The organism is Streptomyces sindenensis (assembly GCF_014649035.1).
Classification (GTDB): Bacteria; Actinomycetota; Actinomycetes; order Streptomycetales; family Streptomycetaceae; genus Streptomyces; species Streptomyces sindenensis.
Genome location: NZ_BMSG01000016.1, coordinates 1 through 57,671, shown reverse-complemented (window position 1 = coordinate 57,671; position 57,671 = coordinate 1). Strand labels below are relative to the sequence as shown.

General features: G+C 70.7%; 45 protein-coding genes and 1 tRNA gene (1 of these 46 running past the window's edge). 43 read left to right on the top strand and 3 right to left on the bottom strand.

What is annotated here, in order from left to right:
- The 4 genes from tig to clpX form a co-directional block, all read left to right on the top strand.
- Window positions 1-942, top strand: partial view of a trigger factor gene (gene tig, locus IE145_RS18745; protein ID WP_189526360.1) — the 3' portion only. The gene continues 459 nt to the left of window position 1, outside the view; the window shows 942 of its 1,401 coding nt (coding positions 460-1,401); its start codon lies off the left edge, out of view; its stop codon occupies window positions 940-942.
- Window positions 943-1,239: 297 nt separating this feature from the next.
- Complete coding sequence (locus IE145_RS18740; protein ID WP_048858618.1) at window positions 1,240-1,845, top strand: ATP-dependent Clp protease proteolytic subunit; 606 nt, start codon at window positions 1,240-1,242, stop codon at window positions 1,843-1,845.
- A gap of 82 nt (window positions 1,846-1,927) precedes the next feature.
- A complete protein-coding gene (locus IE145_RS18735) occupies window positions 1,928-2,611 on the top strand; it encodes an ATP-dependent Clp protease proteolytic subunit (protein ID WP_006124415.1) in 684 nt (227 codons plus the stop codon).
- Between the two features lie 157 nt (window positions 2,612-2,768).
- Entirely contained in the window at window positions 2,769-4,067 is a 1,299-nt protein-coding gene (gene clpX / locus IE145_RS18730) for an ATP-dependent Clp protease ATP-binding subunit ClpX (protein WP_006124414.1), read from the top strand.
- A gap of 73 nt (window positions 4,068-4,140) precedes the next feature.
- Here the strand turns inward: clpX and IE145_RS18725 are convergent, their stop codons facing one another.
- Window positions 4,141-5,145 carry a hypothetical protein gene (locus IE145_RS18725; RefSeq protein WP_189526358.1) on the bottom strand — a complete coding sequence of 335 codons (1,005 nt, stop codon included), beginning with the start codon at window positions 5,143-5,145 and terminating at the stop codon, window positions 4,141-4,143.
- Window positions 5,146-5,283: 138 nt separating this feature from the next.
- On the opposite strand from IE145_RS18725, the gene IE145_RS18720 reads away from it, so the two are divergent.
- The 19 genes from IE145_RS18720 (at window position 5,284) to IE145_RS18630 (ending at window position 34,349) form a co-directional block, all read left to right on the top strand.
- The gene (locus tag IE145_RS18720) at window positions 5,284-7,905 is read left to right on the top strand and encodes a valine--tRNA ligase (protein WP_189526357.1); all 2,622 of its coding nucleotides are present in this window, start codon (window positions 5,284-5,286) and stop codon (window positions 7,903-7,905) included.
- A 125-nt stretch (window positions 7,906-8,030) separates the two neighbouring features.
- On the top strand, window positions 8,031-9,551 hold the full coding sequence (gene folC, locus IE145_RS18715) for a bifunctional tetrahydrofolate synthase/dihydrofolate synthase (protein ID WP_189526355.1): 1,521 nt from the start codon (window positions 8,031-8,033) through the stop codon (window positions 9,549-9,551).
- Window positions 9,552-9,556: 5 nt separating this feature from the next.
- Window positions 9,557-9,910: a DUF4233 domain-containing protein gene (locus tag IE145_RS18710; protein ID WP_189526353.1), complete on the top strand. Its 354-nt coding sequence runs from the start codon at window positions 9,557-9,559 to the stop codon at window positions 9,908-9,910.
- 187 nt (window positions 9,911-10,097) lie between these two features.
- Entirely contained in the window at window positions 10,098-10,511 is a 414-nt protein-coding gene (gene ndk, locus IE145_RS18705; RefSeq protein ID WP_006124409.1) for a nucleoside-diphosphate kinase, read from the top strand.
- Window positions 10,512-10,799: 288 nt separating this feature from the next.
- Window positions 10,800-11,819: a rod shape-determining protein gene (locus IE145_RS18700; RefSeq protein ID WP_006124407.1), complete on the top strand. Its 1,020-nt coding sequence runs from the start codon at window positions 10,800-10,802 to the stop codon at window positions 11,817-11,819.
- Window positions 11,820-12,002: 183 nt separating this feature from the next.
- Window positions 12,003-13,052 carry a rod shape-determining protein MreC gene (mreC, locus tag IE145_RS18695; protein ID WP_189526351.1) on the top strand — a complete coding sequence of 350 codons (1,050 nt, stop codon included), beginning with the start codon at window positions 12,003-12,005 and terminating at the stop codon, window positions 13,050-13,052.
- A 5-nt stretch (window positions 13,053-13,057) separates the two neighbouring features.
- Window positions 13,058-13,723 (top strand): rod shape-determining protein MreD, encoded by a 666-nt coding sequence (gene mreD, locus IE145_RS18690; RefSeq protein WP_189526350.1) that lies wholly within the window; start codon window positions 13,058-13,060, stop codon window positions 13,721-13,723.
- A 99-nt stretch (window positions 13,724-13,822) separates the two neighbouring features.
- Entirely contained in the window at window positions 13,823-16,045 is a 2,223-nt protein-coding gene (gene mrdA, locus IE145_RS18685; protein ID WP_175467033.1) for a penicillin-binding protein 2, read from the top strand.
- Window positions 16,045-17,238 (top strand): rod shape-determining protein RodA, encoded by a 1,194-nt coding sequence (rodA, locus tag IE145_RS18680; RefSeq protein WP_189526348.1) that lies wholly within the window; start codon window positions 16,045-16,047, stop codon window positions 17,236-17,238. Before mrdA ends, rodA begins: the two co-directional genes overlap by 1 nt.
- 29 nt (window positions 17,239-17,267) lie before the next feature.
- Window positions 17,268-18,794, top strand: a complete 1,527-nt coding sequence (locus IE145_RS18675) for a CYTH and CHAD domain-containing protein (protein ID WP_189526346.1) — start codon at window positions 17,268-17,270, stop codon at window positions 18,792-18,794.
- 52 nt (window positions 18,795-18,846) lie between these two features.
- Window positions 18,847-20,775: a TIGR03960 family B12-binding radical SAM protein gene (locus tag IE145_RS18670; RefSeq protein WP_189526344.1), complete on the top strand. Its 1,929-nt coding sequence runs from the start codon at window positions 18,847-18,849 to the stop codon at window positions 20,773-20,775.
- 74 nt (window positions 20,776-20,849) lie between these two features.
- The gene (locus IE145_RS18665; RefSeq protein WP_189526342.1) at window positions 20,850-22,007 is read left to right on the top strand and encodes a hypothetical protein; all 1,158 of its coding nucleotides are present in this window, start codon (window positions 20,850-20,852) and stop codon (window positions 22,005-22,007) included.
- 123 nt (window positions 22,008-22,130) lie between these two features.
- Entirely contained in the window at window positions 22,131-22,913 is a 783-nt protein-coding gene (locus IE145_RS18660) for a TIGR03936 family radical SAM-associated protein (protein ID WP_189526341.1), read from the top strand.
- A 228-nt stretch (window positions 22,914-23,141) separates the two neighbouring features.
- The gene (locus tag IE145_RS18655; protein WP_189526339.1) at window positions 23,142-27,404 is read left to right on the top strand and encodes a ribonuclease E/G; all 4,263 of its coding nucleotides are present in this window, start codon (window positions 23,142-23,144) and stop codon (window positions 27,402-27,404) included.
- Between the two features lie 335 nt (window positions 27,405-27,739).
- A complete protein-coding gene (locus tag IE145_RS18650) occupies window positions 27,740-28,858 on the top strand; it encodes a DegT/DnrJ/EryC1/StrS family aminotransferase (RefSeq protein WP_189526338.1) in 1,119 nt (372 codons plus the stop codon).
- Window positions 28,855-29,874, top strand: a complete 1,020-nt coding sequence (locus IE145_RS18645) for a Gfo/Idh/MocA family protein (protein WP_079149501.1) — start codon at window positions 28,855-28,857, stop codon at window positions 29,872-29,874. The genes IE145_RS18650 and IE145_RS18645 overlap by 4 nt, the downstream gene beginning before the upstream one ends.
- A 46-nt stretch (window positions 29,875-29,920) precedes the next feature.
- Window positions 29,921-31,444, top strand: coding sequence for a glycosyltransferase family 4 protein (locus IE145_RS18640; protein WP_229825646.1), 1,524 nt, complete (start codon window positions 29,921-29,923; stop codon window positions 31,442-31,444).
- Complete coding sequence (locus IE145_RS18635) at window positions 31,441-33,060, top strand: glycosyltransferase family 2 protein (protein ID WP_189526334.1); 1,620 nt, start codon at window positions 31,441-31,443, stop codon at window positions 33,058-33,060. Before IE145_RS18640 ends, IE145_RS18635 begins: the two co-directional genes overlap by 4 nt.
- Window positions 33,061-33,065: 5 nt before the next feature.
- Window positions 33,066-34,349, top strand: a complete 1,284-nt coding sequence (locus IE145_RS18630) for a nucleotide sugar dehydrogenase (RefSeq protein ID WP_189526332.1) — start codon at window positions 33,066-33,068, stop codon at window positions 34,347-34,349.
- Between the two features lie 82 nt (window positions 34,350-34,431).
- Here IE145_RS18630 and IE145_RS18625 read toward each other — a convergent pair whose 3' ends face one another.
- Window positions 34,432-35,028, bottom strand: coding sequence for an acyltransferase (locus IE145_RS18625; protein ID WP_189526330.1), 597 nt, complete (start codon window positions 35,026-35,028; stop codon window positions 34,432-34,434).
- Window positions 35,029-35,327: 299 nt separating this feature from the next.
- On the opposite strand from IE145_RS18625, the gene rplU reads away from it, so the two are divergent.
- The 12 genes from rplU (at window position 35,328) to IE145_RS18565 (ending at window position 51,477) form a co-directional block, all read left to right on the top strand.
- Complete coding sequence (gene rplU, locus IE145_RS18620) at window positions 35,328-35,648, top strand: 50S ribosomal protein L21 (RefSeq protein WP_006124389.1); 321 nt, start codon at window positions 35,328-35,330, stop codon at window positions 35,646-35,648.
- Between the two features lie 14 nt (window positions 35,649-35,662).
- Window positions 35,663-35,920, top strand: coding sequence for a 50S ribosomal protein L27 (gene rpmA, locus IE145_RS18615; RefSeq protein WP_006124388.1), 258 nt, complete (start codon window positions 35,663-35,665; stop codon window positions 35,918-35,920).
- A gap of 157 nt (window positions 35,921-36,077) precedes the next feature.
- Window positions 36,078-37,514: a GTPase ObgE gene (gene obgE, locus IE145_RS18610; RefSeq protein WP_069736519.1), complete on the top strand. Its 1,437-nt coding sequence runs from the start codon at window positions 36,078-36,080 to the stop codon at window positions 37,512-37,514.
- A 296-nt stretch (window positions 37,515-37,810) separates the two neighbouring features.
- Entirely contained in the window at window positions 37,811-39,310 is a 1,500-nt protein-coding gene (locus IE145_RS18605; protein ID WP_189526328.1) for a bifunctional cytidylyltransferase/SDR family oxidoreductase, read from the top strand.
- Window positions 39,311-39,536: 226 nt separating this feature from the next.
- Window positions 39,537-41,648 (top strand): CDP-glycerol glycerophosphotransferase family protein, encoded by a 2,112-nt coding sequence (locus IE145_RS18600; protein ID WP_229825645.1) that lies wholly within the window; start codon window positions 39,537-39,539, stop codon window positions 41,646-41,648.
- Window positions 41,649-41,834: 186 nt separating this feature from the next.
- The gene (locus tag IE145_RS18595) at window positions 41,835-43,073 is read left to right on the top strand and encodes a glycosyltransferase family 2 protein (protein ID WP_189526324.1); all 1,239 of its coding nucleotides are present in this window, start codon (window positions 41,835-41,837) and stop codon (window positions 43,071-43,073) included.
- 217 nt (window positions 43,074-43,290) lie between these two features.
- The gene (locus IE145_RS18590) at window positions 43,291-46,059 is read left to right on the top strand and encodes a CDP-glycerol glycerophosphotransferase family protein (RefSeq protein ID WP_189526322.1); all 2,769 of its coding nucleotides are present in this window, start codon (window positions 43,291-43,293) and stop codon (window positions 46,057-46,059) included.
- Between the two features lie 233 nt (window positions 46,060-46,292).
- Window positions 46,293-47,411, top strand: coding sequence for a glutamate 5-kinase (gene proB, locus IE145_RS18585; protein ID WP_229825643.1), 1,119 nt, complete (start codon window positions 46,293-46,295; stop codon window positions 47,409-47,411).
- Between the two features lie 128 nt (window positions 47,412-47,539).
- Entirely contained in the window at window positions 47,540-48,031 is a 492-nt protein-coding gene (locus tag IE145_RS18580) for a DUF8830 family protein (protein ID WP_189526319.1), read from the top strand.
- Between the two features lie 103 nt (window positions 48,032-48,134).
- Window positions 48,135-49,418 carry a glutamate-5-semialdehyde dehydrogenase gene (locus IE145_RS18575; protein ID WP_189526317.1) on the top strand — a complete coding sequence of 428 codons (1,284 nt, stop codon included), beginning with the start codon at window positions 48,135-48,137 and terminating at the stop codon, window positions 49,416-49,418.
- A 98-nt stretch (window positions 49,419-49,516) separates the two neighbouring features.
- Window positions 49,517-50,101 carry an SCO2584 family spore wall biosynthesis protein gene (locus IE145_RS18570; RefSeq protein WP_189526315.1) on the top strand — a complete coding sequence of 195 codons (585 nt, stop codon included), beginning with the start codon at window positions 49,517-49,519 and terminating at the stop codon, window positions 50,099-50,101.
- A gap of 239 nt (window positions 50,102-50,340) precedes the next feature.
- On the top strand, window positions 50,341-51,477 hold the full coding sequence (locus IE145_RS18565; protein ID WP_189526313.1) for an SCO2583 family membrane protein: 1,137 nt from the start codon (window positions 50,341-50,343) through the stop codon (window positions 51,475-51,477).
- Here the strand turns inward: IE145_RS18565 and IE145_RS18560 are convergent.
- Window positions 51,404-52,516, bottom strand: coding sequence for a M48 family metallopeptidase (locus IE145_RS18560; protein WP_189526311.1), 1,113 nt, complete (start codon window positions 52,514-52,516; stop codon window positions 51,404-51,406). The two genes, IE145_RS18565 and IE145_RS18560, sit on opposite strands and share 74 nt — an antisense overlap.
- Window positions 52,517-52,627: 111 nt before the next feature.
- On the opposite strand from IE145_RS18560, the gene IE145_RS18555 reads away from it, so the two are divergent.
- From IE145_RS18555 to IE145_RS33955, 8 genes are all read left to right on the top strand, one after another.
- A complete protein-coding gene (locus IE145_RS18555) occupies window positions 52,628-52,780 on the top strand; it encodes a hypothetical protein (RefSeq protein WP_164873493.1) in 153 nt (50 codons plus the stop codon).
- A gap of 84 nt (window positions 52,781-52,864) precedes the next feature.
- Window positions 52,865-53,026: a hypothetical protein gene (locus IE145_RS18550; protein WP_006124375.1), complete on the top strand. Its 162-nt coding sequence runs from the start codon at window positions 52,865-52,867 to the stop codon at window positions 53,024-53,026.
- Between the two features lie 38 nt (window positions 53,027-53,064).
- Window positions 53,065-53,682, top strand: coding sequence for a nicotinate-nucleotide adenylyltransferase (gene nadD, locus IE145_RS18545; protein ID WP_189526309.1), 618 nt, complete (start codon window positions 53,065-53,067; stop codon window positions 53,680-53,682).
- Window positions 53,683-53,701: 19 nt separating this feature from the next.
- The gene (locus tag IE145_RS18540) at window positions 53,702-55,543 is read left to right on the top strand and encodes an LCP family protein (protein ID WP_189526307.1); all 1,842 of its coding nucleotides are present in this window, start codon (window positions 53,702-53,704) and stop codon (window positions 55,541-55,543) included.
- Window positions 55,544-55,846: 303 nt separating this feature from the next.
- Complete coding sequence (rsfS, locus tag IE145_RS18535; protein ID WP_073765960.1) at window positions 55,847-56,278, top strand: ribosome silencing factor; 432 nt, start codon at window positions 55,847-55,849, stop codon at window positions 56,276-56,278.
- Window positions 56,275-56,928, top strand: coding sequence for a histidine phosphatase family protein (locus IE145_RS18530; RefSeq protein WP_189526480.1), 654 nt, complete (start codon window positions 56,275-56,277; stop codon window positions 56,926-56,928). Before rsfS ends, IE145_RS18530 begins: the two co-directional genes overlap by 4 nt.
- Window positions 56,929-57,081: 153 nt before the next feature.
- Window positions 57,082-57,154, top strand: a tRNA-Ala gene (locus IE145_RS18525).
- 141 nt (window positions 57,155-57,295) lie between these two features.
- Window positions 57,296-57,484: a hypothetical protein gene (locus tag IE145_RS33955; RefSeq protein ID WP_373296604.1), complete on the top strand. Its 189-nt coding sequence runs from the start codon at window positions 57,296-57,298 to the stop codon at window positions 57,482-57,484.
- Window positions 57,485-57,671 lie beyond the last annotated feature (187 nt).

The window sequence follows — 57,671 nt, the reverse complement described above, 5'->3', positions numbered from 1 at the left end:
CCGGTCGAGCGCGCCGCCGCCGACGGCGACGTCGTCACGATCGACCTGCAGGCCAAGGTCGACGGCGAGGTCCTGGAGGACGGCGTGGCCGACGGTGTCTCGTACACCATCGGTTCCGGCGAGCTCCTCGACGGCATCGACGAGGCCGTGACCGGCCTGGAGGCCGGCGGCGAGGCCACCTTCACCTCGCAGCTGAAGGGCGGCTCCGCCGAGGGCAAGGACGCGGAGGTCACCGTCAAGGTCACCGCCGTCGCCGCCCGTGAGCTCCCCGAGCTGGACGACGACTTCGCCCAGATGGCCAGCGAGTTCGACACGCTGGAGGAGCTGAAGGCCGACAGCCGCAAGCGCCTGGAGACCACCAAGCAGTACGACCAGGCCACCCAGGCCCAGGAGCGCGTCCTGGAGGAGCTGCTGAAGCTCGCCGAGGTCCCGATCCCGGAGAAGCTGCTCGCGGACGAGGTCCAGACCCGCAAGCACAACCTGGAGCACCACCAGCTCGGTCAGATGGGCCTCGACCTGGAGAAGTACCTCGAAATCCAGGGCAAGACCCTGGAGGAGTTCGAGAACGAGACCTCCGAGCAGGCCGTCAAGGGCATCAAGACCCAGTTCATCCTGGACGAGCTCGTCAACAAGGAGAAGCTGAACGTCAACCAGGAGGAGCTCACCGAGCACCTCATGCGGCGTGCCGCCTCCTCCGGCATGAGCCCCGACCAGTTCGCCCAGGCCGTCGTCGAGGGCGGCCAGGTGCCGATGCTCGTCGGCGAGGTCGCCCGCGGCAAGGCGCTCGCCGTCGTCGTCGAGGCCGCCAAGGTCGTCGACACCAACGGTGAGATCGTCGACCTGGAGGACGACGAGGACGAGGCCGCCGAGGCCACGGAGACGGCCGAGGCCGCCACCGAGGACAAGGCGGACGACAAGGCCGAGGAGAAGAACGAGGCCTGAGCCTCGCTCCGCTCCGCGACAGCCTCGCGCTGATCGTCACGACGGGCCCCGAACGCATCGCGTGTTCGGGGCCCGTCGGCGTAGCGCGCCGGATCGCCGCGCGCCCCCGGAACCCTTGTGCCCACTGCGGACCTTGCGCTCCCAGCGAACAGTTGCGGAAGCGGGATGGCGTTGTCCCACCTGCGCGTTAGGGTCCATGAAGAGGAAGGGTGGAGCAGTGACTTCACCCGCCCGGTACGAAGACGCTGAGACGGCCGGAGCCGTCAGAGACGAGCAGGTGGATACGTGACGAATCTGATGCCCTACGCCGCCGGAGAGCCGTCCCTCGGTGGTGGCCTCGGTGACCAGGTCTACAGCCGACTGCTCGGCGAGCGCATCATCTTCCTCGGCCAGCAGGTCGACGATGACATCGCCAACAAGATCACCGCACAGCTTCTCCTCCTTGCCGCCGACCCGGACAAGGACATCTACCTCTACATCAACAGCCCCGGTGGCTCGGTGACGGCCGGCATGGCGGTCTACGACACCATGCAGTACATCCCGAACGACGTCGTCACCATCGGCATGGGCATGGCCGCCTCCATGGGCCAGTTCCTGCTCACCGGCGGCGCCTCGGGCAAGCGCTTCGCGCTCCCGAACACCGACATCCTCATGCACCAGGGTTCGGCCGGTATCGGCGGCACGGCCTCGGACATCAAGATCCAGGCCGAGTACCTGCTCCGCACCAAGACGCGGATGGCGGAGATCACCGCCCACCACTCCGGCCAGACCGTCGAGACGATCATCCGCGACGGCGACCGCGACCGCTGGTACACGGCGGAGGAGGCCAAGGAGTACGGCCTCATCGACGAGATCATCACGTTCGCGTCGGGCATCCCGGGCGGCGGCGGCACCGGTGCCTGATCCGGTCCCCACCGGACCGTCGGCACCCCTCCCGCACCCTCATCTCGTACGCCGAGACCTCCAGCCCCAGAACGCCACCAGGATGGTGAACACCCACATGAACAACTTCTCCGGCGCCTCCGCGAGCGGCCTCTACACCGGCCCGCAGGTGGACAACCGCTACGTCGTCCCGCGCTTCGTGGAGCGCACCTCGCAGGGTGTGCGCGAGTACGACCCGTACGCGAAGCTCTTCGAGGAGCGCGTGATCTTCCTGGGCGTCCAGATCGACGACGCCTCGGCCAACGACGTGATGGCGCAGCTGCTGTGCCTGGAGTCGATGGACCCCGACCGCGACATCTCGATCTACATCAACAGCCCCGGCGGCTCGTTCACCGCGCTCACCGCGATCTACGACACGATGCAGTTCGTGAAGCCGGACATCCAGACGGTCTGCATGGGCCAGGCGGCCTCCGCCGCCGCCGTCCTGCTCGCCGCGGGCACCCCGGGCAAGCGCATGGCGCTCCCGCACGCCCGGGTGCTCATCCACCAGCCGTCCTCGCAGACGGGCCGCGAGCAGCTCTCCGACCTGGAGATCGCGGCCAACGAGATCCTCCGCATGCGGACGCAGCTGGAGGAGATGCTGGCCCGTCACTCGACGACCCCGCTGGAGAAGATCAGCGAGGACATCGAGCGCGACAAGATCCTGACGGCCGAGGACGCCCTCGCGTACGGTCTGGTCGACCAGATCGTTTCCACCCGCAAGACCACCGCGGGCGCATCGCTCTGACGTCGGTCTTTCCCCTTGGCACATTCCGTTTGCACGACCACGGCCGTGTGAACCGTGCCAAGGGGGGCCCGAACGGGGGCCCAGGCAAGGTACCGTCGGATAGAGGCACCAGGAGCCGCTGAACCAGGCGGCGTCCCAGGCGAAGGGGAAGCACCTCGTGGCACGCATCGGTGATGGCGGCGACCTGCTCAAGTGCTCGTTCTGCGGAAAGAGCCAGAAGCAGGTGAAGAAGCTCATCGCGGGACCCGGTGTGTACATCTGCGACGAGTGCATCGATCTCTGCAACGAGATCATCGAGGAGGAGCTCGCGGAGACGAGCGAGGTGCGCTGGGAAGAGCTTCCCAAGCCCCGCGAGATCTACGAGTTCCTGGAGGGGTACGTCGTCGGGCAGGAGCCCGCGAAGAAGGCCCTCTCGGTCGCGGTGTACAACCACTACAAGCGGGTCCAGGCCGGGGAGAACGGCGGCGGTGCCGGTCGTGAGGACGCGATCGAGCTCGCCAAGTCGAACATCCTCCTGCTGGGCCCCACGGGTTCCGGTAAGACGCTTCTCGCCCAGACGCTGGCCCGCATGCTCAACGTCCCGTTCGCCATCGCGGACGCGACGGCGCTGACGGAGGCCGGCTATGTCGGCGAGGACGTCGAGAACATCCTGCTCAAGCTGATCCAGGCGGCCGACTACGACGTCAAGAAGGCCGAGACCGGGATCATCTACATCGACGAGATCGACAAGGTCGCCCGCAAGAGCGAGAACCCGTCGATCACCCGCGATGTCTCCGGCGAGGGCGTCCAGCAGGCCCTGCTGAAGATCCTGGAGGGCACCACCGCCTCCGTCCCGCCGCAGGGCGGACGCAAGCACCCCCACCAGGAGTTCATCCAGATCGACACGACGAACGTGCTCTTCATCGTGGGCGGCGCGTTCTCCGGCCTGGAGAAGATCATCGAGTCCCGGGCCGGCGCCAAGGGCATCGGCTTCGGCGCCACGATCCGCTCCAAGCTGGAGATCCAGGCGAGCGACCAGTTCCAGGAGGTCATGCCGGAGGACCTGGTGAAGTTCGGGATGATCCCGGAGTTCATCGGCCGTCTCCCCGTGCTGACCTCGGTCCACAACCTGGACCGCGAGGCCCTGCTCCAGATCCTCATCGAGCCGCGCAACGCCCTGGTCAAGCAGTACCAGCGCCTGTTCGAACTCGACGGCGTGGAGCTGGACTTCGAGCGCGAGGCGCTGGAGGCCATCGCCGACCAGGCGATCCTGCGCCAGACCGGCGCGCGCGGTCTGCGGGCGATCATGGAGGAAGTCCTCCAGTCCGTGATGTACGAGGTCCCGTCCCGCAAGGACGTCGCCCGCGTCGTCATCACGCCCGACGTCGTCCGCGACAACGTCAACCCGACGCTGGTCCCGCGCGAGCCGCGCACGATCGGCAAGAACGACGGCGGCCGCCACGAGAAGTCCGCGTAACGGCAGCGCCGTCACGTACGCCGAAGGGGCGCCCACCGGATGAACCGGCGGGCGCCCCTTCGGCGTCGGGCGATCAGATCTTGGTGCGGGAGGCGTTGTAGACCTTGGCGGCGAGGTCGGCCACCTCTTCCTGCGCCGCGCCCTTGCCCGTCAGCGCCGAGGCGACACCGATGCTCGACACGATGCCGACCGTGCTGTAGTCGGCCCAGATGCACACCGGCATGGTGAACTCCTTCGGCCCCTTCGCAGGGGTGCCGTCGGCCTTGTCGTTGACCACCTTGAGGTCTTGGCACTTCATCAGCGCGCCCTCGAAGCCCTCGGGCTTCACTTCCTTGGGGCTGCCCACCAGGGAGGGCTTGCTGCCGCCGCTGCCGTTCCCCTTCATCATGTTCACCTCGGCCTTGGCGAAGGCGCCGTCCAGCGTCTTCGACGGGTCCGAGACCTCTCCCCAGACGCCCTCGAAGATGAGCGCCTTCTGGGCGAGCGGGTTGTCCTGGGAGCCGCTCTTGTACTGGGCCTCCACCTTGTTGGCGTTCTCGACGCCCATGGCCTCGGCCTCTTCCTTGTCCTTGCCGGTGACCGGGCGGGACACGGAGGGCTTGGACGTGTCCTTCTGGAAGTCGTCCACGCTGGCCGGGATGGTCAGCTTGTACCCCTTGGTGGAGTCCGCCACGTCACTGTTGCCGCCGCCGGAGGTCAGGAAGTACACCCCGCCCGCGATGACCGCCAGCGCCACCACGGCGACACCGATGATCAGCCCGGTCTTCTTCTTCGGCTGCGGCGGCTGCTGGCCGTACCCGGGCTGCCCGCCGTACGGCGGCTGGGGCGGCTGCTGGCCGTACGGACCCGGCTGCTGCGCCTGCGGGTAGCCGTAACCCTCCTGCGGCCCCGGGGGCTGCTGGCCGTACGGGTTCGGCTGCTGCGGCGGCACGCCCTGCGGGGCCTGCTGCGGATATCCGTAGCCGGGCTGGCCCTGCGGCTGCGGCGGGGCGCCGTACGGGCCCGGCTGCTGGCCGTACGGTCCGGGCTGGCCCTGCGGCGGCTGCCCACCGTACGGGCCCGGCTGGTTGTAGCTCATTCGCGGTGTCCCCTCAAGAATCCTTATGCGTTGCGAACATCCTGACGGAAGCCGCCCTGACACGGGGGACCGGCCCGGACACCGTTACTGAACCAATCCGTTTCAGTGCAGACCTGTGACGGCCCTAAACTGTCTCCCGTGACCGAGAACTCATCGCAGCAGCCAGCCAGCAACCCCGAACTGCCGACCACGTACGCGCCGGCCGATGTAGAGGGGAAGCTGTACGAGCGCTGGGTAGAGCGTGGTTACTTCGAAGCGGACGAGCACAGCGACAAGCCGCCCTACAGCATCGTCATCCCGCCGCCGAACGTCACCGGCTCCCTCCACCTGGGCCACGCCTTCGAGCACACCCTGATCGACGCCCTCGTCCGCCGCAAGCGGATGCAGGGCTTCGAGGCGCTGTACCAGCCGGGCATGGACCACGCCGGTATCGCCACCCAGAACGTCGTCGAGCGCGAGCTCGGCAAGGAGGGCAAGTCCCGCCACGACCTGGGCCGTGAGGCGTTCGTCGAGCGCGTCTGGCAGTGGAAGAACGAGTCCGGCGGCCAGATCTCCGGCCAGATGCGCCGCCTCGGCGAGGGCGTCGCCTGGTCCCGTGAGCGCTTCACCATGGACGAGGGCCTCTCCAAGGCCGTCCAGACCGTCTTCAAGCAGATGTACGACGACGGGCTGATCTACCGCGCCGAACGCATCATCAACTGGTGCCCCCGCTGCCTCACCGCGATCTCCGACATCGAGGTCGAGTACCAGGAGGACGACGGCGAGCTCGTCTCCATGACGTACGGGGAGGGGGACGAGACCATCGTCGTCGCCACCACCCGCGCCGAGACGATGCTCGGCGACACCGCCGTCGCCGTCCACCCCGACGACGAGCGCTACCAGCACCTGATCGGCAAGCAGATCAAGCTGCCGCTCACCGACCGCACCATCCCCGTCGTCGCCGACCACCACGTCGACCCGGAGTTCGGCACCGGCGCGGTCAAGGTGACCCCCGCCCACGACCCGAACGACTTCGAGATCGGCAACCGCCACAACCTGCCGTTCATCACCGTCCTCGACGAGCGCGCGGTCATCACCGTCCCCGGCCCCTTCGAGGGTCTGGACCGGCTGGAGGCCCGCTCCGCCATCGTCGCCGCCCTGCGCGCCGAGGGCCGGATCGTCGCCGAGAAGCGCCCCTACGTCCACTCCGTCGGGCACTGCTCCCGCTGCAAGACCACCATCGAGCCGCGCCTCTCGCTCCAGTGGTGGGTCAAGGTCGCCCCGCTCGCCGAGGCCGCCGGAGACGCGGTCCGCGACGGCAAGGTCAAGATCCACCCGCAGGAGATGGAGAAGCGGTACTTCGACTGGGTCGACAACCTCCACGACTGGTGCATCTCGCGCCAGCTCTGGTGGGGCCACCGCATCCCCGTCTGGTACGGCCCGAACGGCGAGGTCCTCTGCGTCGGACCGGACGACGAGGCGCCCACCGGCGAGGGCTGGACCCAGGACAACGACGTCCTGGACACCTGGTTCTCCTCCGGCCTGTGGCCCTTCTCCACGCTCGGCTGGCCCGAACGCACCGACAGCCTCGCGAAGTTCTATCCGAACTCGGTCCTGGTCACCGGCTACGACATCCTCTTCTTCTGGGTCGCCCGGATGATGATGTTCGGCCTGTACGTCAACGACGGCGTCCCGCCGTTCGGCACCATCGTCCTGCACGGCATGGTCCGCGACGAGCACGGCAAGAAGATGTCGAAGTCCTTCGGGAACGTCGTCAATCCGCTGGACTGGATGGACAAGTACGGCTCCGACGCGCTGCGCTTCACCCTCGCGCGCGGCGCCAACCCCGGCACCGACGTGCCGATCGGCGAGGACTGGGTCCAGGGCTCGGCGAAGTTCTCCAACAAGATCTGGAACGCCACCCGCTTCGCCCTGATGAACGGCGCCACGATCGAGGGCGAACTGCCCTCGGCCGAGGAGATGTCGGTCACCGACCGCTGGATCCTCTCCCGCCTCAACAAGACGGTCGCGGACGTCGACGCGTTCTACGACGACTTCCAGTTCGCCAAGCTCAGCGAGGCGCTGCGGCACTTCGCCTGGGACGAGGTCTTCGACTGGTACGTCGAGCTCTCCAAGACCACGTTCTTCGCGGGCGGCCGCCCGGCCGAGGTCTCGGGCCGGGTCCTCGGCGAGGTCCTCGACGTGATGCTGCGGCTGCTGCACCCGGTCGTCCCGTTCGTCACGGAGGCGCTGTGGACCGCGCTCACCGGACGCGAGTCGATCGTCATCGCCGAGTGGCCCGCCGACTCCGGCTTCCGCGACGACGCGGCCGAGAAGGAGATCGAGCTGGTCCAGCAGGTCGTCACCGAGGTCCGCCGTTTCCGCAACGACCAGGGCCTCCAGCCCGGCCAGAAGGTCCCGGCCGAGCTGACCCTGACCGGCACGGCGCTCGCCCCGCACGAGGCGGCCATGCGCCAGCTCCTGCGGCTCCAGCCCGCCGGTGACGGCTTCCACGCCACCGCCTCCCTCCCGGTCGCCGGGGCCACCGTCGCCCTGGACCTGTCCGGCACGATCGACGTGGCGGCCGAGCGCAAGCGCCTCACGAAGGACCTGGAGGCCGCACAGAAGGAGAAGGCCCAGGCCACCGGCAAGCTCGGCAACGAGGCCTTCCTCGCCAAGGCCCCGGACAACGTGGTCGACAAGATCCGCGGCCGGCTCGCCAAGGCCGAGGCCGACATCGAGCGCATCGGCGCCCAGCTTGCGGGCCTCCCGCAGAGCTGATCTTCTGCGACACGAAGCCCCCGCACCCCCGACCGACCGGAGGTGCGGGGGCTTCCCCGTACGTCTTGCGGACCGTTCGCCGGGCGCTGCGCGCGATGTCGGCGCCCATCCGTAGACTGGGGCCCGTGAGTGAGCCCCGCCCAGACCGGCACGACGCGTCCGATCCCGACGACACCTTCGAGGAGATCGTCGACGAGGCGACCCAGCGCGACCCCGACCTGGCGGTGATCGAGGCCGGGAGTCGCACGCTGCGCGCCCACTCGGGTCAGCCGCAGGGCGAAGCGGTCCCGGCCCGCCCGGCCGACCCCGAGACCGACAAGGCGCTGCGCGCCGTGGAGCAGGAGCTCGCCGGACGCTGGGGCGAGACCAAGCTGGAGCCCTCCGTCACGCGCATCGCCGCCCTGATGGACGTCCTCGGCGAGCCGCAGCGCGCCTACCCCTCGATCCACATCACGGGGACCAACGGCAAGACCTCCACGGCCCGCATGATCGAGGCCCTGCTCAACGCCTTCGAGCTGCGCACCGGCCGCTACACCTCCCCGCACGTCCAGTCGATCACCGAGCGGATCAGCCTGGACGGTTCGCCGATCGCGGCCGAGCGGTTCATCGAGACGTACGAGGACGTCAAGCCGTACGTCGAGATGGTCGACGCCCAGCAGCCCTACCGGCTCTCCTTCTTCGAGGTCCTCACCGGCATGGCGTACGCCGCCTTCGCCGACGCCCCCGTCGACGTCGCGGTCGTCGAGGTCGGCATGGGCGGCACCTGGGACGCGACGAACGTCATCGACTCCACGGTCGCCGTCGTCACCCCGATCTCGCTGGACCACACCGACCGGCTCGGCACCACGCCCGCCGAGATCGCCGGTGAGAAGGCCGGTGTCATCAAGCCGGGCGCCACGGTCATCCTGGCGCAGCAGCCGGTGGACGCCGCGCAGGTGATGCTGAAGAAGGCCGTCGAGGTGGACGCCACCGTGGCCCGCGAGGGCATGGAGTTCGGCGTCGCCTCCCGCGAGATCGCGGTCGGCGGACAGCTCGTCACCCTGCGGGGCCTGGGCGGGGAGTACGAGGAGATCTTCCTCCCGCTGTACGGCGCCCACCAGGCGCACAACGCGGCCGTCGCGCTCGCCGCCGTCGAGGCGTTCTTCGGGATCGGCGCCGAGCAGGCCCGCTCCCTCGACATCGACGCCATCCGCAAGGCGTTCGCCTCGGTGCTCTCCCCGGGGCGTCTGGAGGTCGTGCGCTCCAGCCCGACCGTCGTCCTGGACGCCGCGCACAACCCCGCCGGGGCCAAGGCGGCGGCGGACGGCATCTCCGAGGCGTTCAGCTTCTCCCGGCTGATCGGCGTGGTCGGCACGAGCGACGACAAGGACGTCCGGGGGCTCCTGGAGGCCTTCGAGCCGATCTTCGCCGAGATCGTCGTCACGCAGAACTCCACCCCGCGCGCGATGGACGCGGACGCGCTGGCCGCGGTCGCCGTCGAGGTCTTCGGCGACGACCGGGTCCAGGTCGAGCCGCGCCTCGACGACGCCCTGGAGGCGGCGATCACGCTGGCCGAGGAGGAGGACGAGTACGCGGGCGCCGGGGTGCTGGTGACCGGGTCCGTGATCACGGTCGGCGAGGCCCGGCTGCTGCTGGGAAGGGGCTGAGAGGGATGCGGACGCTCTGCGCCTCGACGCTCATCGGTGAGTTCTTCGTGATCGGCTTCGCCGGTCTCGTCGCGATGAAGCTGGACGACACCTCCATGACCGCGGTCTGGACGGTGTGCGGCATCGGCATGGCCCTGTCCGTGCTGCTGTGCGGAATGATCACCCGGCCCGGCGGCGTTCAGCTGGGCTGGGCGCTCCAGGTCGCGTTGGTCCTCAGCGGGTTCGTGGTCCCGATGATGTTCATCCTCGGCCTCGCCTTCGGCGGGCTGTGGTGGGCCTCGATCCACTACGGCCGCAAGATCGACGAGGCGAAGGCGCGCTGGGCCGCCCAGCAGGAGGCCGAGGAGGCCACCGCCTAGGCCAGATCGTCACTCGACGACGCCCCGAGGCGCGCGCCGGGTGTCCGACACGCCCGCCCGGCCCCCGGGGCCCGGTGGATTCGGGGCCCGAGGGTGACCCAGGGTGAACCCGGGCGTGGATCCGTTCCCGTACCCCTGTAATCTCGCCTCACCGCACCCGTATGCCTGGCCTTGCAAGGAGCCGTACATGACCCAGCGCACTCTCGTCCTGCTCAAGCCCGACGCGGTCCGCCGTGGCCTGATCGGCGAGATCGTCGGCCGCATCGAGCGCAAGGCGAACTGGCGGATCACCGCCCTGGAGCTGCGCACCCTGGACCACGAGACGCTGGAGCAGCACTACGGCGAGCACAAGGGCCGCCCGTTCTACGAGCCGCTCATGGAGTTCATGGCCTCCGGCCCCGTCGTCGCCCTGGTGGCCGAGGGCGAGCGGGTCATCGAGGGCGTCCGCGCCCTGGCCGGCCCCACCGACCCGATCGCCGCCGCGCCCGGGTCCATCCGCGGTGACTTCGGCACGATCACCCGGGAGAACCTCATCCACGCATCGGACTCGGAGGAGTCCGCAGAGCGAGAACTGAAGCTTTTCTTTCCCGGACTTTCCTGACTCGATCGGCCAAACAGCGCTGTAAGCGAGGGGCGACCGAAGTAATTCGGCCGCCCCTCGGCATAGGGTTCGGTGTCGCGGGAACGCATCCCTCCGACGTAACGTCACCATGGGTAGAACGGGCACCCGTTCCGCTCACAACGGCGAAGGACCCCGCGCTGTGTCCGTGCACACGGCACTACGATGGAAGCCTCCACGCCCGCAGCGCCCAACCTCGCCTACCAGAACAAGCCATCTTCGCTACCTGGGAAGGCCCGACGCATCCTCATGGGGAACAAGGGGAACTCAATGTCGTTCATCGGCCGTGACATGGCTATCGACCTCGGGACTGCCAACACGCTGGTGTACGTCAGGGGGCGCGGCATCGTTCTGAACGAGCCGTCCGTCGTGGCCATCAACACCAACACCGGCGGAATTCTGGCGGTCGGCTCCGAGGCCAAGAAGATGATCGGGCGCACGCCGGGCAACATCGTCGCCGTGCGGCCGCTGAAGGACGGCGTGATCGCCGACTTCGAGATCACCGAGCGGATGCTCCGCTACTTCATCCTCAAGATCCACAAGCGTCGCTACCTCGCCCGCCCCCGGGTCGTGGTCTGCGTTCCCTCCGGTATCACCGGGGTCGAGCGCCGCGCCGTCATCGAGGCGTCCACGCAGGCCGGCGCGCGCCAGGTGCACATCATCGAGGAGCCCATGGCCGCGGCGATCGGCTCCGGTCTGCCGGTCCACGAGGCCACCGGCAACATGGTCGTCGACATCGGCGGCGGTACCACCGAGGTCGCCGTGATCTCGCTCGGCGGAATCGTCACTGCCCAGTCGATCCGGACCGCCGGTGACGAACTGGACAACGCGATCATCCAGCACATCAAGAAGGAGTACTCGCTCCTCCTCGGTGAGCGGACCGCCGAACAGATCAAGATCACCATCGGTTCGGCGTACGACCTGGACAAGGACGAGCACACCGAGATCCGCGGTCGCGACCTGGTCTCCGGCCTCCCCAAGACGGTCGTCATCTCGGCCGCCGAGGTCCGCAAGGCCATCGAGGAGCCGGTCAACGCGATCGTCGACGCCGTGAAGACGACGCTCGACAAGTGCCCGCCCGAGCTGTCCGGCGACGTCATGGACCGCGGCATCGTCCTCACCGGCGGCGGCGCGCTGCTGCGCGGTCTGGACGAACGGCTGCGCCACGAGACGGGCATGCCGATCCACATCGCCGAGGACCCCCTGGACTCGGTGGCGCTCGGCTCCGGCAAGTGCGTCGAGGAGTTCGAGGCGCTCCAGCAGGTGCTGGACGCCCAGCCCCGTCGTTAGCCACAGCGCGGTTTCCGCGGGACACACCCGATCCGGCGAGCGGACGCACCCGCTCCGGTCGCCGGATCGTTGATATAGATCGTTGCTGTACACGTACTGGAGCGGGGACACCTCCGACCGGTACCCCGTACGGAGACGTACACAGGCACGAACATTCCGACGAGGAAGGCACGGCCGCCGCACGTGAGGGACACACGAGAGAGCCGGCTGCTCCTGGTGCTCTTGATCGCCATCGCATTCGCCCTGATCACGGTGGATATCCGAGGCGGCGAGGGGTCACCGGTCGACGGCGCGCGGCAGGCCGCGGCCACCGTCTTCGGACCGGTCGAGAACGGCGTCGCGGCAGCGGTCGACCCGGTGGGCAACGCCATAGGGGCGGTCAGGGACTCCGGCAACCGGCACGACCGGATCGCCACCCTGGAGAAGGAGAACGCGGCGCTGAAGGCCAAGCTCGGCAGCGACGACCGCACCAACAGCCGGGTCCGCCAGCTCGACGCCCTGCTGAAGAACGCCGGCGCCGGACAGTACGGCATCAAGGGCGCCGAGGTCATCGCCATAGGAGCGGCCCAGGGCTTCTCCTGGACGGTCACCATCGACGCCGGCTCCAACGACGGCATCCGCCGCGACATGACCGTCCTCAACGGGGAAGGGCTGGTCGGCCGGGTTACCACCGTCGGCCCCAGCACCGCGACGGTCCTGCTCGCCAACGACCCCGACTTCACCGTCGGCACCCGGATGGAGAAGACCGACGAGCTCGGCTTCGCCACCGGCCAGGGCTCGCGCCCGCTGTCGGTGCAGTTCCTCAACGGCAAGGCCAAGGTGAAGGCCGGCGACCGGCTGGTCACCTTCGGCTCCAGCAAGGACAAGCCCTTCGTGCCCGGCGTCCCGGTCGGCGAGGTCGTCCGCGTCGACCCGTCCGGCGGCGCACTGACCCGGACGGTCTACGTGAAGCCGTACGTCGGTTTCACCAAGCTCGACATCGTCGGCGTCGTCGTGCAGGCCCCCCGCCAGGACCCGCGCGACACGGTCCTGCCCAAGCAGCCCGTCAAGACGAAGCCGAAGCCGACCCCCACGGTCACCGTCACGGTCCAGCCCAACGGCGACCTGGTGGACGGCTCCGGCAAGGTCGTCGGCAACATCAACGAGAAGCCGGGCGACGGCGACGCCGCCGGTGACGCGGCAGGCAACCAGCAGGGCAACGCCCAGCAACCCGACGACCAGGGGCAGGGCTGATCCCCATGCGCATCAACCGGACTCTGCTCTCCACCGCCCTGGTCGTGGTCGCCCTGGTCATCCAGGTCTCCGTCCTCGCCCGCCTCCAGCTCCCCGGCGCCGTCCCGGACCTGCTGCTCCTCACGGTCCTCGGCCTCGCCTTCGTGTACGGGCCGGTCAGTGGCTCCCTCATCGGCTTCGGCGCGGGCCTCCTCGCGGACCTCGCGCCGCCCGCCGACCACGCCGCGGGCCGCTACGCCCTGGTGCTCTGCGTCATCGGCTACCTCGCGGGCCTGGCCCGGCCGGAGAACGGGCAGCTGAAGTCGGCCTTCGCCCCGATGGCCGTGGTCGTCGCCGCCGCGATCGGCTCGACCCTGCTGTACGCGGGCGTCGGCGCGCTCGTCGGCGACACCGCCGCCCGCCATGTGGGCCTGGGCAGCCTGCTGTTCACGGCCGCGGTCTACGACCTGCTGCTGGCCCCCTTCACGGTGCCGCTCATCATGGCGCTCGCCAGACGCACCGAGAACGACCCGCTCGCCGAGGCGTCCTCCGGCTCCAACGACGTCGCCGCCGGCTGGCTCGCCTCGGGCACCGGTCTGCGGATCGGCAACCAGCGCGGTGGGCTGCGGGCCAAGGCAGCCCGCAACCGGGCCGCCCGCGCGGGCCGGATCAAGGGGGTCAAGCGCCTGTGAAGCCGTACGTCACCGAGGGGCCCGGGGGCATCGCGTGAGGCTGTATCTCCCGGCGAACGACCCCCGCACCCCCAGCCGGACCACCACCGGGGGCACCCAGTGAGCAACATTCCCGAGACCGGGCGGACCCAGCGGGTCCAGATCCGGCTCATCGTCATCCAGGTCCTCGTCTTCTCCCTGCTGCTCACCCTCGGCGGACGCCTCTGGTACCTCCAGATCCGCAACGGTGACGAGTACACCGCCGAAGCCGCGGGCAACGGCGTCCAGCAGGTCGTCCAGCCCGCCGTGCGCGGCTCGATCCTCGACGCCCGCGGCGTACCGCTCGCCGACAACGAGACCCGCCTCGTCGTCTCCGCCAGCCGCACCGAGCTGCTGAAGATGAAGGACGACGGCGTCGGCGTCCTCACCCGGCTCGCCGAGGTCCTGGACATGAAGCCGAAGGACGTCCGCGACAAGGTCCGCCTCTGCGACTCCAAGACCCCCCAGCCCTGCTGGAACGGCTCGCCCTACCAGCCGATCCCGGTCACCGACGAGGCCACCACCCAGCAGGCCCTCCAGATCCGTGAGCGCGCCGAGGACTTCCCCGGCATCACCGCCGAACCCACCGCCGTACGCCGCTATGCCGCCCCCGGCAAGGCGAAGACCGCGCAGGTGCTCGGCTATCTGTCGCCGGTCACCGACGACGAGATCAAGCAGGCGCAGGACGGTCCGTCGCCCTACCTCCGTTCCGACCAGGTCGGCCGGTCCGGGATCGAGCGCACCTACGACAAGGAGCTGCGCGGCAAGGCGGGCGTCACGCGCTACGAGGTCGACAACCTCGGCCGCGTCATGGGCGAGGCGGAGAACGACCCGGCGGTGGCCGGCTCCACCCTCGTCACCAGCCTCGACGCCCGCGTCCAGGCGGTCGCCGAATACGAGCTCGCCGCCGCGATGAAGCGGGTCCGGGGCGAGACCGACAAGATCACCGGCCGGAAGTACGAGGCCGACTCCGGGGCCGTCGTCGTCATGGAGTCGAAGACCGGCCGGGTCGTGGCGATGGCCTCCCAGCCCGACTACGACCCCAACGCCTGGGTCGGCGGCATCTCCGGCAAGGAGTACGCCAAGCTCACCAGCAAGAAGTCCAACTACCCGCTGCTCAACCGGGCCATCCAGGGCCAGGCCCCGGCCGGCTCGATCTTCAAGGTGGTCTCGGCCAGCGCCGCCGTGCGCGCCGGTCACGACTTCAACGACCTCTACCAGTGCAGCAGCTCCTACAGCCTGGGCAACCAGACCTTCGCGAACTTCGAGTCCCAGGGCCACGGCCCGATCACCCTCGGCGACGCGCTCAAGTACTCCTGCAACACCGTCTTCTACCGCCTCGGCCACGAGGAGTGGGTCAAGGACGGCGGCATAAAGCCCAAGAAGGACGCCAAGAACTGGTTCTACACGACCGCCCGTGACTTCGGGCTCGGCTCCGAGACCGGCATCGACCTGCCCAACGAGGTCAAGGGCCGCATCCCGGACCGCCAGTGGAAGCAGGACTTCTGGGAGGCCAACAAGGACGCCTGGTGCAAGGAGGGCAAGAAGGGCGGCACCTACGTCCAGCAGATCGCGTACGAGAGCTGCCTCGAAGGCAACCAGCTCAAGGCCTACGACAGCATCAACTACTCGATCGGGCAGGGCGACGTCCTCGTCACGCCCATCCAGATGGCCACCGCCTACGCCGCCATCAGCAACGGCGGCACCCTCCACGAGCCCACCGTCGGCAAGGCCGTGATCAGCCCCGACGGCAAGACCGTCCAGGAGATCAAGCCCAAGGCCAGCGGGAAGCTCCCGGTCAGCGCCCAGACCATCAAGGACCTGGACAAGGGGCTGCGTTCGGTGGTCGAGCCGGGCGGCACCGCCGCCTGGCGGTTCGGCGGCTGGCCGCAGGACAAGATCCCGATGCGCGCCAAGACCGGCACCGCCCAGGTGTACGGCAAGCAGACCACCGGCTGGTTCGCGACCTACACCGACGACTACACCATCGTCATGACGATCTCCCAGGGCGGCACCGGCTCCGGCTCCTCCGGCCCCGCCGTCCGCAAGATCTACGACGCTCTCTACGGCCTCGACTCCGCCGGCAACCAGGACCTGAAGCGGGCCCTGCTGCCCGAGCCGCAGAAGGCGCTGCCGAAGATCCAGCCCGACGGCTCGATCCACGCGCCGAAGGTCAAGCCCTACGACCCCACTCCGGTCACGCCCGAGGAGCAGCCGGGAGGACAGGAACCCCAGTTGCCCCTGCCGCCCGGAGGCCAGCCCGGACTCACCGGATCACCCGCGTCCACGGGGAGGCAGCCGTAATGGCAGGTGGATTCTCCGTCTCCCGGTACGGACCCGACGAGGGCCCCTGGGCCAAGCTGACGGCCCGCGACTCCCTCGTACGGCGGCTGGACTGGCCGCTGCTCGGGGCCGCGCTCGTGCTCTCGTTCCTCGGCTCGCTCCTCGTGTGGTCCGCGACCCGCAACCGCGACCACCTCACCCAGGGCGACCCGTACTTCTTCCTCCTGCGGCATGCCCTCAACACCGGCATCGGCCTCGCCCTGATGATCGGCACGATCTGGCTCGGCCACCGCACCCTGCGCGGAGCCGTCCCGGTCCTCTACGGCATCTCCGTGCTGCTGGTCCTCGCGGTCCTCACCCCGCTAGGCACCACGGTCAACGGGGCCCACGCCTGGATCAAGCTGCCCGCCGGATTCTCGATCCAGCCCTCCGAGTTCACCAAGATCACCATCATTCTGGTGATGGCGATGCTGCTGGCCGCCCGCGTCGACGCGGGCGACCAGGCCCACCCCGACCACCGCACCGTCGCCAAGGCGCTGGGCCTCGCCGCGATCCCGATGGCCATCGTCATGCTGATGCCGGACCTCGGCTCGGTGATGGTCATGGCCGTCATCGTCCTCGGCGTCCTGCTGGCCTCCGGCGCCTCCAACCGCTGGGTCCTCGGCCTCATCGGCGCGGGTGCCGGCGGTGCCGTCGCCGTCTGGCAGCTCGGTCTGCTCGACGACTACCAGATCGCCCGGTTCGCCGCCTTCGCCAACCCCGCGCTCGACCCGGCGGGCGTCGGCTACAACACCAACCAGGCCCGCATCGCGATCGGCTCCGGCGGCCTCACCGGCACCGGGCTCTTCGAGGGCACCCAGACCACCGGCCAGTTCGTGCCCGAGCAGCAGACCGACTTCGTCTTCACCGTCGCCGGCGAGGAGCTGGGCTTTCTGGGCGCGGGGCTGATCATCCTGCTCCTGGGCGTCGTCCTGTGGCGCGCCTGCCGGATCGCCCGCGAGACCACCGAGCTGTACGGCACGGTCGTCGCCGCCGGGATCATCGCCTGGTTCGCCTTCCAGTCCTTCGAGAACATCGGGATGACGCTCGGCATCATGCCGGTCGCCGGACTGCCGCTGCCCTTCGTCTCCTACGGAGGATCGTCGATGTTCGCCGTCTGGGTGGCGGTCGGCCTGCTCCAGTCCATCAGGGTGCAACGGCCGCTGTCCGCCTGAACCCGCGCGGTCGGGGTAGGTGTCCGTACATGGCGGACACCAAACGCGAGATCGAGCGGAAGTACGAGGCCACCGAGGACACCCGGCTGCCCGACCTGACGCGGGCGGCCGGGGTCGACCGGAGCGTCCACCGGGGACTGACCGAGCTGGACGCCGTCTACCACGACACCGCCGACCTCCGCCTCGCCGCCGGCTCCCTCACCCTGCGCCGCAGGACCGGCGGGTCCGACGAGGGCTGGCACCTGAAGTTCCCCGTCGCGGTCGGCATCCGGGACGAGCTGCGCGAACCGCTCTCCGACGACCTGCCGCGCCCGCTCGCCGCCCTGCTGCGCTCCCGGGTCCGGGACGCGGAGATCGTCCCCGTTGTCCGGCTGCGCTCCGCCCGGGACGTCCACCACCTGCTGGCCGCCGACGGCTCCCTCCTCGCCGAGGTCAGCGTCGACCGGGTACACGCCGAGCGGCTCACGGGGGAGGGGAGCCCTCCGACCGCCGCCTGGACCGAGATCGAGGTCGAGCTGGCCGACGACGGCGACCCGGCCGTCCTGGACGCCGTGGAGAAGCGGCTGCGCAAGGCCGGGATCCGTCCCGCGCACTCGGCGTCCAAGCTGGCCCGGGCGCTGGCGGAGACGGCCTTGGAACGGGACGGCGAGAAGCCGGAGGAGGAGGTGCCGCACACCGCCGGCGACCACGTCCTCGCCTACGTACGCAAGCAGATCGCCACGATCGTCCGCCTCGATCCCGCCGTCCGCCGGGACCTTCCCGACTCCGTGCACAAGATGCGCGTCGCCACCCGCCGACTGCGCAGCACCTTCAAGACCCACCGCAAGATCCTCGCCCGCGAGGTCACCGACCCGCTCGGCGCGGAGCTCAAGTGGCTCGCCGCCGAACTGGGCCTCGACCGCGACCAGGAGGTCCTGGACGAGCGCATCGGCGCCCGCGTCGAGGCCCTGCCCGCCGCCCTGACCCTCGGCCCGGTGCGCGGCCGGCTCCGCGCCTGGTCGGCCGCCCGCCGCACCGGATCGCGCCGCAGGATCATCGACGTACTCGACGGGCAGCGCTATCTGGACCTCCTGGAGGCCCTCGACGCGCTGGTCGCCGACCCGCCCCTGCGCCCCGCCGCCCGCAAGGCACCGGGCAAGGCCCTGCCCCGGGCGGTGCTCAAGGACTACGAGAAGCTCGCGCGCCGCATGGACCACGCCCTGGAGCACCCGCCGGGCCCCGAGCGGGACACCGCGATGCACGAGGCCCGCAAGGCAGCCAAGCGCGCCCGGTACGCGGGCGAGTCGGCCCGCCCCGCGCTCGGCAAGCCCGCCAAGCGGTTCGCCAAGAGGGTGAAGGCCGTGCAGTCCGTCCTCGGCGACCACCAGGACAGCGTCGTCGCCCGCGAGGCCCTGCGCACCCTCGCGATCCAGGCGCACGCGGCCGGGGAGACCGCGTTCACCTGGGGACTTCTGTACGGGCAGGAGGAGGCCGCCGCCGAGGCGCGGGAGCGTGAGCTGCCCGAGGTCTGGGCCCGCGCGTCGGACCCCGGACTGCGGGCGGATCTGAAGCACTGAGACGCGGGGTACGCTTGATGGTCACCCCTGCCGGCTCACGAAGGTTCGCGAGATGTCTGCCGCATCGGTCTTCCCACAGCTCGAAGCTCTGCTCCCGCATGTGCAGAAGCCCATCCAGTACGTCGGCGGTGAGCTGAACTCCACCGTCAAGGACTGGGACAGCTGCGACGTCCGCTGGACCCTGATGTACCCCGACGCCTACGAGGTCGGGCTGCCCAACCAGGGCGTCATGATCCTCTACGAGGTACTGAACGAGCGCGACGGCGTCCTCGCCGAGCGCACGTACAGCGTCTGGCCGGACCTCGAAGAGCTGATGCGCGAGCACGACGTGCCGCAGTTCACCGTGGACAGCCACCGCCCCGTCGGCGCGTTCGACGTCTTCGGTCTCAGCTTCTCCACCGAGCTCGGCTACACCAACATGCTCACCGCTCTGGACCTGGCGGGCATCCCGCTGGAGTCCAAGGACCGCACGGTGGACCACCCGATCGTCCTCGCGGGCGGCCACGCGGCCTTCAACCCCGAGCCGATCGCGGACTTCATCGACTGCGCGGTCATCGGCGACGGCGAGCAGGCCGTCCTGGAGATCACCGAGATCATCCGCGCCTGGAAGGCCGAGGGCCGGCCCGGCGGCCGTGACGAGGTGCTCTTCCGGCTCTCGAAGACCGGCGGTGTCTACGTCCCGCGCTTCTACGACGTCGAGTACCTCCCCGACGGCCGCATCAGCCGCGTCGTGCCCAACCGCTCCGGCGTGCCGTGGCGGGTCTCCAAGCACACGGTGATGGACCTCGACGAGTGGCCCTACCCCAAGCAGCCCCTCGTCCCGCTCGCGGAGACCGTGCACGAGCGGATGTCCGTGGAGATCTTCCGCGGCTGCACCCGCGGCTGCCGTTTCTGCCAGGCCGGCATGATCACGCGCCCCGTGCGGGAGCGAAGCATCACCGGCATCGGCGAAATGGTCGACAAGGGTCTCAAGGCGACCGGCTTCGAGGAGGTCGGCCTCCTCTCGCTCTCCTCCGCCGACCACAGCGAGATCGGCGACATCGCCAAGGGCCTCGCCGACCGCTACACCGACGACAAGATCGGCCTCTCGCTGCCCTCCACCCGCGTCGACGCGTTCAACGTGGACCTGGCCAACGAGCTGACCCGCAACGGACGCCGCTCCGGCCTCACCTTCGCCCCCGAGGGCGGCTCCGAGCGGATGCGCAAGGTCATCAACAAGATGGTCTCGGAGGAGGACCTGATCCGCACGGTCGCCACCGCGTACGGCAACGGCTGGCGTCAGGTGAAGCTGTACTTCATGTGCGGCCTGCCCACCGAGACCGACGAGGACGTCCTCCAGATCGGCGACATGGCGGTCAACGTCATCGCCAAGGGCCGCGAGGTCTCCGGCCAGAACGACATCCGCTGCACCGTCTCCATCGGCGGGTTCGTGCCCAAGCCGCACACCCCCTTCCAGTGGGCCCCGCAGCTCAGCGCCGAGGACACCGACGCCCGGCTGAAGAAGCTCCGCGACAAGATCCGGGGCGACAAGAAGTACGGCCGTTCCATCGGCTTCCGCTACCACGACGGCAAGCCCGGCATCGTCGAGGGCCTGCTCTCGCGCGGCGACCGCCGTGTCGGTTCCGTCATCCGCGCGGTCTACGAGGCCGGCGGCCGCTTCGACGGCTGGCGCGAGCACTTCAGCTACGACCTCTGGATGAACTGCGCCGAGAAGACGCTCCCCGAGTTCGGCGTCGACGTCGACTGGTACACCACCCGCGAGCGCACCTACGAGGAGGTTCTGCCCTGGGACCACCTCGACTCCGGTCTGGACAAGGACTGGCTCTGGGAGGACTGGCAGGACGCGCTCGACGAGACCGAGGTCGAGGACTGCCGCTGGACCCCCTGCTTCGACTGCGGCGTCTGCCCGCAGCTCGACCTGGACATCCAGATCGGCCCCACCGGCAAGAAGCTCCTGCCGCTGAGCGTCGTGAACAAGTAGCGCCCTCCGGCGGCGCCCTGATGCGAAGACCCGGTCCCGGCAACTGCGGACCGGGTCTTCGCGTCTTTCACGGCGTGGACGACACAGAGCACCAGGAACTGGACCGGCACGCGCCCGAGACCGCCCCGAACAGGCTGCTCAGGGCCGTGGTGCGCATCGTCGTACTGGTCGTGGTCCTGCCCGTCCGGATGGTCTGGGACCTCGCTGTCGCCGGCGGACAGGTCTGCCGCAGAGTCCTGCTCCCACCGGCCGGCCGGGCCCTCACCGCACTCGTCGGCGGTGTGGGGTGGGCCCTGGAGCGGCTGTTCGGAGGCGTCGGCTGGGTGCTGGGGTGGCTGATCGGCACCCTGGTGCTCAAACCGCTGAGGTGGCTGTACACCTCGGTCCTCACCCCGCTGGGCCACGGCCTGCGGTGGATCGGCACCGCCCTGCTCCTCCCGGCGCTGTACGGCCTCGGCAACGGCATCGGGTGGCTGATCACCGTGCTGCTGATCGTGCCGCTGGATTTGCTGTGGCGGTACGTGATCGTTCCGGTGGTGCGTTACGGCCTGGTCGTCCCGGTGGCGTGGCTGTACGCCCATGTGCTCACGCCGGCCGGCCTCGGCACGGCCTGGGTCCTGAGCAAACTGTGGCAGGGCACCGCCTGGACCCTCGGTACGCTCTGGCAGGGCACCGCCTGGGTCCTGGCGCAGCTCTGGCGGGGGATCTCGGTCACCGGACGCGTGCTCGGCCGGGCGGTCGCCTGGCTGGTCATGACCCTGCTGGTCGCGCCCCTCGGCTGGACGTACCGCCGGATCCTCACCCCGGTCGGCCGGGAGACCGCCGCCGCGTTCGAGGTCGCCTGGCGGATCGCCGGATACGTCTCCCGGGCCGTCGGCCGGGCCCTGGCCCGGCTCGCGTGGCACCTGATCGGCGCACCGGCCACCTGGGCATACCGCACGGTGTGCACCCCCGTCGGCCACTTCCTGCGCGACGCGGTCTGGGCCCCGGCCCGGCGCGCCGCCGCCGAAGCGGGCCGGGCGGCCCGCGCGGCCCTCACCACCGCCCGGGACACCGTCCGCCAGGCGCGGCGCGACGCCTGGCGGGCCCTCTTCGGCACCCCGGCCGCCGAACGGCCTGGGGAACCGCGAGGGATCCCTGCGCGTACTCTGGGTAGTACAACGACTGTCCCCAGCGCGGCGCAGGCGTCCGAGACCCCTCTGGGCGGCGATCCATTCGCCAAACAGGGGTGAGCCGGAGCGGCACCCCGGGGACCACCCGTATTTCGTGGGCGGCGCGCCACCGCGCCCGCCCCGCACCGAGGAGAAGAACCACTGGGCAAGCGACAGCCCGAAGGCCCGCCGCCCGCACCGGCAGTGCAGCGCATCCGTCTGCGCTACACCAAGCGCGGCCGCCTCCGGTTCACCAGCCACCGAGACTTCCAGCGGGCCTTCGAGCGGGCACTGCGCCGCTCCGAGGTGCCGATGGCGTATTCGGCGGGTTTCACGCCCCACCCCAAGGTCTCCTACGCCAATGCCGCACCCACCGGCACGGGCAGCGAGGCGGAGTTCCTGGAGATCGCCCTCACCGAGGCCCGGGACCCCGAGGTCCTGCGCGGACTGCTCGACGCGTCCATGCCGGTCGGCCTCGACATCGTCGACGCGGTGGAGGCCCGCACCCCGGGCCTGGCCGACCGGCTCACCGCCTCCGTCTGGGAGCTGCGCCTGGACGGCGTCGACCCCGAGGACGTCCGCACCGCCGTGGCCGCGTTCAACGACGCCGAGACCGTCGAGGTCCAGCGCAAGGCCAAGAACGGCATCCGGACGTTCGACGCCCGCGCCGCCGTCGCCGACCTGCGGGTCGTCGACGCTCCGGTCGATAGGCCGGGTGAGCGGCCCTGTGCGATACTGCGCCTGGTTGTTCGGCACGTGACACCTGCCGTGCGACCCGACGACGTCCTGTCCGGTCTCCGAGCTGTGGCCGACCTGGCGCCGCCTGTCCCCGCCGCGGTGACCAGGCTGGCGCAGGGGCTCTTCGACGAGGAGTCCGGCACGGTGACCGACCCGCTCGCGCCCGACCGCGAGGCCGCCCCGACCGCACATCCCGCGGTCGCCGGGGCAGCCGTCGCGACGGCGCCGGAAGGTGCAGGTTCCGCGTAAGGCGGTCGTTGTAGCGCAGCCCTCCGACCCGGGAGCCACCTGGGTCGGGCCGCGCACTGACCCACAAGACTTTCGCCAGGCCGTACGCACACCGCATACGGAACCGGCGAGCCAGACATCAGTTCCCGTGCGGCGCCCGCGCCCCGGACGGCGGTATCGCACCACAGCGGACCGAGCCGGACCGGAATCAGACGCGGCGCCCGGGAGCACGACGGGAGAACCGCCCGCATGCCTCAGCCGAACGAACCCGGCACGACCGGGAACAACGAAGAGAACACCCCCGGGGACAAGCTGCCGCCGCGCCGCAGGCGCCGCGCCGCCTCCCGCCCCGCGGGCCCGCCCGGCGCGGCCGTGACGCCCGCCGAGGACGTCACGCCGGCCATACCGGCCGCCGAGTCCGCCGCCCCCGCCGTGGACGACACGCCCGACGCCCCGGTCGCCGAGACCGCCCCGCCCGCCCGCACGCGCCGCCGCGCCGTCCGTAAGGCCACCGCGCCCGCCGGCGCCCTCGCACCGGCGGAGGCGGAGGCGGAGACCGCCGAGCCTGCGCCGGCCGCCGAGCCCGCCGCCGAGGAGGAGCCCGCCGCACCCGCGCCGCGCACCCGCCGTCGCGCGGTCCGCAAGGCGACGTCCCCGGCCGGCGCCCCGCAGTCCGCCGAGGCCCCCGCCCCGGTCGTCGAGACCCCGGCCGAGCCCGCGGCCGACGAAGAGATCGACGAGGAGACCGAGGCCGCCGTGGAGCCCCCCGCCGAGACTCCGGCGCCCCGCCGCCGTCGCGCCTCCCGCAAGGCCACCGCGCCCGCCGGCGCCCCGCAGGCCGCCGAGGCCGCTGTCGTCGTCGAGCCCGCCGCCGCTGTCGCGGAGCCCGCCCCGGCCGCCGAGCCCGCCGCCGACGTCGCGGAGCCCGCCGCCCCGCGTGGCCGCACCCGCCGCCGTGCCTCCGCCCCGGCCGGTGCGCCGCAGGCCGCCGCGCCCGTCGCCGAGCCGGTGACCGCACCGGAGCCGGCCGCCGCCGAGGCCGCCGCGCCCGCCGCCGAGGCCACGGAGGAGGCGCCCGCCCCGCGCACCCGCCGCCGCTCTTCCCGCAAGGCGTCCGCGCCCGCCGGAGCGCCGCAGGTCACCGAGGCGGCCGAGAGCGTCACCGAGCCCGTCGAGACCGGCGAGAGCCTGCCCGCCGCCGTCGCCGAGGAGCTCGCCGCCGAGGCGGACGAGGTCGAGGAGGCCGCCCCGCGCGGACGCCAGCGCCGCCGCGCCACGGCCGCCGCAGGCCGCCCCGAGTTCACGGCCACGACCGAGGAGCCGAGCCGAAAGGGCCGCCGCGCCACGCGCCCTGCCGTCGCCGTCTTCCAGGCCCCGGTCTTCGCCGAGCCGATGTTCCAGACCCCCGAGACCGCGGCCGCCGCGGCCGCCGCGGCCGGTTCCACCTCCCCGTACGACGAGGTGGACGAGGCCGAGGAGCAGCAGACCGCCGAGGCCGAGCAGAACACTGCGCCCGCCGAGGCCGCGCCGCAGCAGGGCGGTTCGCGCCGCCGTCGCCGCCGCCGTGGTGAGGCCGAGGCGACCGAGCAGGCCGCCGAGCCCGCCGCCCCGGTGGAGAAGCCCGCCGAGCAGACCGCCGACGAGGCCCCCGAGGCCGAGGCGGAGGAGCACGAGGGCGAGGACACCGACGAGTACGGCGACCGCCCCTCGCGGCGCCGCCGCCGTGGTGGCCGCCGTCGCCGTCGTGGCGAGGCCAACGACACGGACGACGAGCAGACCACTGAGGAGGCGTCCGCGCCCGCCCGTGCCGAGGAGTCCCGCTCCGAGGACGAGCAGGACGGCGGCCGTGGCCAGGCCCAGGAGACCGCCGAGGAGAGCGACGAGGACGACGACTCCTCGGCGTCCTCCTCCAGCAGCAGCTCCCGCCGTCGCCGCCGTCGCCGTCGCCGCAGCGGTGACGCCGCCGTCGACACCGACAACGGCTCCGACGACCCGGAGCGTACGGTCGTCAAGGTCCGCGAGCCGCGCAAGAAGGAGGAGCGCGAGCCGGGCACCGGCTTCGACGAGGTCCAGTCCATCAAGGGCTCGACCCGGATGGAGGCCAAGAAGCAGCGCCGCCGCGAGGGCCGCGAGCAGGGCCGCCGCCGCGTCCCGATCATCACCGAGGCGGAGTTCCTCGCCCGCCGCGAGGCCGTCGAGCGCGTGATGGTCGTCCGCCAGAACGGCGAGCGCACCCAGATCGGCGTCCTTGAGGACAACGTGCTCGTCGAGCACTACGTCAACAAGGAGCAGGCCACCAGCTACGTCGGCAACGTCTACCTGGGCAAGGTCCAGAACGTGCTGCCGTCCATGGAGGCCGCCTTCGTCGACATCGGCAAGGGCCGCAACGCCGTCCTGTACGCCGGTGAGGTCAACTTCGAGGCGCTCGGCATGGCCCACGGGCCGCGCCGCATCGAGACCGCGCTCAAGTCCGGCCAGTCGGTCCTGGTCCAGGTGACCAAGGACCCGATCGGCCACAAGGGCGCGCGCCTCACCAGTCAGGTCTCGCTGCCCGGCCGCTACCTCGTCTACGTGCCCGAGGGCTCGATGACCGGGATCAGCCGCAAGCTGCCCGACACCGAGCGCTCCCGCCTCAAGACCATCCTCAAGAAGATCGTCCCCGAGGACGCGGGCGTCATCGTGCGCACCGCCGCCGAGGGCGCGAGCGAGGACGAGCTGCGCCGCGACGTCGAGCGGCTCCAGCAGCAGTGGGAGGACATCCAGAAGAAGGCGAAGGGCACCAGCGGCTCCAACGCGCCGACGCTGCTCTACGGCGAGCCGGACATGACCGTCCGGGTCGTCCGCGACATCTTCAACGAGGACTTCTCCAAGGTCATCGTCAGCGGCGACGACGCGTGGGAGACCATCCACGGGTACGTCTCGCACGTCGCGCCGGACCTCACCGAGCGGCTCTCCCGCTGGACCTCCGAGGTCGACGTCTTCGCGACGTACCGCATCGACGAGCAGCTGATGAAGGCGCTGGACCGCAAGGTCTACCTGCCCAGCGGCGGTTCGCTGGTGATCGACAAGACCGAGGCGATGGTCGTCGTCGACGTCAACACCGGCAAGTTCACCGGCCAGGGCGGCAACCTGGAGGAGACCGTCACCAGGAACAACCTGGAGGCGGCCGAGGAGATCGTGCGCCAGCTGCGGCTGCGCGACCTCGGCGGCATCGTCGTCGTCGACTTCATCGACATGGTGCTGGAGTCCAACCGGGACCTCGTGCTGCGGCGGCTCCTGGAGTGCCTGGGCCGTGACCGCACCAAGCACCAGGTCGCCGAGGTCACCTCGCTGGGCCTGGTCCAGATGACCCGCAAGCGGGTCGGCCAGGGTCTGCTGGAGTCCTTCTCCGAGACCTGTGTCCACTGCAACGGCCGCGGTGTCATCGTCCACATGGAGCAGCCGACGTCCGTCGGCGGCGGTGGCGGCGGCAAGAAGTCCAAGAAGCGCCGTGGCGGCGCCGGCCAGGACCACGAGCACACCCACGACCACGGCTCCGACGACAACATGTCCGCCGAGCCCGTGGAGACGGAGACCGAGGCCGAACTGGCCGCCGAGGTCGCCGCCCCGGTGGCCGTGGAGCCCGCGGTCAGGGAGGACGACGAGTTCTACGGCAGCCCCGCCGAGGCCGAGGCGGCCGCCTCGCGCCGTGGCCGCCGCCGGGCCTCCCGCAAGGCGTCGGCCCCGGCCGGCGCCCCGAAGGCCGAGGCGCCCGCCCCGGTCGTGGAGGCTCCCGTGGCCGAGACCCCCGTCGTGGAGGCGCCTGTCGCGGAGGCCCCCGTCGTGGAGGCGCCTGTCGCGGAGGCCTCTGTCGCGGAGGTCGAGGAGACCCCCGAGGCTCCGGCCGAGGCCGCGCCCCAGGGCCGTACGCGCCGTCGGGCCACCCGCAAGGCCACCGCCCCGGCGGGTTCGCCGAAGCAGGCCGAAGCGGCGGAGCCGGTACAGCCGGCCGAGCCCAGCACGGACCCGGTCGCGGTCGAGGACCCGGTCATCGAGGTGCCCGCCGACCGGACCCCGGCCCCCGAGGCTCCGGCGGAGCAGGCCCCCGAGCCCGAGGCCCCCGTGGCCGCCCCGCCGCGTGCCCGGCGCCGGGTGACCCGTAAGGTCACCGCTCCGGCGGGCTCGCCCACCGGGTCGGACGAGGCGGAGATCGTCGTGGTCGCTCCGGCGCCCGAGGCGAAGGAGCCCGAGGCGAAGGAGACCGAGGCGAAGGCCCCGGAGACCGGAGCGCCGGAGTCCGAGCCCGCGGAGGCCGCCCCGGCGAAGAAGACGGCCCGCAAGGCCGCCGCCAAGAAGGCCCCGGCGAAGAAGGCGGCGGCCAAGAAGACCGCCGCGAAGAAGACCGCCGCCAAGAAGACGACGGCGAAGACGGCCGCGAAGAAGGCGACGAAGAAAAGCGTCGCAGCCGAGCAGTCGTCGCCTTCGGTGACGGTTTCCACGCCCCCGGCGGACGGTGAATCATCGGCGAGCTGATGAATGGGTAACCGTTCGTTCATCTTCAGGGTGTCCCGCTCCGAGCACATAGGGGCGGGACACCTGCTTTGTTTCAGAACTGATGCATAAGTGGGTTAACGAGACCGAAATGCGTTAAGAAATCCCTGATAATGTGACGACGGTTGCCGTACGTGTGATCGTTCTTCACGAAAACTACGGACGGTGACACGGCCCGCGACGCCATCGATCGGGCCGGATCCCTCGGCAGGGCGTCGGCATTGCGCCGGTGGGGTTAAGCGCGACCTCGTGGGGCGTCCCGCACCTCAAAAGCTCTGCCTGGTAACGAGCTCTTGCGGTGTTCAAGGAGGATGTCCATGACGAGCATCAACGAGCAGCCGATTCCCGCTGCCCGTCCGGTCATCGGGGAAGACGAGATCGAAGCGGCCGTACGCGTACTGCGCAGCGGCCGCGTCGTCCAGGGCCCGGAAGTCGCGGCCTTCGAGGAAGGCTTCTCGCACCTGGTCGACGGCCGGCACTGCGTGGCCGTGAACTCGGGTACCTCGGCCTTGCACCTGCTGCTGCTCGCCCTGGGCATCGGCCCCGGCGACGAGGTGATCGTCCCCTCCTTCTCCTTCGCTGCCTCCGCCAACGTCGTCCGCCTGGTCGGCGCCGACGTGGTGTTCGCCGACATCGAGCCCGGCAGCTTCGGTCTCGACCCGGCCGCTGTCGAAGCCGCGATCACGCCGCGCACCGCCGCGATCATGCCGGTGCACCTCTACGGTCACCCCGCCGCGATGGACAAGCTCATGCCCATCGCGCAGAAGCACGGCCTCGCCGTGGTCGAGGACGCCTGCCAGGCCCACGCGGCGGCGCTCAACGGAACCCCGGTCGGAGCGTTCGGCGCCGGCGGCACCTTCAGCTTCTACCCGACCAAGAACATGCACTCCCTCGAAGGCGGCATGGTCTCCACGGCCGACGCCGAACTGGCACGCACCCTGCGCCTGTTGCGCAACCAGGGCATGGAGCAGCGCTACGCCAACGAGATCGTCGGCGCCAACATGCGGATGACCGACGTGTCCGCCGCCGTCGGCCGCGTACAGCTCGGCAAGCTGGAAGGCTGGACCGAGCAGCGCCGCGCCAACGCCGCGTACCTCGACGCCCACATCACCGCCCCGGCCATCACCACGCCGCCGGTCGCCGAGGGCGCGCGGCACATCTACCACCAGTACACCGTGCGCATCCAGGGCGACCGGGACGCCGCGATGGCGAAGCTCACCGAGGCGGGCGTCGGCAACGCGGTCTACTACCCGACGCCGATCCACCGTCTGAAGCCCTACTGGGAGCCGGACCAGAAGGCGGGCCGTACCTGGGACCTGCCCGAGACCGAGAAGGCCGCCGCCGAGGTCGTCTCGCTGCCCGTCCACCCCTCGCTCACCCAGGGAGACCTGGAGCGCATCGTCACCGCTGTGAACGCCCTCGGGGAGAACCTGTGACCGCCGTACTCAAGGCCGGGCTCGTCGGCCTCGGCTCCATGGGCCGCCACCACGCCCGTGTCCTCGCGAGCCTGGAGGGCGTCGAACTGGTCGGCGTCGTCGACCCGATGGGTGACAAGAACGGCTGGGCCCAGGGCGCACCCGTGCTCTCCACCGTCGAGGAGCTCATCGCCCTCGGCATCGACTACGCCGTCGTGGCCTGCCCGACCGCGCTGCATGAGGAGGTCGGCCTCCAGCTCGCGGAGGCCGGCGTCGGCGCCCTGATCGAGAAGCCGCTCGCCGACACCGTCGAGGGCGCCCACCGCCTCGTGGACGCCTTCGAGTCGCGCGGCCTGGTCGCAGGCGTCGGTCACATCGAACGCTGCAACCCCGCGCTGCTCTCGCTCCGCGCCCGCCTGGAGGCCGGTGAGCTGGGCGACGTCTACCAGGTCGTCACCCGCCGCCAGGGCCCCTTCCCCCACCGGATCGCCGACGTCGGTGTGGTCAAGGACCTGGCCACCCACGACATCGACCTGACCGCCTGGGTCACCGGCCAGACGTACACGTCCATCGCGGCGCACACCGTCTCCAAGTCGGGCCGCCCCCACGAGGACATGGTCTCCGCGGTGGGCCAGCTGTCCGACGGCACGATGGTCAACCACCTGGTCAACTGGCTGAGCCCGCTCAAGGAACGATTCACCTCGGTCACCGGCGAGCGCGGCTGCTTCATCGCCGACACCCTCACCGCCGACCTCACGTTCCACTCGAACGCCGCCGTCGCCACCGAATGGGAGGCGCTGCGCGCGTTCCGCGGGGTCGCCGAGGGCGACATGATCCGCTACGCCATCCCCAAGCGCGAGCCCTTGCTTGTCGAGCACGAGCTGTTCCGCGACGCTGTGCAGGGCAAGCCCGCCGACATCTGCACGCTGCGGCAGGGGCTGCGTACCGTCGAGGTGGCGACATCGCTGCTCGACTCGGCCAACCGTGGCCAGACCGTTGTATTCGAGACAGGAGAGCCTGCCCGCCATGGCGAATGACAGCTCGGCCGCGAGGCCGGAGCGTAGTCCCCGGGGAAAGATCGTCATGCTCGTCGACAACGGCGTCAACGGCGATTCCCGGGTGCAGAAGGAAGCCCGCTCGGCGGCGGAGGCCGGGTGGGACGTGGTGCTTCTGGGCAAGTCGCCCACCAAGAAGTCCCAGAAGTGGTGGCTCGGCGATGCCGAGGTCCGCCTGCTGCATGTGCCCACGCCCATGCACCGGCGCCGTCACGAGTACCGCAGGGCTGTTCTGCGCTCGCCTCTCGCGTATCCGCCCGGTCCGCTCGCGGAATACCGCAAGCAGCGGATGAAGGCGTGGCGCGCCGAGCTGAACGTCCGAAGCGTGGAGGCCAAGCGCAAGGGTTCCTCGCTCGGTGTCGCGCGTCTGGTGCCCCCGCGTCTGCTGGCGAAGGCGCTGAGCAAATGGGTCGGCTTCCGGGCCGGCCGCACGGAGGCGCTCGCGCACCGCCGCAAGAGCATGGACTCCCCGCTGGACCGCTTCACCACGGCCTTCTGGGTCCGCACCATGGGCGACCGGGCTTGGCGGCGTCTCGACCCGGCCCTGTGGGACTTCGAGCTGGCGTACGGGAAGGTCATCGACCGGCTCGAACCCGACGTGATCCACGCGAACGACTTCCGGATGCTCGGCGTGGGCGCGCGGGCGAAGCTGCGCGCCGAGGCCAAGGGCCGCAAGGTCAAGCTCCTCTGGGACGTGCACGAGTTCCTGCCCGGCATCAAGCCGTGGAACCCGCACCCGCGTTGGCACATCGCCCAGTGCGGGCACGAGCGGGAGTACGCCAAGTACGCCGACGCCGTCACCACGGTCTCCGGCACCCTGGCGGAGATGCTGGTCGAGCGCCACGGTCTGAAGACCCTGCCGGAGGTCGTGCTGAACGCCCCGGACGCCGAGGTCTCCGCGGAGCAGGCCGCGGAGCCGGTGCCCGACCTGCGTGAGCTGTGCGGTATCGGCCCGGACGTTCCGCTGGCGGTCTACAGCGGTGCCGCGGCCCCGCAGCGGGGTCTGGACATCATGGTCGAGGGGCTGCCCCAGCTCCCCGGTACGCACGTGGCCTTCGTCGTCCTGCGGCCGAACTCGGCCTACATGCAGGAACTCAAGGAACGAGCCGCCGAACTGGGAGTCTCGGACCGGCTGCACATCCTCCCGTACGTGCCGCACTACCAGGTGGTCCCGTTCCTGTCCGCGGCCAGTGTGGGCGTCATCCCGATCCACCACTGGCCGAACCACGAGATCGCCCTGATCACCAAGTTCTTCGAGTACTCCCACGCCCGTCTGCCGTTCGTCGTGAGTGACGTCAAGACGATGGGGGAGATGGTCGCCCGGACCGGTCAGGGCGAGGTGTTCACCGCCGAGGACGTCTCCGACTACGTACGGGCGGTCAAGTCGGTGCTCGCCGACCCGGCGAAGTACCGCGCCGCCTACGCCCGCGAAGGCCTGCTGGAGAACTGGACCTGGGAGGCGCAGGCCGAGGTCCTGGACGACGTGTACACGCGTCTCACCGGTGCCGAGCCGGTGAAGACGCAACAGCCGGACTCCCAGGTGATGGCATGAGACGAGAGCCCGACGTCACCGTCGTCGTCGCCGTCTACAACACCATGCCGTACCTCACGGAGTGCCTGGACTCGCTGATCCGGCAGAGCATCGGCCTGGAGCGGCTGGAGGTCGTGGCCGTCGACGACGGATCGACCGACGGGAGCGGTGCCGAACTCGACCGGTACGCCGAGCGCTACCCCGACGTGGTGAAGGTGCTCCACCAGCCGAACTCGGGAGGCCCCGCCGCGCCCAGCAACCGGGCGCTGGACGTGGCCACCGGCCGTTTCGTCTACTTCATAGGGGCGGACGACCACCTCGGCGAAGAGGCGCTGGAGCGGATGGTCTCCGCCGCCGACGCGAACGGGTCCGACGTGGTCGTCGGGAAGATGGTCGGCACGAACGGCCGGTACGTCCACCAGAAGCTGTACGACGGGAACCACCCCGACATCAGCCTCTACGACTCGGCGCTGCCCTTCACCCTGGCCAACACCAAGCTCTTCCGCCGTGAGCTGGTGGAGAAGCACAGCCTCCGCTTCCCTGAGGACATGCCGGTCGGCAGCGACCAGCCCTTCACCATCGAGGCGTGCGTACGGGCCCGGAGGATCTCCGTCGTCTCCGACTACACCTGCTACTACGCGGTCAAGCGCGGCGACGCCAGCAACATCACCTACCGGGCGAACCACCTGGCGAGGCTCCGTTGCGTCGAGCGGATCATCGAGCACACGGCCGGTCTGATCCCTGCGGGGCCGCAGCGCGACGCCGTACTCAAGCGCCACTTCGACTGGGAACTGTCCAAGCTGCTCCAGCAGGACTTCCCCGCGCTCGACCTCGACACGCGGCGTCAGGTGTGCGACGGCGTGGGTGCACTGGTGGACGCCTACTTCACCGACGGCCTGCGCGACGGCACCGGGGTCAAGCGCCGGGTGCGCTTCGGCCTCGCCCGCAGCCGCGCCGTCGAGGAGCTCACCCGCGCCATCGCGGAGGAGACGGAGCACGGAGCGCCGCCCTTTCTGCTGGAGGGTGACCGCGCCTTCGCCACCTACCCCGGATTCAGGGACCCGGCCGTCGGCCTCGACGACCGCTATTACGAGGTGCTCGGCGAGACGGTGACCGGCCGCCTCTCCGCCGGTACGCGCCTGGAGTCGGCCGACTGGGACCAGCACGGCACGGAGCTGTCCTGCGTCGTGAAGCTGCGGGTCGGCATCACCGGTGACACCTCCTCCGCCGTCGTCGCCCTGGCCCAGAGGGCTATGCCCCAGAGCGCCGACAAGGCCGGTGCGCGCAAGCTGCCGGCGGACGCCCCGCGCCCCCGGCGCGCCGGCACACTCACCGCCGACGCCGCCCAGGACGGCGGCACCCTGCTGACCGCCCGCATCCCGCTGGCGGCCACCCGGTCCAAGAGAGGCGTCCGGCTCTACGTGGACGTGGCCGGCTCGACGTACGAGGTCCCGGTCCGCACCGAAGGGCAGCCGATGCCGCTGGCACGCCGCTGGGGGAGCGACGAGCCCCACCGCGTGGCAGCGACCACCAACACCAAAGGCCGTCTCGTGATCACGACGGCCCCCCTGCGGGAACCGAAGTCCGGCGTCGGCGCACGGCTGCGCCGAACGCTGTCCAGGTCGAAGAGGAAGTAACCCCGATGAACATCTGTGTAGTCGCGCTCGGCAAGATCGGGCTTCCGCTCGCCGTGCAGTTCGCGGCCAAGGGCCACAAGGTCATCGGCGCGGACGTCAACGAGAAGGTCGTCGAACTCGTCAACGCGGCCACCGAGCCGTTCCCCGGCGAGCACGACCTGGACGTCAAGCTGAAGGAGACGGTCGGCGCGGGCCTGCTCTCCGCGACGACGGACACCACGGCCGCGGTCGCCGCGTCCGACGCCGTCGTGGTCGTCGTCCCGCTCTTCGTGGACGCCGAGGGCACCCCGGACTTCGGCTGGATGGACGCCGCCACCAAGGCCATCGCGGCCGGCCTGAAGCCCGGCACCCTGGTCAGCTACGAGACCACGCTGCCGGTCGGCACCACCCGTACCCGCTGGGCGCCGATGCTGGCCGAGGGTTCGGGCCTCACCCCCGGTGAGGACTTCCACCTGGTCTTCTCGCCGGAGCGGGTGCTCACCGGCCGGGTCTTCGCCGACCTGCGCCGCTACCCCAAGCTCGTCGGCGGCATCGACGAGGCGTCCTCCGCCGCAGGCGTCGCCTTCTACGAGGCCGTCCTCGACTTCGACGAGCGCGAGGACCTGCCCCGCGCGAACGGCGTCTGGGACCTCGGTACGGCAGAGGCCTCCGAGCTGGCGAAGCTCGCCGAGACCACCTACCGCGACGTCAACATCGGTCTGGCCAACCAGTTCGCCCGGTTCGCCGACCGGAACGACATCGACGTCAAGAAGGTCATCGAGGCCTGCAACAGCCAGCCCTACAGCCACATCCACCAGCCCGGCATCGCCGTGGGCGGCCACTGCATCCCGATCTACCCGCGGATGTACCTGTGGAACGACCCGGAGGCGACCGTCGTGCGTTCGGCCCGTGAGGCCAACGCCGCGATGCCGGCCTACGCCGTGGATCTCCTGGCCGCCGCCTACGGCGACCTGGACGGCGCCGGGGTCGTGGTGCTGGGCGCGGCCTACCGCGGCGGTGTCAAGGAGACCGCGTTCTCCGGTGTCTTCGGCGTCGTCGAGGCGCTGAAGGCGCGGGGCGCGGTGCCGTTCGTCTCGGACCCGATGTACACGCCTGAGGAGCTGACCGCGCTGGGCCTCGTCCCGCACGAGGGCCAGACCGTCACCGCCGCGATCCTCCAGGCCGACCACGCCGAGTACCGCGAGCTGTCCGCCGCCGACCTCCCGGACGTCCGCGTCCTGGTCGACGGCCGCCGCACGACGGACCCGGCCAACTGGGCGGGCGTGCGCCGCGTCGTCATCGGCGGCTGAGCCGTCCGAGGACACGGTGGGGGCGGGCGTCCCGCGGGACGCCCGCCCCCACCGTGCGCTCCGCCATCTCGCGGAGCCCCTCTCAACGCTCGGACAGCACGCCGTCCTTCTCGTCGTACAGCGTCCCGCTCTGCGGGCACTCCCACACGCCCGGCTCGGCCGACCGCTCGGCCAGCCGTACTCCGGCCCGCCCGACCCAGCCGATCTGCCGCGCGGGCACGCCGACGACCAGGGCGAAGTCCGGCACGTCCTTGGTGACCACGGCGCCGGCCGCGACCATCGCCCACCGGCCGATACGGACCGGTGCGACGCAGACCGAGCGGGCGCCGAGTGAGGCGCCCTCGGCGACCTTCACGCCGACCGCCTCCCAGTCGCCGCCGCGCTTCTGCTTGCCGTCAGGGTCGACCGACCGCGGGTTGTGGTCGTTGGTGAGGACGACGGCGGGGCCCACGAAGACGCCGTCGCCGAGCTCGGCCGGCTCGTACACGAGGGCGTAGTTCTGCAGCTTCACGTTGTCACCGATGCGCACGCCGGTGCCGACGTACGCGCCGCGGCCGACGACGCAGCCCTCGCCGAGCTTCGCTCCCTCACGGATCTGCGCCAGCTCCCAGACACTGGAGCCGTCCCCGATCTCGGCGGTCTCGTCGACCTGGGCGGTGGGCTGGACCCTGTAGTTCACGGCATGCCTTTCGGAGAGCTGATGCGCCCGGAAAGCATAAGGCGGGCGGTTCGCCGGCCCCGGGCCGCGGGCCCGCCTCCGATCCCCCGACCCGGTTTGACCCCTACACCCCGGCCCCGTAACCTTGACCTTCGGTGTGTTTCCGTACGCACCTACCCCTGAGCACATCCCTCCCGGTAACGGTCGGTGTTCGCGCCGTCCGCCAGGAGAGGCCGCTCATCCTTCCGGATCGACACGGGCCCCGGCCCGTGCGGGCGGCTGGCATCAGGGGTTCCGTTCCGAGCGAGAGAGAGATCCGCGTGTACGCCATCGTGCGCAGCGGTGGTCGCCAGCACAAGGTTGCTGTCGGCGACATCGTTGAGGTTGACAAGATTTCCACTGCCAAGGTTGGCGACACGGTCGAGCTCTCGACCCTGCTCGTTGTCGACGGTGACTCGGTCACCAGCGACCCGTGGGTGCTGGACGGCATCAAGGTCACGGCCGAGATCGTGGACCACCACAAGGGCGCGAAGATCGACATCCTTCGCTACAAGAACAAGACCGGCTACCGCCGCCGCCAGGGTCACCGCCAGCAGTACACGGCGATCAAGGTCACCGGTATCCCCACGGCTGCGAAGTAAGGGACTGAGAACACATGGCACACAAGAAGGGCGCATCGTCCACTCGGAACGGGCGCGATTCCAATGCTCAGCGGCTCGGCGTGAAGCGCTTCGGCGGTCAGGCCGTCAACGCCGGTGAGATCCTGGTCCGCCAGCGCGGCACCCACTTCCACCCCGGCGCGGGCGTCGGCCGTGGCGGCGACGACACGCTGTTCGCGCTGACCGCCGGTGCGGTGGAGTTCGGCACGCACCGCGGCCGCAAGGTCGTGAACATCGTTCCGCTCGCCGTCTGAGTCCTCTCGACGCGCGCAGAACGACACACAGCACCTTCCGAGGGCGGATCTCAGCTTTCCCGGCGAACGGGGAAGCGGGTCCGCCCTCGGCGTGTTACGACAGAGACAACTCCGCTTTTTCCGCTGTACCTGCACCTGTTATCTGGAGGCACCCACCATGACCACCTTCGTGGACCGCGTCGAGCTGCATGCCGCCGCGGGTAACGGAGGCCACGGCTGCGCCTCCGTACACCGTGAGAAGTTCAAGCCGCTGGGCGGCCCCGACGGGGGCAACGGCGGACGCGGCGGCGACGTGATCCTCGTCGTCGAGCAGTCCGTGACCACGCTGCTCGACTACCACCACCACCCCCACCGCAAGGCCACCAACGGCCAGCCCGGGGCCGGCGACAACCGCTCCGGCAAGGACGGCCAGGACCTGGTCCTGCCCGTTCCCGACGGCACTGTCGTCCTCGACAAGGCCGGAAACGTCCTCGCCGACCTCATCGGCCAGGGCACCACCTTCGTGGCCGGTCAGGGCGGCCGTGGCGGCCTCGGCAACGCCGCGCTGGCCTCGGCCCGCCGCAAGGCCCCCGGCTTCGCGCTGCTCGGCGAGCCGGGCGAGAGCCGGGACATCGTCCTGGAGCTCAAGACCGTCGCCGACGTGGCCCTCGTCGGCTACCCGAGCGCGGGCAAGTCCTCGCTGATCTCGGTGCTCTCCGCCGCCAAGCCGAAGATCGCGGACTACCCGTTCACCACCCTCGTACCGAACCTGGGTGTCGTCACCGCCGGTTCGACCGTCTACACCATCGCCGACGTCCCGGGCCTCATCCCCGGCGCCAGCCAGGGCAAGGGCCTCGGCCTGGAGTTCCTGCGCCACGTCGAGCGCTGCTCGGTGCTCGTGCACGTCCTGGACACCGCCACCCTGGAGTCCGACCGCGACCCCGTCTCCGACCTCGACATCATCGAGGAGGAACTGCGCCAGTACGGCGGGCTGGAGGACCGGCCCCGCATCGTCGCCCTCAACAAGGTCGACATCCCCGACGGCCAGGACCTCGCCGACATGATCCGCCCCGACCTGGAGGCCCGCGGCTACCGCGTCTTCGAGGTCTCCGCGATCGCCCACAAGGGCCTCAACGAGCTGAGCTACGCGCTCGCCGGGATCATCGCCGAGGCGCGGGCCACCAAGCCGAAGGAGGAGGCGACCCGCATCGTCATCCGTCCCAAGGCCGTCGACGACGCGGGCTTCACGGTCACCGCCGAGGGCGAGGACCTCTACCGGGTGCGCGGCGAGAAGCCCGAGCGCTGGGTGCGCCAGACCGACTTCAACAACGACGAGGCCGTCGGCTACCTCGCCGACCGGCTCAGCCGCCTCGGCGTCGAGGACGAACTCGTCAAGGCGGGCGCCCGGGCCGGCGACGGCGTCGCGATCGGCCCCGAGGACAACGCGGTCGTCTTCGACTGGGAGCCGACCATGCAGGCCGGCGCGGAGATGCTCGGCCGCCGCGGCGAGGACCACCGCATGGAGGCGCCGCGCCCCGCCGCGCAGCGCCGCAAGGACCGCGAGGCCGAACGCGACGACGCCCAGAAGGAATACGACGAGTTCGACCCCTTCTAAACGCTCCGGACCCCGGCCCGTCTCTGCGGAGGCGGGCCGTCCGGTAACCTCGGGCCCGGGCGTCGGCGGTTTCCGCCGGTCACACCGGGTGCACGTGCCGCTCATGTGCCGATTACGCAACACATCTGTGGGGTCGGTCACCCCGCGCACCAGCCCCGGAGCGCCCAACCTCCCTGGCCAGAGGGTGAACTGCGGGTATCCGCAGGGCGAGCGACGGGCAGCGTCCACCTTGCGAGACGGTCACGGAGAGTGCGACCATCACACTGTTCCCCCTGTCATAGCAAGGTAGGTCGTCTGTGTCTGTGCCGCATGAAGCCAAGCCCCGGACCACAGCGGTCGTGCTCGCCGGTGGGACCGGCCAGCGCGTGGGCCTCTCGATCCCCAAGCAGCTGCTGAAGATCGCCGGCAAGGCCGTCATCGAGCACACGCTGACCATCTTCGAGAACGCCGAGGGCATCGACGACGTCATCGTGCTGATGGCGCCCGGTTTCGTCCCCGACGTCGAGAAGATCGTCGCCAAGGCCGGACTGAGCAAGGTCACCCGGATCATCGAGGGCGGCAACACCCGCAACGAGACCACCGAGCGCGCCATCGCCGCCCTCGGCGAGGGCCTCGCCGAGGGCGAGGACCGCAACGTCCTCTTCCATGACGCGGTCCGCCCCCTGCTGTCACAGCGTGTGATCAAGGACTGCGTCGACGCGCTGGAGCGCTACCAGGCCGTCGACGTCGCCATCCCGTCCGCGGACACGATCATCGTGACCCGTACGCACGGTGAGGACGGCGAGTTCATCACCGACGTGCCCGACCGCTCCCGGCTGCGCCGCGGGCAGACGCCGCAGGCCTTCAAGCTGTCCACGATCCGCAGGGCGTACGAGGTCGCGGCGGGAGACCCCAACTTCCAGGCCACCGACGACTGTTCGGTGGTCCTCAAGTACCTCCCCGACGTGCCGATCTTCGTGGTCGCGGGCGACGAGTACAACATGAAGGTGACCCAGCCGGTCGACGTCTTCATCACCGACAAGCTCTTCCAGCTGGCCTCCACCGCCGCCCCGCGCCAGGCCGACGAGGCCGCCTACCGCGAGCTGCTCACGGGCAAGACCCTTGTCGTCTTCGGCGGTTCGTACGGCATCGGCGCCGACATCGCCGCCCTCGCCGAGAGCTACGGCGCGAAGGTCTACGCGCTGGGCCGCTCCACCACGGGGACGCACGTCGAGAACCCGGAGCACGTGGACGACGCGCTCTCCAAGGCGTACGGCGAGACCGGCCGCATCGACTACGTCATCAACACCGCGGGCGTGCTGCGGATCGGCAAGCTGGCCGAGACCGACAACACGACGATCCAGGAAGCGCTGAACGTCAACTACCTGGCCCCCGTGCAGATCGCCCGCGCCTCGTACAAGTACCTGGCGGAGACCCAGGGCCAGTTGCTGCTCTACACCTCCAGCAGCTACACCCGGGGCCGTGCCGAGTACAGCCTCTACTCCTCCACCAAGGCCGCCATGGTCAACCTCACCCAGGCGCTCGCCGACGAGTGGGCGGGCGAGGGCATCCGGGTCAACTGCGTGAACCCGGAGCGCACCGCGACCCCGATGCGGACCAAGGCGTTCGGCCAGGAGCCCGAGGGCTCGCTGCTCTCCTCGGAGGCCGTCGCGCGCACCTCGCTGGACGTCCTGCTCTCCGAGCTGACCGGCCACGTCATCGACGTACGGCAGCAGGACCCGACGGCGGGCGCCGCCGAGTCCTCGGGCTTCGAGCAGGCTCTGGCCTCCGTGCTGGACCGTCAAGCAGATGTGTAATAATTCTTGACAAATGTGCTTTTCCGGGCCTCTGTTCGTCGCTTTGCGCGATGGCAGAGGCCCGAATGCGTGAAGCCGCACCTTCACATTTCCGCCAATACGTGAATCAACCGGCACCCCCTGGAGCAGGTTCTTCGTGATCTCGACAGCCATTCGCCTGGCCCGTGTGGGCAGCAGGTCGGAACTGGCGGCAGCTTTGTTGATGGGGCTGGGATATCCCTGCATCATGCTTGCCGCGCTCATTCCCCACATCTGGTTCTTCGCGGCGGCCACCGCTGTCACGTATGCCGCCGACTGGTATCTGCACCAGCGGGGGAGCTACCTGATCAACCGCCTGGGCAAGGTGCGGGCCGGGCTGTCGATCCGCTTCCTGCTCCGGCAGTTGATGGTCATCCTGCTGCTGGCCCGCCTGGATCTCGCCGAGTCTCCGCTGTTCTACGCGGCGGTGGCCTGCTTCCTGCTCTTCTACGGGCTCCAGGCGCCGCACGGGGCCATGGCGACCCTCATCCGGCTTCGCCGCACCATGCCGGTGGTCACCCGCAACGTGGACCTGCACGCGGTTCGTATCCCCGACGCCCCGCCCGGTGCGCTGACGCGGCGCTCCGCGGAGAAGATGCTGCACCTCGACATTCCGGCGGTGGTGGGCGTGCTGATCGCTGCCGGGACCGGGGAGGACGTCGTCGGTTATGCGGGCATCGGTCTGACGCTGCTGCTGGCCCTGCTCTACCTCGCGCTGCTGCTCCCGTACGTGCGCCGCGGCAGGCTGGCTCCTCCGGCCCCCGCCGTGCTCAAGGCCGTCGACAGCTGGCTGCGTGAGTACCAGCCGACCGTGGTGCTCTACTTCTCCGGATCCAATGAGTCCGCCTACCAGGGCAACATGTGGCTGGAGACCATGAGCCGGGTCGAGGGCCGTCCGCTGATCATCATGCGGGAGCGCGGTCTCGTCCCGCAGCTCGCCGAGACCTCGGTCCCGGTGATCTGCGTCCCCGCGGGGACGCACCTGATGAACCTGGACCTCTCCACGGTCCGGGTCTGCCTCTACCCGGCGAACGTGGGCAAGAACATCCACATCCTGCGCGTCCCGACCATGAAGCACGTCTTCATCGGGCACGGCGACAGCGACAAGCTCGCCAGCGTGAACCCCTACTCCAAGGTCTACGACGAGGTGTGGACGGCGGGCCGGGCCGGCCGCGACCGGTACGCGCTGGCCGATGTGGGGGTCCGCGACGAGGACATCGTCGAGGTCGGGCGCCCGCAGCTGGAGCCCATCAAGAGCTGGACGGGTGCGATCAAGAACCCCATCCCGACCGTGCTGTACGCGCCCACCTGGGAGGGCTGGGACGACAACCCGGGCAACACCTCCCTGCTGCTGGCGGGCGAGAACATCGTGCGCCGACTGCTCAACGCCGCCGACCCGGTCCGGATCATCTACAAGCCGCACCCGTTCACCGGCATCCGCAGCGCCAAGGCCAAGGCCGTCAACGCCCGGATCCGGGCCATGCTGGAGAAGGCCGCCGCCGAGCGCGCGGCGGAGCCCCGCTGGGCGAAGGAGGCATCGTCGGCCGCCGCCGGGCAGAGCGCCGCCAAGGCCGAGCTCGCCCGGATCGAGGCGCGGCTCGCGCAGCTCGCGGCCACCGGCCGCGCGGGCGGCGACGACGCGGAGGAGTCGCGGCTCTCGCTCGCGGACCCGGTCCGCGAGGCAGAGACCGTACGGCTGAGGGCGGAGTGGAACGATGCCTACTGGCGCTCCTTCGGCTGGTGGGAGCACCGTACGGTGACCGGCGCGCAGCCCAAGCTGTACGACTGCTTCAACGAGTCCGACGCCATGGTTTCGGACATCTCCAGTGTGGTCTCCGACTTCATCGCGAGCGGCAAGCCGTACGCGGTCACGGACTCGGCCGCGCTCGGGGCCGAGGAGTTCAAGCGGCAGAACACCGCGGTGCGCGCCGCGGTCATCCTGTCCAATGGCGCCGAGGAGCTCGACGCCCTGCTGGCCGCGGTGGCCGACCCGGCGGCGGACACGCTGGCGGATGCCCGGCGTGAGCTGAAGACCTACCTCCTGGGGCCGGACGAGCCGACTTCCATGGAGCAGTTCAATGCCGCCGTACGGGCGCTGGCGGCCAAGGCCGAGGCCCGTAACCTGGCGGTCGCCCAGCGCATCGGTGAGCAGGCGGTTGCGGTGCCGGACCCGGAGGCCGCCACCAGTGGCGCCGGGGCCGGCGATCCGCAGGCGGCCGCCGAGGCCGCCGCCACGGCGGACCCGGACGTCCTGGAGGCCGACGTGGCGGAGGGCGAGGCGGAGCCCGCTCTCAGCGAAGGGACCTCGTCCGTGCGCTGAGCGCATGAGGTCACACGGCCGCATGCTGCACGTTTGATCGAACTGGCTGAAACGCAGGCAACCCCGACCGCGACCCGTACGTCTCTCCTGATGGGGTGACGTACGGGTCGTTCGGCATGTTGATGAGCAAAAGATCGCATAGTCGGGCAATCTGCCTTCTTTTATGATCAAATCGACAAGGTGCACATGGCCGACATGCCCAGGAAGAACCACGAGCCCGATGTCAGTGTGATCATCGGGGCATATGACGCGATGCCCTACCTGATCCGGTGCCTGGAGTCCGTCGAGGCGCAGACCATCGGCGCCGACCGCATGGAGATCGTCGCGATCGACGACGGCTCCACCGACGGCACGGGCGCCTGCCTGGAGGAATTCGCCGCCCGAACCGCGATCCCCATGAGAGTCGTCCGGCAGCCGAACTCCGGTGGGCCCAGCGGCCCGCGCAACCGGGGTCTCGCCCTCGCCCGCGGCCGGTACGTCTTCTTCCTCGACGCGGACGACTACTTCGGCGAGGAAGCCCTGGAGCGCATGGTCGCCATGGGGGACCGGGCGGGTACGGACGTGGTGCTCGGGAAGATCGTCGGCGTCAACCGCGGTGCCGCGAAGTCGATGTGGAAAGAGACCGTCAAGCGCGCCGACCTGTACTCCTCCAACGTCAAATTCACCCTGAGCGCCCAGAAACTGTTCCGGCGTGACCTCCTCGTACGCCTCGGCATGGCCTTCGACGAGAAGCTCAAGACGGGCGAGGACGCCCTGTTCACGATGGAGGCGTATCTGCGCGGCAACGGGATCTCCGTCGTCGCCGACTACACCTGCTACTACCTGGTGGGCCGTGAGGACCGCAACCAGATGACCAAGAAGGGCGGCTTCGAGCGCCGCTTCGACTCGGCCCGCGCGCTCATGGGGCTCATCGCCGAGTACGTACCCCCGGGCCCCCGGCGCGACGCCCTGATGGTGCGTCCCTTCGTCATCACCCTGCTGCCGCAGTTCGGGCCCGGACTGGTGAAGCAGAAGGCCAAGGTCCAGGAGCGGAAGATGGCGCTCGCGGCCCCTCTCATGCGGGCGTACTGGACACCGGGGCTCGGCCGCAACCTCAAGGTGAACGAACGGCTGCGGCTGATGTGCCTCGCCGCCGGCCGGCTCGACCTGCTCCTGGACATCGCCGCCTTTCTGCGCGACAAGAAGGAGCCCGAGATCGTCCGCCGGGGAAACCCGCGCCGTCCGCACCTCGCCTACCCGCACTTCGGCGAGGGTTCGGTGCTCCCCGACAGCGCTTACGAGGTGACCGTCACGGAATGGGTCGGCGGACGGCGGATCGAGGCGCCGCAGCGGGAGCCCCGCCCGTCCTTCGCCCGGCGGGTGGTCCGCAGAACCCGCCGGACCGTGCTCAGCGCCCTGCACGGCCCCCGCGCACACCGCGCCTGACCGGGAGTTCGAGGGCGCTCGGGGGTTCCTCTCGCCGGGGCCCCGGTCAGTCCTCGAACACCCTTCCCGTCCTGGGTGCCGTCCGGGGCCAGTTCGTCCTGTGAGGGGTGTCACGTCATACTGTGGGGCAACCATGAGACCGTTGGACAGGTCTCATTAACGCCCCGTCTCCCTGGGGTTCATGATCTGCACGTCCCCCCGGAAAGGCCTTCCCCCCGTGGCGTCCCTCGAAGCGATCCCCGACGAGCTCAGTCGGCTCATGAAGTATTTCCCGGAGACTCCGGTCGAGGAGCGCCCCGAGTTCCACCGGGCGGCCAAGGACTTCCTGGCCCAGGCCGCCCCGAAGGTCGTACGGCAGTTCTCTCCGATGGCCCGGGTCAAGTGGCACCTGGCCGCCAGCGGGCGCGGCGACGAACTGGTCGACCTGCTGCACTACGAGCGCGAGAACCCGGGCGCCTTCTCCGTCCGCGGCCTGCGGCGCGCCCGCATCGAGCTGCCCGGCGTCGAAAGCTCCTCGCTCCCCTCCTCCGTGCGCAACTTCAACCGCAGCGAGCTCCCCGTACGCGGCAAGCTCCTCGGCCTCGCCTGGGAGGACGGCAAGCTCCAGATCAAGGGGTACGCCTACATCCCCAACGTTCCCTCGGCCACCGGCAAGCGCTCGCTGCGCGTCGCCGTGCTCCGCCGCCAGGGCAGCCGCTCCACCCTCCCGCTGCGGCTGCGCACAGTCCTGGAGCCCCGCGCCACCGCCGAGGCCAAGGGCGCACTGCACAACTACGACTGGTCCGGCTTCGAGATCGCCGTCGACCCGTCCCGCCTCCGGGTGCGCGGCCAGTGGCAGCCCGGCACCTGGCGCCTGGGCATCGGTATCCCGCGCCCCGGCGGCATGTCCGTCGGCAGCATCACCAAGAACAACGCGGGCGCGGCCGGACACAGCCTCACCCGGACCCTCGACGACGGCGTCCGCCTCGTCGCCGGCTTCGACCGCAACCGGCTGAGGCTCTCCGTCGACGTCGTCCCGGCCGAGATCATCGCCCAGGAAGCCGACGGCGACACCCTCACCGTCACCCTGCGCTCCCGCGTCACCACCCCGGCGGGCAAGTACCCCACCGCCCTGCGCATCGACCACGAGCCCAGCGGCTTCGCCACCGACCTGCCGCTCCAGCAGGGCGAGACCGGCGCCGACGGCTGGCTCCGCCACACCGCCCGGCTGCCCCTGGCCGATCTGCCCGTCGACGGCGTACGGCCCGGCAAGGCCGTCAAGTACCGCACGCTCATCGTCTTCGCCGACGGCACCACCCGCCGCGCCACCAACGGCACCGGCCCCGTCACCGGCGTCCACCCGCTGCCCGCCGGCCGCGAGCTGGCGATCCTCACCGACGGCGCCGGCAACTTCACCCCGCAGGTCCGCACGGTCCAGCCGGTCGTCGACGGCGTCGAGTGGAGCGCCGACGGCGAACTGGTCCTGACCGGCGTCTACACCGGCCCCGCCGAGCAGATGAAGATGGTCCTGCGCCACACCGGCCGCAACGAGGACCGCCCGCTGCCCGTCGAGTTCGCCGACGGCCGCTTCACCGCCCGGCTGCGCCCGGACACCATGCCCACCTACGAGGGCACCGTCTCGCTGCGCGCCGGCCGCTGGATGCCGCGGCTGCGCCGCACCACCGAGTGGGACCACACGCGCGACCTGCCCGTCACCGTCCGCCCCGACCTCGTCGGCACGCTCCCGCTGGCCCACCGGGGCGAGCACCGCACGTACACCGTCGAGCGGGTCGACTTCGACCGGATCTTCGTGGAGTCCGGCCCGGTCCTCGGCCCGGAGCTGCGCGGCGCCTACCGCCAGCGCCTGATGCGCGACGTCTACACCCCCGAGCAGCGCAAGCTGCCCCTGCGCGAGGCCGTGCTCTACAACAGCTTCGGCGGCAAGCAGTTCTCCGACTCGCCCCGCGCGGTCTACGAGGAGCTCAAGCGCCGCGGCACCGAGGTCGAGCACATCGCCATGGTCCACGACCAGCAGGTCGTGCTGCCGCCCGGCGTCCGGGGCGTCGAGTGGGGCAGCGAGGAGTGGTACGAGGCACTGGCCCGCAGCCGGTACGTCGTCACCAACGGCGGCATCCGCGAGTGGTTCGTCCGCCGCGAGGGCCAGGTCGTCGTCCAGACCTGGCACGGCACCCCGCTCAAGCGCATCGGCGCCGATCTCCTCGGCACCCCGAAGGCGAACCTGGCCTACATCGCGAGCCTCCCGCAGCGCTCGCGCCAGTACAGCCTGTTCATCACGCCGAACGCCTTCACCACCCCGATCATGACCAACGCCTTCCGCCTCCAGTGCGAGGTCCTGGAGGCGGGCTACCCGCGCAACGACGTCTTCCACGCCCCCGACCGCGTCAAGCGCGCCGCGGCCGTCCGGGAGAAGCTCGGCATCCCCGCCGACAAGAAGGTCGTCCTGTACGCACCCACCTGGCGCGACGACCAGCGCTACGGCGGACGCCGCTTCAAGCTCGACAACCGGATCGACGTCGAGGCCGCCCGGCGCGAACTCGGCGAGGACCACGTGCTGCTCTACCGCAAGCACCACAAGGTCCTCGACTCCATCCCCGGCGCCGGACAGGGCTTCGTCTACGACGTCACGTACTACCCGGACATCGCCGACCTCTACCTGATCGCCGACGTGATGATCACGGACTACTCCTCGGTGCTGTTCGACTTCGCGCACTCCGGGCGTCCGATGCTCTTCTTCACGTACGACCTGGAGCACTACCGCGACACCCTGCGCGGCTTCTACTTCGACTTCACCTCCCGCGCCCCCGGACCGCTGATCAAGACCTCCGAGGACCTGGTCTCCGCGATCCGGAACATCGACGCGGTCAGCGAGGAGTACAAGGAGAAGTACGCCCAGTTCCGGGTCGACTTCTGCGAGCCCTCCGACGGCCGCGCCGCCGCCCGGGTCGTCGACCGGATGCTCGCCGTCAACGACGAGCTGCGGGGCTGAGCCCACCGGCCGCCCCCGCCGCCCGCCCGCACCCCGCCCACCGGACGCCCCGCCCCCCCCCGAGGCCTGTCGTCCACCGAGCGGAACGGGCAGGCGGCGGGGGCGGCCGCTCGCGTACTGTGACGTGCCGGGGGCGGCCGGCCGACAGGTTCCGACGCCCTCACCGGACACCGGGGCGATCCAGAGCGGGGAAGCACGTGGCAGAGCAGAGGCCGTCGCACCGAGAGGCGGCGGTGACCAGAGCCCGCAGAGTCGTCGTCAAGGTCGGCTCCTCCTCGCTCACCACGGCCTCCGGCGGCCTCGACGCCGACCGGGTCGACGCCCTCGTCGACGTCCTGGCCAAGGTCAGGGACGGCGGCGAACGCGAGGTCGTCCTCGTCTCCAGCGGAGCCATCGCCGCCGGGCTCGCCCCGCTCGGCCTCGTCCGCCGGCCCAAGGACCTGGCCCGCCAGCAGGCCGCCGCCAGCGTCGGACAGGGCCTCCTCGTGGCCCGCTACACCGCCTCGTTCGCCCGCTACGGCGTCCGCGTCGGGCAGGTGCTCCTCACCGCCGACGACACCAGCCGCCGCGGCCACTACCGCAACGCCTACAGCACCCTGGACAAGCTCCTGGAGATGGGCGCCGTCCCCGTCGTCAACGAGAACGACACCGTCGCCACCGACGAGATCCGCTTCGGCGACAACGACCGGCTCGCCGCCCTCGTCGCCCATCTCGTCCACGCCGACCTCCTCGTCCTGCTCTCCGACGTGGACGGCCTGTACGACGGACCGCCCGGCACCCCCGGCGCCTCCCGGATCGCCGAGGTCACCGGCCCCGCCGATCTGGCCGGCGTCACCATCGGCAGCGCCGGGAAGGCGGGCGTGGGCACCGGTGGCATGGTCACCAAGGTCGAGGCCGCCAACATCGCCACCGCCGCCGGCGTCCCCGTCGTCCTCACCTCCGCCAGCCGCGCCGCCGACGCCCTCGCGGGCCGTGACACCGGCACGTACTTCCACCGCACCGGCCGCCGCTCGGCCGACCGGCTCCTGTGGCTGGCCCACGCCTCCACCCCGCAGGGCGCGCTGACCCTCGACGACGGCGCCGTACGGGCCGTCGTGGAGCGGCGCACCTCGCTGCTGCCCGCCGGGATCTGCGCCGTCGAAGGCGAGTTCAGCGCCGGCGACCCGGTCGAACTGCGTGACCCGCACGGCACCCCGATCGCCCGCGGACTCGTCAACTTCGACGCCAAGGAGATCCCCCAGCTGCTCGGCCGCTCCACCCGGGACCTGGCCCGCGAACTGGGTCCCGCCTACGAGCGCGAGGTCGTACACAGGGACGATCTGGTCCTCCTCACGCCGCGTCTCACCCCCTGAAACGGCCGAAAGTCCGGCTCTTCGGCGGGGACCTTCACCAAAACCACCCCACACCCGGCTGTGGACTGGTCCACTTTGTAGTGGGGAAACAGGGGAACCGCACAGCAACACATCACAGGAGGCCGCCGGTGAGACGAGTGCGCCCGGGGGCGCCGCCCCGAGGCACGGCCAACCGTGCCCTGACGAGTGTCGGAGCGAGGGCGGATCTCGACCGCAATCCCCTTCCGTCGGACACCGCCGAACGGGAGCCGGCCACGAGGGCGAAGGAGGAGCCCCCGCAGTCGAGACTCTGGCACATCACCCTCAGCGTGTCGGGCGCCGAGACTCCGCTCGCGGAGATCAGACGCGGACTGGAACAGCTCGCGCACGACCATCCCTTCCTGCTGACCAGCCGCTACGCGGGCGACCACGCGGAGATCCGCTATTGGGAAGAGGCCCGCGATCTGCACGACGCGGCCGCCGTCGCGCTGCGGCTGTGGGGCGAGCACCGCTCCACCGCCCAGCTCCCGCCCTGGGAGATCGTCGGCCTCGAAGTCATCGACCGCGAGACCTACCACCTGCGGGTCGCGGAGGGCTACGGGCCGCCGCCCGCGGCCCCCGTGGGCGTCCACCCCTACTGACGGCCGCCCCAGGGGCCCGGGGGAGGCGTCCGGCCCGCGGTCGGCCGTCTCGCATCACGGGATACGTGACGGATGCCCGCAGAGCGCGCATTACTCTGCGGGCATGACCACGCTCTCGCCCTACGACAACCTCTCCCCGGTCACGCAGACCGCCTACCGGGCCCGCGCCGCCGCCGCCGACATCGCGCCCCTGCCGCGCGCGGCCAAGGACGACGCGCTGCTGGCCATCGCCGACGCCCTGGAAGTGCGGACCGCCGAGATCGTCGAGGCCAACGCGCAGGACGTCGAGCGCGCCCGCGAGGCCGGGACGAGCGAAGGCATCATCGACCGCCTCACCCTCACCCCGGACCGCATCCGCGCCATCGCCGCCGACGTACGGGACGTCGCGGCCCTCCCCGACCCGGTCGGCGAAGTGGTGCGCGGCTCGACCCTGCCCAACGGCATCGACCTCCGCCAGGTCCAAGTCCCCCTCGGCGTCGTCGGCATCATCTACGAGGCCCGGCCCAACGTCACCGTCGACGCCGCCGCCCTCTGCCTGAAGTCCGGCAACGCGGTCCTGCTGCGCGGCTCCTCCTCCGCCTACGCCTCCAACACCGCGCTCGTCCGCGTTCTGCGCGACGCGGTCGGCGGCTCCGGCCTCCCCGCCGACGCGGTGCAGCTCGTCCCCGGCGAGAGCCGTGACTCCGTCACCGAGCTGATGCGGGCCCGCGGCCTGGTCGACGTCCTCATCCCGCGCGGCGGCGCCTCGCTGATCCGCACGGTCGTCGAGCAGTCCACCGTCCCCGTCATCGAGACCGGCACCGGCAACTGCCACGTCTACGTCGACGCGCAGACGGACCTGGCCATGGCCGTCGACATCCTGATCAACTCCAAGGCCCAGCGCCCCAGCGTCTGCAACGCGGCCGAGACCCTGCTCGTCCACAAGGACGTGGCGGACGACTTCCTGCCGCTCGCCCTGGACGCGCTGGCCGACGCCGGGGTCACCGTCCACGGCGACGAACACGTCCTCGCCCGCGCCGAGGGCTCCAAGGCCACCGTGGTCCCCGCGACGACGGAGGACTGGGAGACCGAATACCTCTCCTACGACATCGCCGCGGCGGTCGTCGACTCCCTGGACGCGGCGGTCGCCCACATCCGGCTCTGGTCCTCCGGCCACACCGAGGCGATCGTCACCACCTCGCAGGCCGCCGCCCGCCGGTTCACCCAATTGGTCGATTCGACCACGGTCGCCGTGAACGCCTCCACCCGCTTCACGGACGGCGGACAGTTCGGTTTCGGCGCCGAGATCGGCATCTCCACCCAGAAGCTGCACGCCCGCGGTCCGATGGGCCTGCCCGAGCTGACCTCGACGAAGTACATCGTCACGGGCGACGGGCACACCCGCTAGCGAGCCCCGCCGCCGCCCGCGGTCGCCCCCTCCGTATCGATCCGGGGGAGTTTGCGGGGTCCCTGCCCAAAAGGTCCCGGCCCGGCTACGCTGAAACCGTGCCGGACGACGTGGGGGGCAAGCCGTTTCCTGACGGCTGGGAGCCCGACGACGACCGCGGGGGCGCGGACGAGGACTTCGCCTCCGTGGTGTTCGACGAGGACTTCGTCCGGTCGGCGCCCGTCCACGAACCCACCGCCGTGGAGCGCCTGCTTGCCGCCGCCGAGGCCCGTGCCGAGGCCGAAGCGGCCCGCGCCCGCCGCAGCCGTCGCACGGACGACGACGCGTACGGCCGCCACGGCTCCCGGGGCTACCACGACCCCCAGGACCTCGACTACGACCCGGACGACGGTGTCGGGGACCCCGGCGACGGCTCCGGGCCCTACGGCCGCCACGGCGGCTCCCTGCGCCCCTACCGCAATTCCGCCCGCTGGCACCGGCCGGTCGCCTGGCTGCTCGCCGTGGTGATGGGCGTCGGCATGGTCTCCCTCGCCTTCACCGCCGTGTACCGGGGCTCGTCGAACAACCGCCAGGACCCGGTGCCGCCCCCCGCCAGCAGCGGTGTGGACAAGCCCGGCGCCGCCCCGTCGGCCTCCGCCGACTACTCCCGCCCCGTGGTCTCCGCCGAGCCCCGGGTGCCCTGAGCCGGCCGCCGGGCGGGCGACCGCCGAGGCCCCGGACCCTCCCGTCACCCGTTCGCCGACGGCGGCCCCCGCGGCCCCGCACTTCCCGGCCGTCTCCGCGTTTACACGGACCGCAATCGACCTACCCTGAAGATGTGACCCCTCGCTCCCAGGGGGGCTTCTCGCTGCCGCACGCCCCGCTCGGCCGAAGCAGACCGTTGCGCACCGAACCGACCGGTGTGGAGATCGGGAGAGAAGTCATGACAGGCCGCTCAGAACCGCCGGACGGCCCGCCCGAGAACCCCGCGGGCGGCGATGACGAATACCGCTCGCTCGTCTTCGACGAATCGTTCATCCAGGCTGCCCGGATGCGGGAGTACTCGGCGCAGGAACGGATGGGCGACCACGCCCGCGCCGTCCGCACCCTGCCCGAGGAACCGGCCCCCGCTCGCGGCGGAGGCGGCTCCCGGGCCGCCATAGCCCTGGTCGTCCTGATCGCCCTGGCCTTCGCCGTGGCCGTCTACATCGGATTCCGCAGCCCGTATCCCCAGCCGGCCCTCCGCCGCGCCGAACCCCTGCGGACCACCGTCGTCCCCCTGGCCCCCCGGGGCGCCGTCCCGGGCGGATCACCCGAGCAGCTGTACCGGGCCGAGCCGCTCTCCGGATTCCGCACGGGCGCGGAGGGCATCAACTTCCCGGTCGTGAAGCGCACCCGGAACTTCTCCGAGAGCCAGATCACCGCCGCACTCGCCACGGTCAAGGACTACCTGGTGGAGTCGTCCCTCAACCCCGACGTCCTCACCGGCTCCGTACGCCGCCCGGTCGAGCACCTCCTCGACCCCGATCAGCGCCCCCAGTTCGAACGGAGCCTGAGCGACCCGGCGGACGACGGAAGCCACGCCGCCACCGGCTGGCTGGTCCGCTTCGACCCGGAGCGGGTGGAGCTCGCGGACCCGGAGATCCGGGTCCAGGGCACCCTCCGCTACGAGGAGGAGGGGGCGGGCGTGCTCGGCGTCGTCTCGGACCACACCTTCACCTACGCCCTGCGCCCGGCGGACGGACCCCCGCGCGAGGACGGCGCGTCCCTGTTCACCGTGCGGCGCGAGCTGCACTTCCGCTTCGACCGGGAGGACCTGCGGCTGCACCGCCTGGAGGTGCGCACCGCCCAGGTCCAGGCCGGGCCGCAGTCCTGCTCGGCCGACGCGACCGGGATGCTCCGCCCCCTCCTGGCCGGGGAGAAGGCGGATGCCCGCGGCCCGGCCGCCACTGACCCGTACGCCTCGGGCCCGCCCACGGCGGCCCTGTGCGGGACTCTGGCGGCCGTCAGCCCTTCGACGGCCCCGAGCTCCCCTCCTCCGGGTCCTGAGGCCGACCGGACGTCCCGTCCCCGCCCGTAGCGGAGGAGCCACCAGAGCCGCCTCCGGTGAACTTGTCGCGCAGCCTGCCGCCGAGGTCTCCGGCGCCCCCGGCGATGTCGCCCACCAGCTTCATCAGCGGGTCCTTGCTGGTGCGGACCGTGTCCGCGTAGTGCGACGCGGACTCCCGGAACGAGTCGCTCACCGAGGTGTCCTTGTCCTCGTCGCGCCGGGGGTAGTGGCCGTCCATGATCCGCTGGTACTCGCGGGTCTCCGACCACTTCTTCAGCTCGGCGGCCCGCACGGCGGTGAACGGGTGCGTCCGGGGCAGCACATTCAGGATCTTGAGGACGGAGTCGCGGAGGTCGCCGCTCTTCTCGTACTCGTCGGCCTGGGCGAGGAAGGCGTCCACATTCATCTCGTGGAGGTGGTTGCCGCCCGCGATCTTCATCAGACCGCGCATCGAGGCCTGGGGGTCCTGGCCCACCAGCAGCCCCGCCCGGTCCGCCGACAGCTCCGACTTGCGGAACCACTCGCGCAGCGCCGTCACGATGGCCATGATCGCCACATTGCCCAGCGGGATCCAGGCGACCTTCACGGCGAGGTTGGTCAGGAAGAGCAGAATCGTCCGGTACACCGAGTGACCGGAGAGCGCGTGGCCCACCTCGTGGCCCACCACCGCCCGCATCTCCTCCTCGTCGAGCAGCTCGACGAGGCCCGTGGTGACCACGATGATCGGCTCGTCCATCCCGATGCACATGGCGTTGGGCTGCGGGTCCTGCTTCACATACATCGGCGGGACCTTCTCCAGGTCCAGGATGTAACACGCGTCGCGCAGCATGTCGTTGAGATGGGCGAACTGCGCGTCGCTCACGCGGACGGAGTCGGAGAGGAAGAGCAGCCGCAGGCTCCGCTCCGGAAGCAGCCCGCTGAGCGCCTTGAACACGGTGTCGAACCCGGTCAGCTTGCGCAGGGCGACCAGGGCCGAGCGGTCGGCGGGGTGCTCATAGGCCCGGGAGGAGATCCCGGGGAATCGCCGGCGCTGCCTGCTCGGCACGTTCTCGTGACTGTTTTCGGTCATGGATGGCCCCCTGTTCGTACGAGACGTTGCTCGTCCCCCGGACACATGCCAGCGTATGTGCTGGCGCTACGGTGTGCGGGGGGCTGTGGATAACTTTGAGGAGCGCCCGAAATGCCGCACACCGCCGTACTGCTCGCCGCCGCGTCCCAGGAGCAGGGACCGGGCGGCACCCTCCGGATCGTGCTGCTCGTCTCGATCCTCGGAGCGGTGCTCCTCGCCTGGTTCCTGCTGCGTGGGTACCGCAACGACGACAACAACGACTGAGTCGCCGTGAGCGTGCCCGAGGGTCCCGCATACGATGGCCCCGACGTCTTCCTTCCGACTCACGATCGATAGGTCCTGCCGAAGATGAGCCTCACGAGCACCACACACCAGCTGGTCACTCTCGCCTCCGGTGGCGAGGGCGGCGGCAACCACGAAAGCCTCAACCCCTACCTCGTCGGCGCCGGGGCCTTCGTCGCGCTGATGCTGCTTCTGTTCATCACCATCAGCTTCAACCGCGACCGCTGAGCCGGAGGCGCACAGCTGTGCCAGTAGGCTCTGCACGCATGGGAGAGCAGGAAGTGCCTACCGGCCCCGACAAGCGCCGTATCGGCGTGATGGGCGGGACATTCGACCCGATCCACCATGGACACCTGGTGGCGGCCAGTGAAGTGGCCGCCCAGTTCCACCTGGACGAGGTCGTCTTCGTCCCGACCGGGCAGCCGTGGCAGAAGAGCCACAAGAAGGTCTCCCCGGCCGAGGACCGCTATCTCATGACGGTCATCGCCACCGCGTCCAACCCGCAGTTCTCCGTCAGCCGCAGTGACATCGACCGTGGCGGACCGACGTACACCATCGATACGCTGCGGGACCTGCGCGAGGTCCACGGCGACGCGGACCTCTTCTTCATCACCGGCGCCGACGCGCTCGCCCAGATCCTCACCTGGCGCGACGCGGAGGAGCTGTTCTCGCTCTCCCACTTCATCGGTGTGACCCGCCCGGGTCACGTGCTCACGGACGACGGACTGCCCGAGGGCGGTGTCTCCCTCGTGGAGGTGCCCGCGCTGGCGATCTCGTCCACGGACTGCCGTGAGAGGGTCGCGCAGGGGGAGCCGGTCTGGTACCTGGTGCCGGACGGCGTGGTCCGCTACATCGACAAGCGCCAGCTGTACCGCGGCGAATGAGCCACGGAAAGGGGCACCGGTGAACGACCGACAGAACCCGTACGACCCGTACTACCAGGAGCCGCAGATCGTCGGCTACGACGCGTACGGGCAGCCGGTCTACCAGCAGCAGGGGCAGCAGAACCACCAGCCGTACGACCGGCAGGGCCAGGGCTACGACCCCTACGCCGCCCAGCAGGGCCAGGGCCACCAGACCCAGGACACCACCGGCTACGGCTACGGCTACGACGCGTACGGCAACCCCCAGCAGCAGCCGGCCTACGACCCCTACGCCACCGGTCAACACGACCAGGCGGCACAGGCCCACCAGCAGGGCCAGGTCCAGCAGGGCCAGGTCCAGCAGGGCCAGGTCCAGCAGGGTCAGGGCGGCGACCAGGGGTACGGCTACGGCTCCTACACCGACTACGGCTACGCCACCGGGCAACAGCCCGCCGCGGTCGACACCGGCGAGCACTGGGGCATCCCCCAACAGGGCGCCGCCCCCGCACCGGAACAGGCCCCGCTCCAGCCCCCCGTACAGCAGTCGCCCGCACAGCCCCCGCGGCGGGAGGCCGAGCCGGAGGCGGAGCCCGGTGCCGCGCTTCCCGGGCAGCGCAAGCCCGCCCCCGACTACCGCACCGAGCAGTTCTCGTTCATCGAGGAGCCCGACGAGGACTCCGAAGATGTCATCGACTGGCTGAAGTTCACCGAGAGCCGCAGTGAGCGGCGCGAGGAGGCCCGGCGCAAGGGCCGCAACCGCATGGTCGCCCTGATGGTCGTCGCCGTTCTCGTCGTCGTCGGCGGGGTCGGCTATCTGTGGTCCGCCGACATGATCCCGGGCCTGTCCGGACCGGACGAGAAGAAGAGCGTCGCCGCCGGTGCCCAGCAGCGCGACATGATCGTGGTGCACCTGCACGACACGAAGAAGGAGGGCACCTCGACGGCGCTGCTCGTCGACAACGCCACCACCAAGCAGGGCACCACCGTCCTGCTGCCCAACTCCCTCGCCGTCGCGGGTGACGACGGCACCACCACCACGCTCGGCAAGTCCGTCGAGGACGACGGCAGGGCCGGCACCCGCGAGGCGATCGACACCCTCCTGGGCACCCGGATCACCGGCACCTGGCGGCTGGACACCCCGTACCTGGAGAACCTCGTCGAGCTGGTCGGCAACATCGAGGTCGACACCGACACCGAGGTGCCCGGAGCCAAGAAGGGCGAATCGCCCCTGGTGAACAAGGGCGAGGCCCAGACGCTCAGTGGCCCGATGGCCGTCGCGTACGCCACCTACCGCGCCGACGGCGAGCCCGAGGCCAAGCAGCTGACCCGCTTCGGCGAGGTCATGCGGGCCACCCTGCGCAAGATCTCCGAGGACCCCAAGGCCGCCACCGTCACCATCGAGACGCTGCTCCAGGTCCTCGACCCGTCGCTGCCCGAGAAGGACCTCGGGGCCTCGCTGGCCAAGCTGGCCTCGCGAGCCAAGGTCGGCGACTACAAGACTGCCCTGCTGCCGGTCCAGGAGGACGGCACGCTCACCGAGGCGGACACCCGCGGCGTCGTCAAGGACATCCTCGGCGGCACGGTGAAGGCCCCCGAGGACGGTGCCCCGCTCCGGGTCGCCGTCCGCAACGCCACCGGCAACCAGAAGGCCGCCGAGGCCGCCCGGGTCCAGCTGGTCAACGGCGGCTACGCCTTCGTGGACAGCGGCAAGGCCGGGGCCGAGGCGTCGTCCGTCGTGCTCCACCGGTCCGCGGAGGACAAGGAGAAGGCCGTCGAGGTGGCCAAGACCCTGGGACTCTCCGCGGACGACGTGAAGAAGGGCGAGCCGGCCGCCAACGCCGACGTGTCCGTGGTGCTCGGCCAGGACTACGAGGTCCAGTAGCCCGCCCGGGGCCGCCGGCCGGCGCTTCGGCACCGGCCGGCGGCGGCCCGGAGCTCCGCCGGCGAAACGCAGTAAGGCTCTGTCGGCGGTCCGTGAGACCCTAGAGGGTGTCTTGCCGATCAGGGCCGGGGCCGCGACGCCTGGCACGGCACCTCGCGGCGTTGCCGAAACGCCCGAATCGCTCCGCGATGAGGACGTTCCAGCGCCTTGCGATGCACCGCACCAGACGCCGCGGCCTGTCCGTCCCTGATCGGCCGGACACCCTCTAGAGGTTGCCATCCGACCGCCGACGAAAGCCTGCATGTGACCGCCACGGACCGCTCCATCGAGCTCATCAACGCCGCCGCCCAGGCGGCCGCCGACCGGCTCGCGCACGACATCATCGCCTACGACGTCAGCGATGTGCTGTCGATCACCGACGCCTTCCTGCTGGCCTCGGCCCCCAACGACCGCCAGGTCAAGTCGATCGTCGACGAGATCGAGGAGCGGCTCCAGAAGGAGCTCGGCGCCAAGCCGGTGCGCCGCGAGGGCGACCGCGACGCCCGCTGGATCCTCCTCGACTACGTCGACATCGTCATCCACGTCCAGCACAGCGAGGAGCGCGTCTTCTACGCGCTGGAGCGCCTGTGGAAGGACTGCCCGGAGATCGCCCTCCCCGAGGACGCGGTCAAGACCCGTGGCAAGGCCGAGGAGCACGCACAGCTCAACGGCGGCACGGAAGGTGACCGGAGCTGAACGGCAGCAAGAGCGGCAAGGGCCGCAGGATCGTCCTCTGGCGGCACGGCCAGACGGCATGGAATCTGGAGCGCCGCTTCCAGGGCTCCACGGACATCGAGCTGACCGAGGCCGGTATCGGGCAGGCCCGCCGCGCCGCCCGGCTGCTCGCCTCGCTGAAGCCGGACGCCATCGTGGCCTCCGACCTCCGGCGGGCGGCGGCCACGGCCGCGGAGCTCTCCGCCGTCAGCGGCCTGACCGTCGCCCACGACGCCGCGCTCCGTGAGACGTACGCGGGCGAGTGGCAGGGGCTGACCCACGAGGAGATCGTCGAGCGCTACGGCGAGCAGTACGCCGCGTGGAAGCGCGGTGAGCCCGTGCGCCGGGGCGGTGGCGAGCTGGAGACCGAGGTCGCCGACCGCGCGGCTCCGGTCGTTCTGGAGCACGCCGAGAAGCTTCCGGCGGACGGCACGCTCGTCGTGGTCAGCCACGGCGGCACGATCAGGACGACGATCGGCCGGCTGCTGGGCCTGGAGGCGCACCACTGGGAAGGGCTCGGTGGGCTGTCCAACTGCTGCTGGTCCGTCCTCGGCGAGGGCGCGCGCGGCTGGCGTCTGCTGGAGCACAACGCCGGCACGCTCCCGGAGCCGGTGCTCGGCGACGACGACTAGACCGGCCCGTCCGGGCGGCCGTCCAGCGGTCGTCGGGAGGCCGTTCGCGGGCCGTCCTCGGGCGGCCCGGGCCGGATTTCACTTTCCGGCCGGTCGCAGGCTAAAGTTCATCTTGTTCGCAGCGCGGAAACGCAGGGAAACACAGCGGACAGCGGGGCTATAGCTCAGTTGGTAGAGCGCCTGCATGGCATGCAGGAGGTCAGGAGTTCAATTCTCCTTAGCTCCACAATCAGGATCCCGTCCCCATCAGGGGGCGGGATCTTCTGTATGGAGGGGACGGGGGGCGTCGAGCGGGCTGCCCCTCTTGCGGGGCCATGGCAGAATCGGAGCGCCGGAGGGGGCGACGTACCGATCGGGAGGGAGCGCGATGCCTGCGAGTCGCGAACACGTCCCCGACCAGCGCCTTGTCGCCGCCTCGCCTCCCGGCCCCGTAACGTCCGAAGCCCGACCCCGACTCGGCTGTCCGTCCTGCGGTTCGTCCCATGTGGCCCAGGTTCTGGGTGACAACGGAGGGGTCTCCTACGTGTGCACGGCCTGCGGCCACAGCTGGAGCTGACTGATGGGTGCACACAGGCGTAAATGCGACTGGTGCGGCAGCGGTACGCCCATCGTCAGGGACATGGACCCGGTCAACGCGGAGTATCAGTACTGGTGCGAGGAATGCGCACGGGCGCTGATCATAAGACGGTGTCTCACGTGGCGAGCTTCGCGAGTCGCTTGTAGCAGGTGAGGGCTGCGGCGAG

Bases quoted from the DNA above. Each gene is read 5' to 3' on its own strand.
- IE145_RS18735 (WP_006124415.1), top strand. From the start codon at position 1,928: ATGGTGAACACCCACATGAACAACTTCTCCGGCGCCTCCGCGAGCGGC.
- IE145_RS18575 (WP_189526317.1), top strand. From the start codon at position 48,135: ATGACCACGCTCTCGCCCTACGACAACCTCTCCCCGGTCACGCAGACC.
- IE145_RS18600 (WP_229825645.1), top strand. From the start codon at position 39,537: ATGCTTGCCGCGCTCATTCCCCACATCTGGTTCTTCGCGGCGGCCACC.
- IE145_RS18640 (WP_229825646.1), top strand. From the start codon at position 29,921: ATGCTCGTCGACAACGGCGTCAACGGCGATTCCCGGGTGCAGAAGGAA.
- ndk (WP_006124409.1), top strand. From the start codon at position 10,098: ATGACCCAGCGCACTCTCGTCCTGCTCAAGCCCGACGCGGTCCGCCGT.
- IE145_RS18555 (WP_164873493.1), top strand. From the start codon at position 52,628: ATGCCGCACACCGCCGTACTGCTCGCCGCCGCGTCCCAGGAGCAGGGA.
- IE145_RS33955 (WP_373296604.1), top strand. From the start codon at position 57,296: ATGCCTGCGAGTCGCGAACACGTCCCCGACCAGCGCCTTGTCGCCGCC.
- IE145_RS18565 (WP_189526313.1), top strand. From the start codon at position 50,341: ATGACAGGCCGCTCAGAACCGCCGGACGGCCCGCCCGAGAACCCCGCG.
- IE145_RS18740 (WP_048858618.1), top strand. From the start codon at position 1,240: ATGCCCTACGCCGCCGGAGAGCCGTCCCTCGGTGGTGGCCTCGGTGAC.
- IE145_RS18725 (WP_189526358.1), bottom strand. From the start codon at position 5,145: ATGAGCTACAACCAGCCGGGCCCGTACGGTGGGCAGCCGCCGCAGGGC.
- obgE (WP_069736519.1), top strand. From the start codon at position 36,078: ATGACCACCTTCGTGGACCGCGTCGAGCTGCATGCCGCCGCGGGTAAC.
- rodA (WP_189526348.1), top strand. From the start codon at position 16,045: ATGGCAGGTGGATTCTCCGTCTCCCGGTACGGACCCGACGAGGGCCCC.
- mreD (WP_189526350.1), top strand. From the start codon at position 13,058: ATGCGCATCAACCGGACTCTGCTCTCCACCGCCCTGGTCGTGGTCGCC.
- IE145_RS18560 (WP_189526311.1), bottom strand. From the start codon at position 52,516: ATGACCGAAAACAGTCACGAGAACGTGCCGAGCAGGCAGCGCCGGCGA.
- IE145_RS18650 (WP_189526338.1), top strand. From the start codon at position 27,740: ATGACGAGCATCAACGAGCAGCCGATTCCCGCTGCCCGTCCGGTCATC.
- IE145_RS18675 (WP_189526346.1), top strand. From the start codon at position 17,268: ATGGCGGACACCAAACGCGAGATCGAGCGGAAGTACGAGGCCACCGAG.
- IE145_RS18595 (WP_189526324.1), top strand. From the start codon at position 41,835: ATGGCCGACATGCCCAGGAAGAACCACGAGCCCGATGTCAGTGTGATC.
- IE145_RS18635 (WP_189526334.1), top strand. From the start codon at position 31,441: ATGAGACGAGAGCCCGACGTCACCGTCGTCGTCGCCGTCTACAACACC.
- IE145_RS18670 (WP_189526344.1), top strand. From the start codon at position 18,847: ATGTCTGCCGCATCGGTCTTCCCACAGCTCGAAGCTCTGCTCCCGCAT.
- IE145_RS18700 (WP_006124407.1), top strand. From the start codon at position 10,800: ATGTCGTTCATCGGCCGTGACATGGCTATCGACCTCGGGACTGCCAAC.
- IE145_RS18710 (WP_189526353.1), top strand. From the start codon at position 9,557: ATGCGGACGCTCTGCGCCTCGACGCTCATCGGTGAGTTCTTCGTGATC.
- rpmA (WP_006124388.1), top strand. From the start codon at position 35,663: ATGGCACACAAGAAGGGCGCATCGTCCACTCGGAACGGGCGCGATTCC.
- IE145_RS18655 (WP_189526339.1), top strand. From the start codon at position 23,142: ATGCCTCAGCCGAACGAACCCGGCACGACCGGGAACAACGAAGAGAAC.
- nadD (WP_189526309.1), top strand. From the start codon at position 53,065: ATGGGAGAGCAGGAAGTGCCTACCGGCCCCGACAAGCGCCGTATCGGC.
- IE145_RS18550 (WP_006124375.1), top strand. From the start codon at position 52,865: ATGAGCCTCACGAGCACCACACACCAGCTGGTCACTCTCGCCTCCGGT.
- IE145_RS18630 (WP_189526332.1), top strand. From the start codon at position 33,066: ATGAACATCTGTGTAGTCGCGCTCGGCAAGATCGGGCTTCCGCTCGCC.